48 protein-coding genes (1 of these 48 cut by a window edge) are annotated in these 57,671 nt (G+C 72.0%); 15 read left to right on the forward strand and 33 right to left on the reverse strand.

Translation table 11 applies throughout. From position 1 onward, the window contains the following. Positions 1-305 precede the first annotated feature (305 nt). Complete coding sequence (locus ACFY8O_RS00840; protein ID WP_387897539.1) at positions 306-2,054, forward strand: amidohydrolase; 1,749 nt, start codon at positions 306-308, stop codon at positions 2,052-2,054. A 748-nt stretch (positions 2,055-2,802) separates the two neighbouring features. On the opposite strand, the gene ACFY8O_RS00845 is transcribed toward ACFY8O_RS00840, so the two are convergent. After that, positions 2,803-3,327, reverse strand: coding sequence for a hypothetical protein (locus ACFY8O_RS00845; RefSeq protein WP_145802829.1), 525 nt, complete (start codon positions 3,325-3,327; stop codon positions 2,803-2,805). 240 nt (positions 3,328-3,567) lie between these two features. On the opposite strand from ACFY8O_RS00845, the gene ACFY8O_RS00850 reads away from it, so the two are divergent. Beyond that, positions 3,568-4,182, forward strand: coding sequence for a YceI family protein (locus ACFY8O_RS00850; protein ID WP_387897542.1), 615 nt, complete (start codon positions 3,568-3,570; stop codon positions 4,180-4,182). Between the two features lie 324 nt (positions 4,183-4,506). On the opposite strand, the gene ACFY8O_RS00855 is transcribed toward ACFY8O_RS00850, so the two are convergent. The 3 genes from ACFY8O_RS00855 to ACFY8O_RS00865 are packed head-to-tail and all read right to left on the reverse strand — an operon-like array spanning position 4,507 to position 6,638. Next, a complete protein-coding gene (locus tag ACFY8O_RS00855; protein WP_387897544.1) occupies positions 4,507-5,142 on the reverse strand; it encodes an SAM-dependent methyltransferase in 636 nt (211 codons plus the stop codon). Next, a complete protein-coding gene (locus tag ACFY8O_RS00860; RefSeq protein ID WP_387897547.1) occupies positions 5,139-6,176 on the reverse strand; it encodes an NAD(P)/FAD-dependent oxidoreductase in 1,038 nt (345 codons plus the stop codon). The genes ACFY8O_RS00855 and ACFY8O_RS00860 overlap by 4 nt, the downstream gene beginning before the upstream one ends. 15 nt (positions 6,177-6,191) lie before the next feature. Continuing rightward, positions 6,192-6,638, reverse strand: coding sequence for an ATP-binding protein (locus ACFY8O_RS00865; protein WP_387897550.1), 447 nt, complete (start codon positions 6,636-6,638; stop codon positions 6,192-6,194). A 112-nt stretch (positions 6,639-6,750) separates the two neighbouring features. On the opposite strand from ACFY8O_RS00865, the gene ACFY8O_RS00870 reads away from it, so the two are divergent. The 7 genes from ACFY8O_RS00870 to ACFY8O_RS00900 all read left to right on the forward strand — a co-directional run bounded on the left by ACFY8O_RS00870 (position 6,751) and on the right by ACFY8O_RS00900 (position 13,198). After that, positions 6,751-7,572 carry a helix-turn-helix domain-containing protein gene (locus ACFY8O_RS00870; protein WP_387897552.1) on the forward strand — a complete coding sequence of 274 codons (822 nt, stop codon included), beginning with the start codon at positions 6,751-6,753 and terminating at the stop codon, positions 7,570-7,572. Beyond that, positions 7,569-7,826, forward strand: a complete 258-nt coding sequence (locus ACFY8O_RS00875) for a DUF397 domain-containing protein (RefSeq protein ID WP_387897555.1) — start codon at positions 7,569-7,571, stop codon at positions 7,824-7,826. Before ACFY8O_RS00870 ends, ACFY8O_RS00875 begins: the two co-directional genes overlap by 4 nt. Further along, positions 7,823-8,068, forward strand: a complete 246-nt coding sequence (locus ACFY8O_RS00880; protein WP_387897557.1) for a DUF397 domain-containing protein — start codon at positions 7,823-7,825, stop codon at positions 8,066-8,068. The genes ACFY8O_RS00875 and ACFY8O_RS00880 overlap by 4 nt, the downstream gene beginning before the upstream one ends. Positions 8,069-8,078: 10 nt before the next feature. Then, positions 8,079-8,921 carry an SMI1/KNR4 family protein gene (locus tag ACFY8O_RS00885; protein ID WP_387897560.1) on the forward strand — a complete coding sequence of 281 codons (843 nt, stop codon included), beginning with the start codon at positions 8,079-8,081 and terminating at the stop codon, positions 8,919-8,921. 188 nt (positions 8,922-9,109) lie between these two features. After that, on the forward strand, positions 9,110-10,489 hold the full coding sequence (locus ACFY8O_RS00890) for a cellulase family glycosylhydrolase (RefSeq protein WP_387897563.1): 1,380 nt from the start codon (positions 9,110-9,112) through the stop codon (positions 10,487-10,489). Between the two features lie 188 nt (positions 10,490-10,677). Then, entirely contained in the window at positions 10,678-11,781 is a 1,104-nt protein-coding gene (locus tag ACFY8O_RS00895) for a cellulose binding domain-containing protein (protein ID WP_387899499.1), read from the forward strand. A gap of 214 nt (positions 11,782-11,995) precedes the next feature. Then, entirely contained in the window at positions 11,996-13,198 is a 1,203-nt protein-coding gene (locus ACFY8O_RS00900; RefSeq protein ID WP_449341820.1) for a M23 family metallopeptidase, read from the forward strand. A 121-nt stretch (positions 13,199-13,319) separates the two neighbouring features. Here ACFY8O_RS00900 and ACFY8O_RS00905 read toward each other — a convergent pair whose 3' ends face one another. The 8 genes from ACFY8O_RS00905 to ACFY8O_RS00940 all read right to left on the reverse strand — a co-directional run bounded on the left by ACFY8O_RS00905 (position 13,320) and on the right by ACFY8O_RS00940 (position 21,190). Further along, positions 13,320-14,645: an NADase-type glycan-binding domain-containing protein gene (locus ACFY8O_RS00905; RefSeq protein ID WP_387897568.1), complete on the reverse strand. Its 1,326-nt coding sequence runs from the start codon at positions 14,643-14,645 to the stop codon at positions 13,320-13,322. Next, on the reverse strand, positions 14,642-15,229 hold the full coding sequence (locus ACFY8O_RS00910) for a phage tail protein (RefSeq protein ID WP_387899502.1): 588 nt from the start codon (positions 15,227-15,229) through the stop codon (positions 14,642-14,644). Before ACFY8O_RS00910 ends, ACFY8O_RS00905 begins: the two co-directional genes overlap by 4 nt. Positions 15,230-15,291: 62 nt before the next feature. Then, positions 15,292-17,250, reverse strand: a complete 1,959-nt coding sequence (locus tag ACFY8O_RS00915) for a putative baseplate assembly protein (protein ID WP_387897571.1) — start codon at positions 17,248-17,250, stop codon at positions 15,292-15,294. Further along, positions 17,250-17,693, reverse strand: a complete 444-nt coding sequence (locus ACFY8O_RS00920; RefSeq protein ID WP_361574078.1) for a GPW/gp25 family protein — start codon at positions 17,691-17,693, stop codon at positions 17,250-17,252. The genes ACFY8O_RS00915 and ACFY8O_RS00920 overlap by 1 nt, the downstream gene beginning before the upstream one ends. Next, positions 17,693-19,564, reverse strand: coding sequence for a VgrG-related protein (locus ACFY8O_RS00925; RefSeq protein WP_387897573.1), 1,872 nt, complete (start codon positions 19,562-19,564; stop codon positions 17,693-17,695). The genes ACFY8O_RS00920 and ACFY8O_RS00925 overlap by 1 nt, the downstream gene beginning before the upstream one ends. After that, positions 19,564-20,286, reverse strand: a complete 723-nt coding sequence (locus tag ACFY8O_RS00930; RefSeq protein WP_387897574.1) for a CIS tube protein — start codon at positions 20,284-20,286, stop codon at positions 19,564-19,566. Before ACFY8O_RS00930 ends, ACFY8O_RS00925 begins: the two co-directional genes overlap by 1 nt. Before the next feature lie 3 nt (positions 20,287-20,289). Then, positions 20,290-20,727 (reverse strand): phage tail protein, encoded by a 438-nt coding sequence (locus ACFY8O_RS00935; protein WP_361574072.1) that lies wholly within the window; start codon positions 20,725-20,727, stop codon positions 20,290-20,292. Positions 20,728-20,821: 94 nt separating this feature from the next. Next, positions 20,822-21,190 (reverse strand): hypothetical protein, encoded by a 369-nt coding sequence (locus ACFY8O_RS00940; RefSeq protein ID WP_387897576.1) that lies wholly within the window; start codon positions 21,188-21,190, stop codon positions 20,822-20,824. A gap of 1,372 nt (positions 21,191-22,562) precedes the next feature. Between ACFY8O_RS00940 and ACFY8O_RS00945 the strand changes: the two genes are divergently transcribed. Beyond that, positions 22,563-23,114, forward strand: a complete 552-nt coding sequence (locus ACFY8O_RS00945) for a hypothetical protein (protein WP_387897578.1) — start codon at positions 22,563-22,565, stop codon at positions 23,112-23,114. Between the two features lie 1,480 nt (positions 23,115-24,594). Here the strand turns inward: ACFY8O_RS00945 and ACFY8O_RS00950 are convergent. The 4 genes from ACFY8O_RS00950 to ACFY8O_RS00965 form a co-directional block, all read right to left on the reverse strand. Continuing rightward, positions 24,595-24,753 carry a DUF6760 family protein gene (locus tag ACFY8O_RS00950; protein ID WP_014153881.1) on the reverse strand — a complete coding sequence of 53 codons (159 nt, stop codon included), beginning with the start codon at positions 24,751-24,753 and terminating at the stop codon, positions 24,595-24,597. Beyond that, on the reverse strand, positions 24,750-25,232 hold the full coding sequence (locus tag ACFY8O_RS00955; RefSeq protein WP_361574066.1) for a hypothetical protein: 483 nt from the start codon (positions 25,230-25,232) through the stop codon (positions 24,750-24,752). Before ACFY8O_RS00955 ends, ACFY8O_RS00950 begins: the two co-directional genes overlap by 4 nt. Continuing rightward, positions 25,232-25,675: a phage tail protein gene (locus ACFY8O_RS00960; protein WP_033298593.1), complete on the reverse strand. Its 444-nt coding sequence runs from the start codon at positions 25,673-25,675 to the stop codon at positions 25,232-25,234. Before ACFY8O_RS00960 ends, ACFY8O_RS00955 begins: the two co-directional genes overlap by 1 nt. Before the next feature lie 140 nt (positions 25,676-25,815). Next, positions 25,816-27,441 (reverse strand): phage tail sheath family protein, encoded by a 1,626-nt coding sequence (locus tag ACFY8O_RS00965; protein ID WP_387897580.1) that lies wholly within the window; start codon positions 27,439-27,441, stop codon positions 25,816-25,818. 345 nt (positions 27,442-27,786) lie between these two features. Here ACFY8O_RS00965 and ACFY8O_RS00970 point away from each other — a divergent pair, with 345 nt between their 5' ends. Further along, positions 27,787-29,316 (forward strand): COG1470 family protein, encoded by a 1,530-nt coding sequence (locus ACFY8O_RS00970; protein ID WP_387897583.1) that lies wholly within the window; start codon positions 27,787-27,789, stop codon positions 29,314-29,316. Between the two features lie 75 nt (positions 29,317-29,391). Here the strand turns inward: ACFY8O_RS00970 and ACFY8O_RS00975 are convergent, their stop codons facing one another. The 3 genes from ACFY8O_RS00975 to ACFY8O_RS00985 form a co-directional block, all read right to left on the reverse strand. Then, complete coding sequence (locus ACFY8O_RS00975; protein WP_387897585.1) at positions 29,392-31,560, reverse strand: ATP-binding protein; 2,169 nt, start codon at positions 31,558-31,560, stop codon at positions 29,392-29,394. Beyond that, positions 31,557-32,246 (reverse strand): DUF4255 domain-containing protein, encoded by a 690-nt coding sequence (locus tag ACFY8O_RS00980; protein ID WP_387897587.1) that lies wholly within the window; start codon positions 32,244-32,246, stop codon positions 31,557-31,559. Before ACFY8O_RS00980 ends, ACFY8O_RS00975 begins: the two co-directional genes overlap by 4 nt. 263 nt (positions 32,247-32,509) lie before the next feature. Continuing rightward, positions 32,510-33,148, reverse strand: a complete 639-nt coding sequence (locus ACFY8O_RS00985) for a helix-turn-helix transcriptional regulator (RefSeq protein WP_387897588.1) — start codon at positions 33,146-33,148, stop codon at positions 32,510-32,512. Positions 33,149-33,277: 129 nt separating this feature from the next. Between ACFY8O_RS00985 and ACFY8O_RS00990 the strand changes: the two genes are divergently transcribed. Beyond that, a complete protein-coding gene (locus ACFY8O_RS00990) occupies positions 33,278-36,217 on the forward strand; it encodes a LuxR C-terminal-related transcriptional regulator (protein WP_387897590.1) in 2,940 nt (979 codons plus the stop codon). 182 nt (positions 36,218-36,399) lie between these two features. Continuing rightward, positions 36,400-38,526 carry an eCIS core domain-containing protein gene (locus ACFY8O_RS00995; protein WP_387897592.1) on the forward strand — a complete coding sequence of 709 codons (2,127 nt, stop codon included), beginning with the start codon at positions 36,400-36,402 and terminating at the stop codon, positions 38,524-38,526. Positions 38,527-38,891: 365 nt separating this feature from the next. On the opposite strand, the gene ACFY8O_RS01000 is transcribed toward ACFY8O_RS00995, so the two are convergent. Beyond that, positions 38,892-39,281, reverse strand: a complete 390-nt coding sequence (locus ACFY8O_RS01000) for a GntR family transcriptional regulator (protein WP_387897594.1) — start codon at positions 39,279-39,281, stop codon at positions 38,892-38,894. A gap of 131 nt (positions 39,282-39,412) precedes the next feature. On the opposite strand from ACFY8O_RS01000, the gene ACFY8O_RS01005 reads away from it, so the two are divergent. After that, positions 39,413-40,171: a DUF4097 family beta strand repeat-containing protein gene (locus ACFY8O_RS01005; RefSeq protein ID WP_387897596.1), complete on the forward strand. Its 759-nt coding sequence runs from the start codon at positions 39,413-39,415 to the stop codon at positions 40,169-40,171. Between the two features lie 6 nt (positions 40,172-40,177). On the opposite strand, the gene ppk2 is transcribed toward ACFY8O_RS01005, so the two are convergent. The 5 genes from ppk2 to ACFY8O_RS01030 form a co-directional block, all read right to left on the reverse strand. Next, positions 40,178-41,128, reverse strand: coding sequence for a polyphosphate kinase 2 (gene ppk2 / locus ACFY8O_RS01010; protein ID WP_387897597.1), 951 nt, complete (start codon positions 41,126-41,128; stop codon positions 40,178-40,180). Positions 41,129-41,198: 70 nt separating this feature from the next. Continuing rightward, complete coding sequence (locus ACFY8O_RS01015; protein ID WP_387897600.1) at positions 41,199-42,218, reverse strand: iron-siderophore ABC transporter substrate-binding protein; 1,020 nt, start codon at positions 42,216-42,218, stop codon at positions 41,199-41,201. 25 nt (positions 42,219-42,243) lie between these two features. Beyond that, a complete protein-coding gene (locus ACFY8O_RS01020) occupies positions 42,244-43,071 on the reverse strand; it encodes an ABC transporter ATP-binding protein (RefSeq protein WP_387897601.1) in 828 nt (275 codons plus the stop codon). 58 nt (positions 43,072-43,129) lie between these two features. Then, entirely contained in the window at positions 43,130-44,206 is a 1,077-nt protein-coding gene (locus ACFY8O_RS01025; RefSeq protein WP_387897604.1) for a FecCD family ABC transporter permease, read from the reverse strand. Continuing rightward, complete coding sequence (locus ACFY8O_RS01030) at positions 44,203-45,270, reverse strand: FecCD family ABC transporter permease (RefSeq protein WP_387897607.1); 1,068 nt, start codon at positions 45,268-45,270, stop codon at positions 44,203-44,205. Before ACFY8O_RS01030 ends, ACFY8O_RS01025 begins: the two co-directional genes overlap by 4 nt. A gap of 157 nt (positions 45,271-45,427) precedes the next feature. Here ACFY8O_RS01030 and ACFY8O_RS01035 point away from each other — a divergent pair, with 157 nt between their 5' ends. Then, positions 45,428-46,033 carry an MSMEG_1061 family FMN-dependent PPOX-type flavoprotein gene (locus ACFY8O_RS01035; protein WP_387897610.1) on the forward strand — a complete coding sequence of 202 codons (606 nt, stop codon included), beginning with the start codon at positions 45,428-45,430 and terminating at the stop codon, positions 46,031-46,033. Here the strand turns inward: ACFY8O_RS01035 and ACFY8O_RS01040 are convergent. The 8 genes from ACFY8O_RS01040 to ACFY8O_RS01075 form a co-directional block, all read right to left on the reverse strand. Beyond that, positions 46,030-47,424: a hypothetical protein gene (locus tag ACFY8O_RS01040; protein ID WP_387897612.1), complete on the reverse strand. Its 1,395-nt coding sequence runs from the start codon at positions 47,422-47,424 to the stop codon at positions 46,030-46,032. The genes ACFY8O_RS01035 and ACFY8O_RS01040 overlap by 4 nt on opposite strands. A gap of 61 nt (positions 47,425-47,485) precedes the next feature. Then, on the reverse strand, positions 47,486-50,572 hold the full coding sequence (locus ACFY8O_RS01045; protein WP_387897614.1) for a glycoside hydrolase family 3 N-terminal domain-containing protein: 3,087 nt from the start codon (positions 50,570-50,572) through the stop codon (positions 47,486-47,488). A 45-nt stretch (positions 50,573-50,617) separates the two neighbouring features. After that, entirely contained in the window at positions 50,618-52,030 is a 1,413-nt protein-coding gene (locus ACFY8O_RS01050) for a GH1 family beta-glucosidase (RefSeq protein WP_145802852.1), read from the reverse strand. Positions 52,031-52,079: 49 nt separating this feature from the next. Then, the gene (locus ACFY8O_RS01055) at positions 52,080-53,075 is read right to left on the reverse strand and encodes an ABC transporter ATP-binding protein (RefSeq protein ID WP_145802854.1); all 996 of its coding nucleotides are present in this window, start codon (positions 53,073-53,075) and stop codon (positions 52,080-52,082) included. Continuing rightward, entirely contained in the window at positions 53,072-54,169 is a 1,098-nt protein-coding gene (locus ACFY8O_RS01060; RefSeq protein WP_387897618.1) for an ABC transporter permease, read from the reverse strand. The genes ACFY8O_RS01055 and ACFY8O_RS01060 overlap by 4 nt, the downstream gene beginning before the upstream one ends. 5 nt (positions 54,170-54,174) lie before the next feature. After that, positions 54,175-55,155 carry an ABC transporter permease gene (locus ACFY8O_RS01065; protein ID WP_145802856.1) on the reverse strand — a complete coding sequence of 327 codons (981 nt, stop codon included), beginning with the start codon at positions 55,153-55,155 and terminating at the stop codon, positions 54,175-54,177. After that, positions 55,152-56,207, reverse strand: coding sequence for an ABC transporter ATP-binding protein (locus ACFY8O_RS01070; protein WP_387897621.1), 1,056 nt, complete (start codon positions 56,205-56,207; stop codon positions 55,152-55,154). Before ACFY8O_RS01070 ends, ACFY8O_RS01065 begins: the two co-directional genes overlap by 4 nt. 19 nt (positions 56,208-56,226) lie before the next feature. Beyond that, on the reverse strand, positions 56,227-57,671 hold the 3' portion of the coding sequence (locus tag ACFY8O_RS01075) for an ABC transporter substrate-binding protein (RefSeq protein ID WP_145802860.1). 235 nt of this gene lie beyond the right edge of the window; only the last 1,445 of its 1,680 coding nucleotides appear in the window; the start codon falls outside the window, past its right edge — the gene reads right to left on this strand; the stop codon is at positions 56,227-56,229.

Here is a 57,671-nt window from a genome sequence, read left to right on the forward strand (position 1 = left end):
CCCGCCGGCCGGGGCCGCGGCAGGGGGGGGGGGCCGCCCCCGCGGCAACCCCCCCCGGCTCCCGGGGGGGGGGGGCCGCCCCCCCCCCCCCGGCCCCCCCCCCGGGGGGGGGGGGCGCGGGGGGGCGGGGCCGCCCGCCGCCGGTCCGCGGCGGGCGGCCCCGCCTTTTCCGCTCCCGCCACCTCAGCCGGTGACGGGAGCGGAATGCGTAACTCCGACGACACGCATCCCTCTTGACTTCGCAACAACCGGAATGAAGAGTGCCGGGCACTGTACTTGTACATGCCATCGGACCGGAGGCGCCCGTGTGCGACCTGCACGACCCCAGCGACCACGACCACGCGGTACGGACGGGTGACGGCCTCAGCCGCCGCCGGATCATGCAGATGCTCGGGGCAGCCGGAATAGCCACGACCGCCATGGCGGCGACGGCGGATCCGGCCATGGCAGCGGCCTCCGACGAGGCGGCCGGCCTCGCCGCGGCCGACGCCGCCGCCTACACCGCGCCGGGAGGGCTCGCCCAGGACTCGGACGCCAAGCGCACCGCGCTCGGCTGGCTCGACCGGAACGCCTCCCGGATCACCGGGCTGAACGACGAGATCTGGGAGCACGCGGAACTGAGCCTGCGGGAGTGGAACTCCTCCCTGGCCGAGGCCGAGTTCCTGCGCAAGGCCGGTTTCGACGTCCGCTTCGGGACGGCCGGTTTCCCGACGGCCTTCACCGCCACATACACCCGCGGCAAGGGCGGCCCGGTCATCGGTTTCAGCGGTGAGTACGACGCCCTGCCCGGACTGTCCCAGAACAAGGGCGCCGGTGAGCACGACCCGAAGGAGTACGTCCACGACCCGTTCGCCCCGGGTTACGGCCCCGGCCACGGCTGCGGGCACTGCGCGCTGGGGGCGGCGGCGGCAGCGGCAGCCGCGGCGGTCGCGGAGGCGTCCCGGCGCCACAAGCTCGACGTGACGGTGAAGTTCTTCGGCTCGACCGCCGAGGAACAGCTGATCGGCAAGACGTACGCCGTGAGCCAGGGCGTCTACGACGGGCTCGACGCCTTCCTCGACTGGCACCCCTCCACCGGCAACGCCACCGGCTGGGGCACGTCCAACGCGATGACGGCCGTCACCTTCACCTTCCTCGGTGTCGCGGGCCACGGCGGGACCCCGCTCGGCAACAAGAGCGCGCTGGACGCCGCCGTGATGATGGCGACCATGTCGGAGTTCCTCCGCGAGGAGAGCATGGCCCCGTCGGCCCGGCTGCACTGGGTGATCAACAACGGCGGCGACATCCCCAACGTCACGCCGGAGATCGCGGAGATCTCCTACTACGTGCGCGAGGGGAGCGTCGCCCGCGTCACCTCGCTCCTGGACAAGGTCATCGCCGTCTCGGAGGCGGCGGCGACCGCGAGCCGCACCTCGGTACGGCACCGGATCACCTCGGCGTGCTGGAACCAGCTCCCCTCGAAGGCGTTCGCCGAGCTGATGTACGACAACATGCGGCAGATCGGCCCGCCTGCGCACTCGGCGGACGCGCAGCGCCTCGCCAGGGAGCTCCAGAGTTCGCTGGGCCTGCCGGAGAGCGGCCTGCACGACAAGGTCAGCCCCCTGACGCCGCCCAACCCGGTCTTCCTCGGCGGCGGTTCCACCGACGTGGCCGACATCAGCTGGCAGGTGCCGACCGTCTCCATGGGCGCCGCGCTCGCCCCCGTCGGGTCCAAGATGCACACCTGGTCGACCGCCTCGTGCGCGGGCTCGGCGCCGGGCCATGCGGCGATCAGGGCCGCGGCCTCCTACCTGGCCGCCACCGCGGTGGACCTGCTGGTGAAGCCGGAGCTGCTGGCCGGCATCAAGGAGGAGTTCCGCAAGCGGACCGAGGGCCTGACCTGGAAGACCGCGCTGCCGGAGGGGTACGAGCCCCCGATGTACGAGCCGCCCGCGTGGTTCCTCAAGAAGACGGGCCAGAGCTGGCCGCCGGAGAACATCACCTGGCCGCCCCGCCGGATCATCAGCAAGGAGAAGTTCTCCTCCCTCGGCCCGGCGCTGGAGCCGCAGGTCTGAGCGCGGCCCCGGAACCTCCCCCGGCGCGCGCCGCGCGTCGGCGGGAGGCGCCGGACAACCCGCTCGCGGTCCGCCCGGCGGCCATCGCATCATCTCAGCCATGGGTACGGACATCCACGGGTTCATCGAGTGCCGCCACGGGTACTCCGCCGACGGCGGCTCCACGCCCTTCTGGCAGCCCGCGATCGAGCTGGACCAGCTCTACGGCCACCGCGACTACGACGCGTTCGGCAGCCTGTTCGGCGTCCGGGGCCGCCAGGCGGGGCTTGAGCCCCTGGCCCCGGGCGGGGGCTGCCCGAGGACGTCTCGGAGACGGTCGCCCGTGCGCACCTCGGCCACGGCACGACCTGGATCAGCTGGGCGGAACTGGCGGCTGCCGACCGGGACGGGGCGGCGCCCGGGCCGGACGCGTACCTCCATCGCTACCGACGGCGCTCCCCCGGCGACGCGTGGGTCTTCGAGGAGCGGGCCTTCCCCGTGGACCGTCTCGCGGAGCTCTCCGGGCTGACACCGCCCAGGGACGGGTGGCCGGCGGGGACGGAGTGGCGGGACGGCGACGTCCTGCTGAGGGTCGAGCCCCTGACCCGGCGCCAGACCGTGCACGCCGGCACCTGGGCGCCCGTCCTGAGCGCCATGCGGGTGCTGGCCGAGCGTCACGGCGGAACCGGTGTGCGCCTGGTCGTCCGGTTCGACCGAAACGGCCCTCGCCCCGTGGGAACGGGACGAGGGCTTTCGTGCGTGCGGGGGGTCAGCAGCCGCCGCAGTTGTAGTACGTGACGTCCCAGTGGTTGCCCTCGTCGGCGTAGACGTTGCCCGAGCCCGACTTGTACTGCGGGGCGCCGTCGCCGCGCAGGCCGATGTAACTGAACACGCCCTTCACGTAGTTGGTCAGGCAGGTGGTCTTGCTGAAGTCCAGCTTGTAGCCGTTCCAGTGCGAGTACGTGCCGCCGGCGTGGCCGGTCTCCGTGCCCCCGGTGATGTTGAGCGCGCAGCCCGTGGCGCTCTTCAGCGTCTGGGCGCCCTGCGCGCTGGTCAGGTTGAGCTGTTCGAACGAGGTGCAGGTGGAGACGTACCGGTCGGAGCAGCCGCCCGAGGACGACCAGGTGATCCCGGACGAGGTGAAGCGGGAGGTCGCCTGGGAGTGGGTCAGCTTGGTCACGGCGTGCGCCTCGGTGGCGCCGCCGCCGAGCACGCCGACGCCGGGCGCGAAGAGGGCGCCGAGCACGAGAGCGAGGGCGGTGACGGCCGAGCGGAGTCTGGGACGGGTCAGCATGGGGGGAATCCTCCTGCTCATGACAATTGGGGGCAGGGAGATAGTGCCGTAGCTCTACGCGCGTCCGCCAGAGGGTCGCGCGAGACGGATGGGTGTCCGCCGCGACTTCCGGACCGGCCTGGACCCTTGATGTTGAACTTTGAACAAAAGAGATCTACAGTGAATCTCGTTGAAGGTTAAACCAAACGTTCGGCGGTCTGATCCACAGAGCGCGCCGGAACACGTCCCCGAGGAGGAGCCATGGCTCTGTTCAACCGCAAGAACACCGCCCCGTCCACCACCGCGACCCTCGCTGTGGACCCGGCGCTGGCGGCCCTGACCGGCACCTACACGATCGACCCCGCCCACAGCAGCATCGGTTTCACCGTGCGCCACGCCATGGTCACCAACGTGCGCGGCTCCTTCGGTGAGCACGAGGGCACCCTCGTGCTGGACGGCGCGAACCCCGGCGCCTCCACCGCCTCAATCGACGTCAAGATCGCCAGCGTCGACACCGGCATCGCCGACCGCGACGGCCACCTGGTCAGCGGCGACTTCTTCGACGCCGAGAAGTTCCCCACCATGACGTTCCGCTCCACGCAGGCCGAACAGCTCGGCGGTGACGCGTACCGCGTCACCGGTGACCTCACGATCAAGGACGTCACCCGCACGCTCTCCATCGACCTGGAGTTCAACGGCTCCGCCACCGACGTCTACGGCAACGAGCGCGTGGGCTTCGAGGGCAGCGCCGACATCCTGCGCTCCGACTGGGGCCTGACCTGGAACGCCGCCCTGGAGACCGGCGGTGTGATGGTCAGCGACAAGGTCAAGCTGAACTTCGACATCTCCGCGATCAAGGCCGCCCCCCAGGCCTGACCTCCACGGACCGAGCGCGCCCGCCGGCTCTCCCCTCCCGGGGTGGGCGGCGGGCGCTCGCCATTTCCCAGGAGGGCGGCCGGGCGCTCAGCGGCTACCTGCCCGGGGGCGCGGAGTGAGGAGGGCGGAACGGATGCCCATGCCGTCCGGGGACGGGCCGGACGGGTGTCGGTGGTGCCGTCCGAAGGGGGCGTGTCGGTGGTGCCGTCCGAAGGGGGCATGTCGGTGGTGCCGTCCGAAGAGGGCCTCACCCCCACGCCGGTGCGCGGTCCGAAGGCGGGCCGCACCTCATACCGGTGCGGTCCGCCGCCGGAACCGGCCGGATCAGCCCTTGCGGCGGATCTTGAGCGCGTTGTCGATGCGGGTCGTGGGACGGCCCTCGGGGTCGTTCTGGACCCGCTCGTGCTCGCCGCTGAGCAGCACCTCCCACTCCCCCTCCGGGAGTTCGAGGGACGCCAGCACCTCGTCCGGGGTCGGGAACACCATCTCGGGGTGGGGGTTCTCCTCCCAGGCCGGGAAGCCCGCGTGCCCGACGATCAGAAGCACGCCGCCGGGGGCGACGGCCCGGGCGGCCCTCCGCAGGATCTCCTCGCGGGGCAGGTCGCCCATCGAGTGCAGGAACTGGGCGGAGACCAGGTCGTACTCCCCCTCGGGGAACTCCGCCCCGAGATCGATCCGCAGCCAGTCGATCCGGTCCGCCACCCCGGCCTCGGCCGCGTGTCCGGCCGCCCGGTCGAGGGCGACCCGTGAGATGTCGGTGGCCGTGACCTTCCAGCCCCAGCGGGCGAGCCACACGGCGTCGGCGCCCTCGCCGCACCCGAGGTCGAGCGCCCGCCCGGGCTTCAGCCCTTCCACTTCACGGACCAGGACCACGTTGGGGTTCCCGCTCCAGATGCGGTCGCTCTCTCGGTAGCGCTCGTCCCACATCTCGGCGTCGGTCCGGTTGCTGTCGGTGGTCATCGTGCCTCCTGAAGTCCATGACGGCGGTCCCCGAGCACCCGCTCGGTCACCTGGCGCTCGGCCTCGGCCGAGAAGGGCGCGCGGCGGCCCTCGACCGCGCGGCGGGTGTCCTCGTCGACGAGGTCCATGTTGATCATCGAGGCCGACTTCAGCCCTGCGGCGGCTGCTCCGACGACCTGCTCCATGAGGTTGGCGACGTTACCGGCCACCCACACGCCGGGCACGTCGGTCGCCCCGGCGGGGTCGGCCGCGATGTACGTACCGACCACGTGGCCGCCCACCTCCAGCTCGGTGGGCCGCAGACCGAGGCCCTCCAGCACGGCGGAGCGGGCCGTGAAGCGCGGCTGGACGACGAGCGCCTCGCGCGGGATCACCCTGCCTCCGGCCAGCCGCACCCCGGTGAACCGGTCATCGGCCACCTCCAGTCCGGCCACCTCTCCGTCCACCACGCCGATACCCCGGGCGGCGAGCCGCTCGTAGTCCTCGTCCCCGAAGTCCGCCTGCCCGTGCCGGAACAGCACCACGTCGTCCGTCCACTGCCGCCAGAGCAGAGCCTGGTGCACGGCCATGGGGCTGACGGCCAGGATGCCCACCGCCTGGTCCCGCACCTCCCAGCCGTGGCAGTACGGGCAGTGCAGCACCTCACGGCCCCAGCGCTCGGCCAGGCCCTCCACCGCCGGCAGCTCGTCGACGAGTCCGGTGGTCACGAGGAGCCGGCGCGCCTCGACGACGCTCCCGTCCTCCCGCACGACCCGGAAGCCGTCGGACAGCTTCTCCGCCTCGACGACCTCGCCCTGGACGATCTCGGCGCCGTACGCCTCGGCCTCGGCGCGGCCGACGGACAGCAGTTCCGAGGGCGGGGTGCCCTCGCGGCCCAGGTAGTTGTGCACGTGGGACGCGGGCGCGTTGCGCGGTCTGCCTCCGTCGATCACGAGCACGGAACGCCGGGCACGGGACAGGGCCAGAGCCCCGCTCAGCCCGGCGGCCCCGCCGCCGATCACCACGACGTCGTAACGCTGATTGATCTCGCTCATCCGGAACACCTCCATTTACGGGAGATGGTGCGCCCGCGAGCCCGAACCGACAAACTTGCTTGCCGAAGCGGCAAACTCGCACCACACGGTCTTCCCCGGCTGCCGCTCCCCCACCCCCCACGCGTCGGCGAGCGCCCCGACGAGCACGAGCCCCCGCCCCCACTCGGCCTCGGGCGCGGGCCCCCCGACCTCCCGGACCTCCCCGGAGCCGCTGTCGTGCACCTCGATCCGAAGGACGGGCCCCCAGGTGACGTGGACGCGAAATCCCCTGCCAGGCGGTACGCCGTGGATCAGCGCGTTGGTGGCGAGCTCGCTCACGCAGAGCAGCACGTCGTCGACGTCGACCTCGCACGCCCAGTCGAGCAGCGCCTGTCGTACGAACTTCCGCGCGAGGGGGACGGACCTGCGCTCACGGCGGTAGAACGCCTCACGGAAGGAGGTGAGTTGTGTTGTCTCGTTCACGGGACGACTGTCACAGACCGTGACTACTGTGGGGCACCGCGTCAGGTCGTACACCGCGTTTGTACGAGCGCTGACGGGTCGGGCGGGGCTCGGGTACGGGGAAAGGCACGTCATGCACTCGGTGAAGAGGAACAAGCGGGTCACGTCCTGGCATGTCATCGGCGCGCAGCTCGCCGCGTTCCGGCGCGCGGCCGGACTGACGCAGACGTCCCTGGCCGACCGGTTCTGCGTGGGCGAGGACACGATCGCCTCGATCGAGCAGGGCCGCAGGCCGCTCCAGGCGGACTTCGCGACGCAGCTGGACGAACTGCTGGACACGAAGGGGGTGCTGGGGGTCGCGGTGGCGAAGGTGCCGCAGAAGGAGCGGTTCCCGGCGTTCGTGCAGGACTTCGTGGAGTACGAGCAGGAGGCGGTGACGCTGCTGTCGTATCAGAATCAGGTGGTGCCGGGGCAGCTTCAGACGGAGGCGTACGCCAGAGCGGTGTTCGCGAGCCTCTACCCGCCCCTGGAGGACGGCGAACTGGAGGAGCGCGTCGCGGCCCGGCTCGACCGGCAGCGGGTCTTCGAGCGCAAGCCCCGGCTGATGGCCAACTTCCTGATCGAGGAGAGCATCCTGACGCGGCCCCTCGGGGGCAGGACGGTGTTGCGCGAGCAGATCCTTCATCTGCGGCGCTGCGCCGAACTACCTTTCCTGGGACTCCAGATCATGCCGACGAACCGCAAGACGCACGCCGCGCTCGACGGGCCGATGGTGCTGCTGGAGACCCCCGACCACGATCAGCTGGCCTACATCGAGGGGCAGCGCGTCAGCGTCCTGATCGACGACCTCGACGAGGTCAGTGTGCTGCACCAGAAATATGGGATGCTGCGTTCGCAGGCGATTTCCCCCGAGGAAAGCATGCGCCTACTGGACGACCTGCTTGGAGAGTCATGACGCCCTCAGCACACGACACAGGCCGCACCTGGTTCAAGTCGAGCTACAGCGGCAGTGAAGGCGGCGACTGTCTCGAAATCGCTTACGACTGGCACAAGTCCAGCTACAGCGGCAGTGAGGGCGGCAACTGCGTCGAGGTCGCCTCCCACCCCGCCGCCGTACACATCCGCGACTCCAAGGTCACCGACGGCCCCGTCCTCACCGTGCCCCCGGCCGCCTGGGCCGCGTTCGTCGCCGGAACCAGTCAGCGATGAACCCACACAGCCCGCCCCTCGTCTGGTTCAAGTCGAGCTACAGCGGCAGTGAAGGCGGCGCCTGTCTCGAAATCGCCTACGACTGGCACAAGTCCAGCTACAGCAGCGACCAGGGCGGCAACTGCGTCGAGGTCGCCTCCCACCCCGCCGCCGTGCACATCCGCGACTCCAAGGTCACCGACGGCCCCGTCCTCACCGTGCCCCCGGCCGCCTGGGCCGCGTTCGTCGCCTCCGCTGCCTGAAGGTGCGCCCGTGACCGACGCCCTCGCCCGGATCGCCGAACGGGTCCGCCCGCCCGCCGTGGTGGTCGACGGCCACGGTGACTGGGCAGAGGCCGAGAGGGTGCTGGGCATCCGGCTACCGGATGACTACAAGCGGCTGGTCACGACCTACGGGCGCGGCGACTTCTGGGGCGCACTGTGCCTCTGCACACCTTTCGGTGAGGCCAATCCCGTCCCGCTCACGGCGGATCTGCTCGACGACTACGGCCCCCTGCGCGAGGACGCACCCGAGAATTACCCCTATCCCCTCTTCCCCGAGCCCGGCGGGCTGCTCGCCTGGGCGGTGACCGAGAGCGCGGCGCACGTCTGCTGGCTGACCGAAGGGCCTCCCGAGTCCTGGCCCGTGGTGATCTGGTCGCGGGACGACGACTACGAGCGGTTCGACTGCGGGGCGGGCGCGTTCCTCGATGGCCTGACGAGCCGCCGCATCACCTCCCACCTCCTGCACCACGCACCGGAGCTCATCCCCTGGTTCGACCCCGCTGTCGAGAGGGACCACGTGTACGTGAAGCTGGGAGACGGGGCGCACCCGTACTCCGAGCGGCTGGGAATCCTGCGCGAGGCGCTCGGCCCCACGTCGGACCGTGGCGGATACGAGCACCTCGGGCTGCGGCAGGACCACTTCGCCGTGGACGGCGCAGGCTGGCTCCTGACGTACGAGTCCGCCTACGGCCACCAGCTCCGGATCGCCTTCCCGCCCGCCGACAGCGAGGCGGCCCGGCGGGCCGTGCTGGCGGCGGTGGAGCTCATCGGGTGCCCCGTGCTGTCGGCCGACACCGTGCACGGCACGTCTTCATGGGCATCAGCCACTTGACCAGGCCATGACTGATGCGGCCCTCCGCCGGCCGCCCATTTCCCGGTACCGGCCTTCCCGTTCCGCTTTTCGCCGAAGCCCGTCAGATGTCTGTACGCACATCGGCGTACCGGTGTACGGTCTCGGCCGGATGGGCGTTGGGAGCGCTCCCATCATGTTGTTTCCACCCCACACGAGGAGGAATCACCTTGAAACGCCTATTCGCCTTACTCGCCGCCCTCGCGACCGTCCTGGGTCTCACGGCCGCCTTCAGTTCCCCGGCGGTTGCCGCCACCGGCTGCAAGGTCGACTACACGGTCACCAGTCAGTGGACGGGCGGCTTCCAGGCCGGTGTGAAGATCACCAATCTGGGTGCCCCCGTCAACGGATGGACGCTCGCCTTCACCATGCCGGAGTCCGGGCAGAAGGTCACCCAGGGCTGGAACGCCACCTGGTCGCAGTCGGGTTCGGCGGTCACCGTCGTCGGTGTCGACTGGAACCGCTCGCTGGCCACCGGCGGCTCGGCGGACGTCGGGTTCACGGGCACGTTCACCGGCGCCAACCCGAAGCCCACGGCGTTCACGCTGAACGGCGTCGCCTGTACGGGATCGACCGGGGAGGAGCCCCCTCCCGGCCCCGACCCCGTCGACGGCACTCCCGTGGAGGTCAATGGCCAGCTCCACGTCTGCGGCGTGAACCTGTGCAACCAGTACAACCGCCCCGTCCAGCTGCGTGGCATGAGCACGCACGGCATCCAGTGGTTCGACGCCTGCTACAACACCGCCTCCCTGGACGCGCTGGCGAACGACTGGAAGTCGGATCTGCTGCGCATCTCCATGTACGTGCAGGAGGACGGCTACGAGACCGATCCGGCGGGCTTCACCAACCGCGTGAACAGGCTCGTCGACATGGCCGAGGCACGCGGCATGTACGCGCTCATCGACTTCCACACCCTGACGCCCGGCGACCCGAACTACAACCTGGAGCGATCCAAGACCTTCTTCGCCTCCGTCGCCGCGCGTAACGCGGGCAAGAAGAACGTGATCTACGAGATCACCAACGAGCCCAACGGCGTGAGCTGGTCCGGCATCAAGAACTACGCCGAACAGGTCATCCCGGTGGTCCGGGCCGCCGACCCGGACGCCGTCGTCATCGTCGGCACCCGTGGCTGGTCCTCGCTGGGGGTCTCGGACGGCTCCAACGAGAGCGAGGTCGTCAACAACCCGGTGAACGCGTCCAACATCATGTACGCGTTCCACTTCTACGCCGCGAGCCACAAGGACACCTACCGCGCCACTCTGAGCCGGGCGGCTTCCCGGCTGCCGCTGTTCGTGACGGAGTTCGGCACGGTGAGCGCCACCGGCGGCGGGGCGCTGGACCGGTCGAGCACCACGGCCTGGCTGGACCTGCTCGACCAGCTGAAGATCAGCTACGCGAACTGGACCTATTCCGACGCCGACGAGAGCAGCGCGGCGTTCCGGCCGGGTACCTGCGCGGGCAGCGACTACAGCAGCAGTGGTGTGCTGACCGAGTCCGGTGCACTGCTCAAGAGCCGGATCAGCACCGCTGACAGCTTCCCCACGAGCTGACGTGAGGCGGGGCTCCGGCCTGTCCGGGGCCCCGCCTTCCACGACGGGACCGCTCCCGTCCCCCTTCCGCGCTCCCTCACTCCCCCACCTCGGAGGCACACGTGCGCGTCCCTCTCCCCCGATCACCGCGCCGGCCGTGGACGGCGGTCCTCACCGCCCTCGTGCTGCTGGCGTCCGGCTTCACCGCGATGACCGGCCTCACGGCGACGTCCGCCGCCGGCGCGGCGGCGGGCTGCCGGGTCGACCACACGGTGAACAAGTGGAGCGGCGGCTATGTCGCCCAGTTCAAGGTCACCAATCTCGGCCCGGCGATCGACGGCTGGCGCCTGACCTGGACGTACACCGGGGACCAGCAGGTGACCTCGGCATGGAACGCGACCGTCACGCAGACCGGCGGCGCCGTGGTCGCCGAGCACACGAGCGCGAACCGCGCCCTCGCCACCGGCGGCACCGTCGACTTCGGGTTGCAGGGGACCTGGCGGTCGGCCGACCCCGCTCCGGTCGACTTCGCCCTGAACGGCGTCTCCTGCGGCGGTGACGGCACCACGCCGCCGACCACACCGCCTCCGACCACACCACCCCCCACGACACCGCCGTCCGGCGCGGACTGCGGCGACGCGGTGATCTGCTCGGACTTCGAGGACCAGGCAGGCCCCGCCCCTTCGGGCGCCTGGAAATTCACCGTGCCCGACTGCCAGGGAACCGGTACGGCCGCCGTGGACACCGCGGTCGCGCACAGCGGCAGCAGATCGCTGCGGATCGACGGCGGGGCCGGTTACTGCAACCACGCATTCGTCGCCTCCACGGCCGACCTGTCCTCGGTCGGCCCGGTGATGCACGTACGCATGTGGGTGCGGCACACCACCGCGCTCCCCTCGGCCCACGTCACCTTCGTCTCTCTGCCCGACACCTCACAGAGCGGCCGGAGCCTGCGCGTCGGGGGCCAGAACGGCGCCCTGCAGTGGAACCGGGAGATCGACGACGCCACCCTGCCGGCCCAGAGCCCGGCCGGAGTGGCGCTGAGCAGGCCGCTGCCGACGGACACCTGGCAGTGCCTGCGGTTCGCGATCGACACGACGGCCCCCGGCCTCGACACCTGGCTCGACGGTGAGCAGATTCCCGGCCTGCACGCCGACGGCGTTCCCACGCAGGACATCGACCAGCAGTGGCTGGCCCGGACCACCCCGCCCCGGCCCACCGCGCTGCGACTGGGCTGGGAGAGCTACGGAACGGGCGACGACACCCTGTGGTTCGACGACGTGACCGTCGGCTCGACGCCCGCCGGCTGCTGAACGGCCCGCCGACACCATCGGGCGCCCGTCGGCCGCGCTCCGCGGTGTCGTCGGGGCGCGGAGGCGGACGAAGCCGGCCGGCCCGGCTTCGTCCGCCTCCCGCACGTCCCGGGGTGCACGGGGTTCGTCCGGGTCCGTCCGTCACGAATGGCATAGTGATCCCCAAAGCGGCGCTCAATCGGGGGAGTTCGGGCTTGTGAGGATCGCTCGCTGGATGGTGCCGGTCATCGCCGTGGCCGTGGTCACGCCGGTATCGCTGGGAATCGGGACCGCCCTGCTCGGGACCTTCGACGACAGCGAGGCGGCCGGCACGGACGTCCCCGCACCGATGAGCACCGAGTTGAAGGCGGGCGACGTGGGTGTCCCCGTCGTGTACGCGAAGCTCTTACGTGACGCAGCGGCCGACTGTGACGAGAAACCGCTCACCGCGCCCGTGCTGGCGGCGCAGTTGAAGCGGGAGAGCAACTTCAACCCGAGGGCCAGGTCGGTCACGGCCGACGGGCCGGCCGGCGACGAGGGCTCGCTGACGGACCCGCGGAGCGCGGAACAACGGGCGCAGGACGGGAAGCCGGCCGGAGAGGACCTCTCCGACGGCGCACAGGCCACCGCGCCCGGTTCCGGTGGGGCCTCTGGGGGCGAGGGCCCGCCCGACGTCGCGCAGGCCGAACGCCCCGTCACCAGGGGCATCGCGCAGTTCTCCGACGCCGACTGGGCCGCCGAGGGGATCGACGGCAACAACGACGGCGTCAAGGACATCCTGGACCCGGCGGACGCCATACCGGCGCAGGGCAAGAAGATGTGCGGGCTCCTGCGGACCGCGAAGGAGCACCCCGGCTACCGGGGCACTCCCCTGGAACTGGCCCTGGCCGGCTACCGCGTCGGCTGGAAGAAGGTCGAGGAGTACGGCGGCGTGCCGCGGGCGAGCGGAGCGGACGGGGAGACGTACGAGTACGTCAGGGCCGTCATGGCAGCCTCCCCGAAGATGGTCGTCCCCGTCGGGGGTGCGATGTCCGGCGGCTGGACCCTGCCCGTCGAGGGTCCGGCCGGTACCCCGTACCACCAGCGGGGCTCCGCCTGGTCCACCGGTCTGCACACCGGCGTCGACTTCGTGGTCCCCACCGGGACGCAGGTCAAGGCCATCGGCCCCGGCGAGGTCGTCACGGCCGGACCCGGCGGGGACTACGGCGATCAGGTCGTCATCCGGCACGAGGACGGTACGTACAGCCAGTACGCCCACCTGGCCGAGGTGAAGGCGGTCGTGGGCCAGAGCGTCCAGGGCGGCACGCTCATCGGCTGGTCCGGCGAGACCGGGAACGCCACCGGGCCGCATCTGCACTTCGAGGTCCGCACGGGGGCCGCCTTCGGCTCCGACGTCTCCCCCGTCCCCTACCTGCGGGCGAAGGGCCTGGTCCTCTGAGGGTGTGCCGCTTCGCGGGGCTGTCCTGAGGGCGCGTACCGCTTCGCGCGGCACGCACGGACGCCCCCTCGACGTCGCGCTCCGGGGAGCCGGTCGAGGGGCGCGAGTGTGCGGACGCGCTCTAGGTGCCGCTGGTCGTGGCGCGGGTGAAGAACTCGATCTCGGCGATCGAGACCTGCTTGTCGGGGCCCACGTTGAACGCCGAGCGGATGATGAACCGTACGTTGACGACGTTCTGCGCCCGGAACTTCCGCTGCTGGGGGCCGCTCACCTGGTCGAGTTTGATGTGGCGGGTGGTCTTCCTGCCGTCGGCCGTGGTGACGACCGCGTCCACGCGGTGCGGGAGCGCGGCCTCGGAGAGGTCGGCGGGCTTGGTGGAGATGCCGGACGTGATGAGGACGTCCAGCAGCCGCGTGGGCTCCAGGAAGCTCGCCTCCACCCATTCGCCCTCGGCGGACTGAGAGACGCCGGGGCCCCACCAACTGTTGTTGACCTTGTCGAAGAGCGCCTTCGGCGGGTGGCCCTTGAAGGAGCGGGACGCCTCGGCGGCGTCGGGGCTGATCTGGGCCCGCTTGGCGAAGTGGTCACGTGCCGCGTTCCATGCGTTGCCCACGTTGAAGGCCGCGTAGATCACCAGCCCGAGCGCGAGGCCGTAGGCGACCCAGGTGAAGATGCGGCCGATGCCCCGGCGCAGCCTCGGGCGTTCGCCGGCCCACGGGGTCGGGCGGTCGCCGGCGTTCAGCATCCGGCGCCACCAGGGGCGCCGGGCCTCAGGGGCACCGGGGCGCTCCGCGAGGGACATGCCGCAGCGGCGGCAGAAGTGCCGGTCGGGACGGTTGCCGACCGCGCACCAGGGGCACGGCGGGCCGGCCTCGTCGGCCGGTTCACCGCCGGGGGCCTGGACGTGGGGGCGGGCGGCGGCAGGCACGCCGGGCAGGACGGGGGCGACCTCCGGTACCGGTGCCGGGGCACTCCGGTCGGCGACCGGCACGAGCAGCGCCCTGGCCCGCGCGCTCGCGTCCGGGGCCGGGGTCGCGGCCGCAGGAGCGGCCTGTGGGGAGGGCTGCGTGGCGGAGACCGCCGGGATCGAGGTGAGGGTGTCGTCCTCCTCGTCCTCCTCGGGCGTCACGGGCGGCGCGTCGGCGCGTACGGGTTCGCGCACCGGGTCCGTGTTCCCGGCGCCGGGCTCCGCGTCGGCCGACGTGTCCGGCCCGGGGCGGGAGCCCGCGGCGCCCGGTGTGTCCGCGCCGGGCTGCCGGCCCGCCGCGCCGGACTCTCTTTCCCTGCTGCTCGGCGTCCAGCTCAGCACCGCGCCGCAGCCGTCGCAGAAGGACTGTCCCGGAGTACTCGGCGTGCCGCACTCGGCACAGTGACGTGGCTGGTCCCCCGTGTCTCCGGTGGCCGCGGAGGAAGGCGGCGTGGAGGGGGAGGCCTGGTGACTGGTCACCTGTCGGAAGTCCTTTCGGCGGCGGTCACACGGACCGTGTAAGGCATATGGGCGGGGCGGGCTGCCGCGACGAGGCGCTCCAGCCGGTGTTCGGCGGCGGGGCCGGGCTCGGGCAGCCGTACGGTGACGTGCAGGTGCGGGCGGGTGTCACCGGGGACCGGGCCCAGGGGCCTGGCGTCCCAGGCGGCGGCGCCGCTCTCGGTGATCTCCGGCTCCACGCCGAAGGCCAGCCGTACCGCTTCGGACAGTCCGCGCCGGGTGCCGCGGATGCGGTGGAGCCGTACGGCGGCGGTGACGGCGGCGCGCAGTGCGGCCGTCGCCTCCATGTCCTCGGGGTTCGCGGTGGGCGAAGCGGTGGGCGGGGCGTTCGTGGCGGGGGCGTCGGCGCGACCGGCCGTGTCCGGTGCTTCGGTCTCCGCGCCGACCCAACTTCCCAGCCAGCGGGTGAAGTCGGCGGGCGCGAGCGACGGGGTGAAGTAGGCGTCCAGGCAGTCGAGCACGTTGTGGAGCGGCGCGAGGACCTCGTCGATCCCCGCGACGAAACGCTGGGCGAGGTCGTCGTCGGCAAACACCGCCGGCAGCATCACACCCAGCGGCGCCGAGGAGCCGAGTCCGTCCACGGAGCCGCGCGTGCTCCCGCTCGTGGTCACGAGGCGCCCCCGATCACCCGGACGCGGTGGTCGAACGAGAAGACGAGCGCGGGGGCTTCGAGATCGATCCGTTCCGTGGGGTCGCCGCGCTTGCCGCTGAGCGGGTCGGCCGGGTGCAGCAGCACCTCGTCCACCAGCTCGACGCCGGGCACCCGTTGCAGCACCGCGAACACCTCTCCCGCCTGCACCGGCCGTCCGAAGGGCCAGCCGGTGCCGTGGGCGCCCCCGGTCAGCGGGTCGAGATGGCGGTACAGGGCGTCGTGCGCCTGCCGCCTGACCCGGTCGGTGTCGGTGCCGCGGAAGGCGTGCACCGTCGCGACAACCGTCACCCCCTGGTAGAACGGGGGCCCGACCGCCAGCCGGGTGCCGATCAGGCGCCGCTCGTCCAGGTAGCGGGTGATGCGCCCCAGCAGGGCGTCCCCGGGGACGAGTTGCTCGAAGCGCAGCCGTCCGCCCGGGTCCGACACGGCCTGGGGGACGACCAGCACCCGCACGGCGTGCGCGCCGTGCTCGTCCGGCTCGGCGGCGAGGCAGGTGATGCGCGCGGTCTCGGGCGCCGCGCGGCGCGCGAGCTCCTCGTAGTCCCGCAAGGTCACGGCGCGGTCCTGCGCGCTCAGCGCGATGGGCGCCCTGCGCTTGGCCTCCTCGACCGTCTCACCGTCGACCCCGCCGCGCGCGGCCTCCCGGTTGACGACGTCGGAGACGTACGGGACGGAGTCCCGCAGGACCTGGATGGCGCCCCTGGCGACGTTGCCGGCCTTTCCGCCGCCCGTACGGTAGCGGCGGGCCCGGATCGGCGCGCCCTTGGGCGGTACCGCCCCGTACTGGCGCAGGGTGCCGTCCTGTTCGCGGACGGACGGGCCGAAGGCGATCTCGCCGGTGGTCGCGTCCAGGGTGATGTGCCGGTCGGTGGGGCCCGAGGCGGCGAAGTGGCCGACCGTCTCCCAGTCGACCCAGCCGTCGCGCTCGGCGACCTGGAGGAGCAGCGGCTGGGCGTCGCCGACGACGGGGCTGTTGGCCAGCTTCAGCCGGTGTCCCGGCAGTCCTGTGGACTCCCCCAGCGCCTCGTCCCGCACGGTCTCGGCGTGCACGACGCCGGTGGTGCCGCCGATGCTGAACGCCTCGGCGGAGCGGATGGTGGGCGAGGTGGTGTAGAAGGGCTGGCCCTCTTCCGGCTCGGTGACCCGGCAGCGCAGCCAGCCCGCCTCACGCCGCCCGGTACGCGACAGCGCGTGGCCGCCGGGGACGTGCAGCACGACCTCGCCCGGGCGGTTGAGCCCGCCGGTGGTGTCCCGGTCGACGTCGCAGGCGGCCCAGCCGTCGGCCGTCCACGCCTCCCAGGCGAGCGGGGGCTGCCGGGGGTCGACGCCGACACCGTCCACCTGGCTGTCGAGCTCCAGGACGACCACGCACTCCGGTACGGCCGCGCTGAGCCCGAACAGCATGCGGTCACCGGGGCGCGGTGCCTCGGTGAAGCAGTGCACGTCCTTGGACTCGGCGAGGTCCGAGGTGCGGTCCACCGCCTCCTGATCGGTCGGCTGGACCACGAGGTAGGACAACTCGCACGGGATGACGGTGAGTTCGCGCTCGGTGGCGAAGACCACCGCGTCCTCGGTCTGGGTGCGGACCGTGGCGACCTCGGTGCCCGTCGCGAGCACGACGGGCTGCTGCTGCGGCGCCGACAGCCAGAACGTGACGTCGGCGCGCGCCGCGGAGGGAGGGAAGAGCGTGATCCCGATGAGGTCCAGGAAGGCGAGGTGGTTCTTCTCGGGGACCCGGTTGAGCCGGTACACGATCTGGTCGGCCATGTGGGCGACCGTCTCGACGAGGGTCACGCCCGGGTCGGAGACGTTGTGGTCGGTCCACTCGGGGGCGCGCTGCTGGATGTAGCGCTTGGCGTCGTCGACGAACTGCTGGAAGCGCCGGTCGTCGAGGTTCGGGGAGGGCAGGGCCATCAGCGGTCGCTTCCAAAGTGCTCGTCGGGGGTGCCGGACCCCTCGGGCCCGTCGTGGGAGGGGATCACGTAGAACGGGAAGACAAGGCTGCGCGGGTTGTTCGTGCCCGTGATCGAGTAGCGGACGTCGATGAAGAGGACGCCCTCCTCGGCGCCGGCCGTCACCGCGACGTCGTCCACCTCGATGCGCGGTTCCCAGCGGTCGAGGCAGCTGTGCACCTCGTGCTGGATCCGGCCGGCGGTGGCCTCGTTGACGGGCGCGAAGACCATGTCGTGGATGGCGCAGCCGAATTCGGGGCGCATCGGCCGTTCACCGGGCGCCGTGGAGAGGACGAGCCGGATAGCCTCCTCGACCTCGCGTTCGCCGCTGACCAGGGCGATGCCGCCGGTGGGGCTGATACGCAGCGGGAAGGCCCATCCGGAGCCGACGAACTGTTCCGCCATCAGATGCCTCCCACCGTGAGCACCGGCTTCATCTTGGACAGGACCAGGGGAGCGTTCAGGCCGACCTCCACGCCCGAGTTGATCTTCAGGGCGAGTCCTGCGGTCAGCGACATGGCGGCACCGGCCGACACGCTCAGCGCGCTCGCGTTCACGGACGTGACACCTGCCTGCACCGACAGGGCACTGGCGTTGATGTTCATGGGTCCGCCGCTGCGGATCGTCATGGAACCCACGGCGTTGAGCGAGAGGTTGCCGCCCGCGTTGACGGCCACGGCGCCGGTCCCCCGGATGGAGACCTTGCCCTTGCTGTCCACGACGATCTCGGTCTTCGTCCGGTCCAGGTTGATGGTGAGCCGGTTGTCGCCGGTGGAGAGCCGCACCCCGCGTTTGAGGCCGACGCTCTGGTCGAGCAGGTCGAGGCGGTTGTTGCTGCGGTCGGAGAGGGTGCGCCGGGTGACCTTGCCACGCGTCGGGTCGTAGACCGGCACGTCGACGGGGTCCGGCTTGTCGACGCCGTTGTAGAGGCCGCCTATGACGAAGGGGTGGTCCAGGGCGCCGCGGTCGAACGCCACCAGCACCTCGTCGTCGACGTCCGGGGAGATCATGCTGCCGCCCTTGGCCCCGCCGAGCTGGACGGTCCGGGTCCAGTCGCTGACGTACATGTCGTCCAGCCACGGGAACCTCAGCTTGACCCTGCCCTGCTTCAACGGGTCCTTGATGTCGGTGACCAGGGCGTTGGCGACGCTCGGCAGTCCGGACGGGCCTGCCCCACCGCCTCCGGAGGTGAGCCCGAACAGCGAGCGCCACTGCCGCCCGCTGACGTTCAGGAACGTCTCGTAGTGCTCCTGGTCGCCGAAGGTGTGGCGGGCAGCCGTGACCGTGTACTTGCCCTGGAACGGCTTGCCGACGTCCTTCAGGGTGACGGCGACACCCGGACGCAGTTCGGTGTTGCCCCGCGTCGTGATCTCCACCTCGGCGAAGGAGGACGTCACGTCGTCCGCCACGGCGTCGGCGGCGTGCTTGACCTCGTCCAGCTTGTCGTAGGGCGTGTCGGTGACGACGAGTTCGGCCTTGCCGAACGTCCGGGACACCTCGGACGGCGTCGTGCCGATGGCGAAGCCCGTGTTGGCGAGAGCGGGCGCCTTGGAGACCAGGGGCTGCTTGGTGGTGACGTTCCAGCCGCGGGCCTCGACCGCGGTCACCTGGTCGGCCGAGGTGACCGCCGCGCGGCAGCGCAGGATCTCCTCGCCGCCCTTCAGGACGAACGGGCTCTTGGCGTTCGGCATGCTCTCCGAGGGAGCCGTCGCCGCCTGCTGTCGCTTGACGAACTGGAACCGGCCCTTCGAGTTGATGGACATCACCATCTCGTTCTCGTCCGCGAGCCGCTGGACGAAGTCCCAGTCGGTGACGTTGGCCTGGCTGATGAACTCGTACTGCCCCTTGGTCCGTTGGGTCTTCCCCAGGGGTATGCCGCTCTTGCGTGCCAGCTCCACGGCGATCTCGGTCGCGGTCTTGTTCCTGTACGCCGCGACCCTGCGCTGCCGGAGCATGCGGTGGCCCTTGTCGTAGCCCCGGATGACGGTGAACGTCCCGGTGCGGTCGTAGTCGGTCTCCAGCGCCGTGACCTCTCCGGTGATCAAGGGCGCGCCCTTGCCGTCGGACAGGGGCGCGATGACCACGGGCGCACCGATCTCGACGTTCAGCTTGGCGAGGACGTCCTTCTTGTCGTCGCGGAAGGTGAGGTGGAACGCTCCGGGCACTCCCGCGCCGAAGTCCACCCGTCCCGCGACCAGTTTCGTGTTCTCCGGGGACTTGAGCTTCGTGCCGGCGATCTGCACCGTGAGGATGTTGGAGAAGCCGATGTCGGGCATCAGGCACCGACCTCTTCGGCGGCGGGGAGCATCAGTTCACTGCCGGGGGTCAGCAGCTTCGGGTCGTCGATGTCGTTGGCCTCGGCGATCGTGCGCCACACCGTGGCGTCGCCGTACTCACGCCATGCCAGGAGCGGGAGCGAGTCGCCTGCCACGACCCTGTGCACCCGGCGGGTGGTGAGCGCGCCGGAGGTGGGGTTCTGACCGGGCGTGCTGCCGGGGATCTCGTGCAGGTTCACCTGGCAGACGGCCCTGATGGGCATGCCGTTGGTGTTGAAGAGGGTGTACTGGGCCTCGACCGAACTGACGTAGGCGTTGAACCGGGCGGTGGAGAAAGCACCCCACTCGAACACCACCCACGGAGTGGACGGCTGGTTCGCCGCGATACTGGCGGTGGTCGTCTCGCAGCAGGAGAAGAGGGCTTCGACCTTCTTGCGCACATCGTTGCTGTCCGGGTCGTCGGAGCGGTCGAGGAAGATCTCCACCGTCATCTCCCGGGGCTCGGGCCCCATGAACTCGGGCACCGCGCCGTCCCGCACCGCCGCGGTGGGCGTGGTCTTCCACTGGGCCCTGCGGGTCAGCGACAGCTGCGACGGGTTGAAGTCGAAGGTGAACGTCTTCATGAGCGCACCGGGCTTGGTGCTGCTGCCGATCGGCGGCTGATGGATGGCCAGCGTCGCCCGCACGAGGCTGTCGCCGACACCGAAGCTGGAGAGATTCATGAGTTACGCAGCCCCCGCGTCCGTGAAACCGTGGTGGGCGATCTCCAGGACCTCGGTGGCCACCGCGGGGCTCGCCGGGTCGAAGGAAGGACCGCGCCAGCTCACGGGGAGTACGTCGATCAGCCCCCACTGGGCGACCATCGAGCCGTCCGCGCGCAGTGCCGCGATCTGCCCGGTGGGCCGGGTCACGCCCGTGGTGACGGAGGAGATCCACTCCGCCACCTTCGCGGTCTCCTCGGTGAGGGGCCGGGTCAGCGTGATGTTGGAGAAGGTGACACGGGAGGGGAGCTGCCAGACGAACCCGTTGTTGCCGCCCTCCTGCCGCTGCTCGATCTCGACCTGGGTGGAGAGCCCTTCACAGCCGTTGAAGGTGCCCAGGCTCTCACCGTCGATGGTGAGGTGGAAGAAGATGGTGGAGCCTGCGTCGAGTTCCTGGGGCATCGGGTGGGCCTTCCTGCGGTTCCACATGCGGTCGGGGCCGGGTGCCCGGTGGGGGGCCGGCGGGTGGGGCGTACGGGCGTTCTTGCGGCGCCGGTCAGTGGCGTGGGTCGCGCAGCTTGCCGATCCGCTCACGGTCGAGCCGCAGTTCGGTGCGCAGCAGCCGGGTCATCGGCCCGATCAGCCGGTGGACCAGCTCAGCCACCTGGTCCTCCTTGAGCTCACGTGGTGCGAACCGGCTCGTGACCGAGGGCGCGGGCCGGTCCTGGGCGCTCGCCCCTCCGCTGCTCCGCTGCACGGCGACGGACGTGGAGCGGGTCGGCGCGGCCGCACGCGCGGGCGCCGGCGCCCGGACGGGGGCCGGGGGTGCGACCGGGGGCGGGGAGGGCCGCGAGGCCGGGGCGTCGGGGGCCCGCTGCACGGGCAGCGCGGTCGCCGGAGCGGGCCGGGCGGGCGCCAGGGACACGACGGGGCTCCGGACGGGCCGGGCCACGGAGGCGGCGGCCGGCACGCCCGGGGTTCCGGTCGGGTGGGCGCCGCCGGAGTCCCCGGGGGCATCCGCCGACTGCGTGCGGGCGACGCCTGGGGGGACGGGCGGCCCCGACGCGGGAAAGGCCCTGCCCCGAGGCGCCGACGGGGGCACGCCCGGGACGCGAGGCGCGGGCACGGAACGCTGGACGACCGGGGCACGAGGCGCCGGCGCGGGCAGGGACACGGAGCGCTGCACGAGGGGGACGGCCGCGGCGGCACCGTGGGAGCGGTGCCCTTCGCGGCCCGGCCGTGCGGGAGCGGAAGCCGGGGTGGGGGCGACGGAGGGAGGGGCGGGGGCGGCCGGCCGGGCCGGCGGACGGACGGCGGCGGGCGGCGAGGACGGCACCGCGGAACGCTGTACCGCAGGCCGACGCGTGCCGGCCGCGCCGGTGTTCACGCCACTGGCCGCGGGCCCGGTCCGCACGCGGTGCAGGCGTACGGCCGCCGGGGCGCTCCGCACCGGCGGCGCGGGGGCCGGTGCGGGCGAGGACCGTGGCACGGCACTGCGGACGCCCGGGAGCGCGGAGGCGGCCCCTGGCGCGGCGGGCCGCCGGCCGGCGGCACCCGTCCCGGTGCCGGAGGCGCCGTCGGCTCGCCGCCCGGGGGCCGTCGGAGAGCCGCCCGCCGCCCGGACGGGTGCCGCGGGCTCCGGCCCCGCCGGGGACGGTGCGAACCCTGCGGCCGTGACCGGTGCCGAGGAACCCACCAGCGGGGCTACGGGCAGGGACCGCGCGGGCGGAGACGGGTCGGCCGCTGTCAGGGGTGCGGCAGTCCCGAGGGACACGGCTGGCGCTCGAACGACGGTCGGCGGGACAGCTGCCGGGGTGACGGGGGCACGGGACGCCGGAGCGGGGGTTCGCGGTTGCGGCTGGGACCGGTGGGGCAGCTGGGACTGTGATTGCGGCCGGGGTCGGGGCTGGAGCGACCGCTGCACAGGGAGCGCGCCACCCTGTCGGCCGGAGCCGGCTGCCCCGGCCGCCGAGGACCGGACCGGCCCTCGCTCCACGGAACCGGGGCCGGAGCCGACGCCGCGACCGGCGCCCTGTACGGGAACCGACCGTGTGCCGCTCACCGGCGGGACCGCCGGAGCCGCATGCGGCTGCCGTACCGGCACGCCTGGCAGTGCGGCCCGCTGCACGGTCGGCGCAGCGGCCGGGCTAACGGCTCCCGAGCCGCCCGGCAGCCGAGCGGGCGCGGCAGGCACAGGCGCACCGGCGACACCCGCCGGGCCGGAAGCCGCCGGGCCGGAACGGCGGACGGAACCCGGGGACGTGGGCGCCGATGGGGCGTCGGCACGGGAACGGGACGTGGGTGCGGGGCCGGCCGAGGGTGCGCCGAGCCTGCGCACCGGCGGTCGGGCCGCCGGCCCTCCCCCACCGGCCGGGCCGCTCGGCGTCGGCACAGCGCTGTCGGCCGCCCCCGGAGCGGCGAGCTTCGGCACCGGAGCGGGCCCGCGGGTGCCCGCAGGGGCCGCACCACCTGCGGTCTCGGACGCGCGCGCCGGGACGACGAGTCGCCCGGCGGCGGAGCCTGGCCCGGAAAAGCCGAAGGCGCCGGAGGAGCTCGACGAGCCGGATGAGCCGGAGGAGCTCGACGAGTCGGTGGACGGGGAGAACCGGGACGATCCGAGCCCGCTCGCCGAGCCGGTCCCGGTACCGGTGCTCGTGGGCTGCCGCCCGCCCGCAGACGCACCCGGCGACACGCCCTCGGTGGCGGCGCGCAGCTGTACGGGCGGCACCGGTGCGGGGACGGGTCCGGCGACCGCCGCGGAACGCTGGATGCGGGGTGCGCGGTCGGGAGCCGGGGCGCTCGTCCGCGGGCGCACCGCCGGGGGGACGGCCCGCGGATCGCCGGCCTGACCGCCGACGGGCCCGCTCGACGGAGCGCCCAGCCCCGGCCGGACGGCCGGAGGCGGGGTCGGACCGGACACTGCCGGACGGGAGACGACCGGACCGGGCACGACCGGACCGGGCACTGCAGGACGGAGTGCGGGCGCACCCGTCCCCTGGGGACCGGATCCGGACGCACTCGCCCTCGGTGTGCCGCTCGGGCGTGCGTCAGGCGTCTGCCCGCTCGGCAGCGTCCTCCGCGCGGGCTGCGTACCGCTGTTCCCGCCACCACCGGACGCCGTCGCACGCCCCGACGCCGGTCCGCCCCCGGAGAGGCCCGGGGGCTGAACTGCGGGCGATCCGGGTCCTTGCGGGGACGGTCGCACGACGGGACCGGTGGCGCCCCGGTCCCGCTGCTCCGGTGAGATCCGCGATGCCTGTGGCGACGGTGAAACGACCGGTCCTGACACCGGAGGTCCGAGCGGCGAGCGGCGCGGAGGCACGCTGCCGGCCGGTCCCGTCGTCCGGACAGGAGCGTCCGTGCGGCGTCGTTGTACGGGGAGTGAGGATGTGCGCGCGGGAGGGGTCCTGACCGGCGGAGGCGCCGCGGGCGCCCCTGCGGGACCCGGTCGCCGGGGTGGCGAGGGCTCGGTCCGTGCGGAGCCACCGCGAGTGCCGTCCTGCTCTCCCTCCGAGCGCTGAACGCGAACAGCGACGTCCGGAGCAGGAGCGGGAGCCGCAGAGGAACGCGGGGGTGTGGAGGGGGGAGTTCGGGGAGCGGGAGCCGCGGAAGAGGGGGCGGAGGGCTCGGGCGAAGGCGCAGGCACCCGCGAGGGCGCAGGCGCAGCCGCCCGGCCCGACGCCGCCCTGCTCGGCGCCGCCGCGGGAAGCACCCTCGGCGCCGCCGCGGGCAGCACTCTGCGCTGCCCCGTGCTCGGGGCGGAAGCCCGTGTCAGGGTCGAGGGCGCCGGTCCCCGCCGCGGCTGTACGGGAGCGACCCGCGGCCCCTGGGCGCGCTGGACCGAGGGCCCCTGCCACTGGTCCCGGCGCCCCTGGCCGCCGCTCTCGCCGTCGCCGCCACCGTCACCGGCACCCGCATCGGCGACGGCGACCGGCAGGGAGAGGCCGGTGTCGCCGTGGGTGGCCTGACCCGACCCGAGGGCGAACGACCGGGTGTTCTTGATGAGCCCGGTCGGAGCGTCGTCCAGGACGGCGTGCGAGAGCGTCCCGGAGAAGGAGGGGTTCTGCCAGGCGGTCAGCGAACCGCCGAACTCCGCCGATGCGACCGTCTGCCTCGCCGGTGCCATCGTCGCGAGCCGGATCGGCGGCAGACCGGCCCAGTCACGCCCCCGGCCGGGAAGCCCGGCAGCCGTGCCGGCTCCGTCGCCGGTGGACGGCACGGAAACGGGGCCCGGAACCGTACCGTCCCCGTCGGCGCTCCGCTCCCGGCCCCGGCGGTCGCCTTGACCACCGTCCCGGCCCCGGCCCCTGAGCCGGTCCCATATGCCCATCACCGCTCCGTAGCAGCACGCGTCACCAACGTGGCGATCTGTTCGGCGTATCGCCGCCGCTCACGGTGTTCCAGGTCCAGAATGTCGTCGAGGTTCCAGTGGAAGTGGTAGGCGATGTACGCGATCTCCTCATGGATCCGGTCGGTCGCGTACGTCACGATTCCCCCAGGCGGCTCCCGCCGAGCTCGACCTCGAACGGCTGCTCGCAGTGCGGGCAGGACACGCCGGCCCTGGTGTGGCCCTCGGCGTTGACCTGACGGTAGAAGTCCTGGAGGAAGGCGAGGTCGGAGGCGAACATGTTCTCGACCACGCCGTCGTGCATGTGCGCCACGGTGCCCAGCTGGGTGATGACCCGGCCGAGCAGGACCACCGAGAGATACGCCGGGTTCTCCTGCACCCGCATGTCCCGCAGCGGGATCAGCTCGTCCCGGGCGGTGGCCAGTCGCATGACCCCCTCGCGGTGCACGGTGCCCATGTCGTCCACGTACCCGCGCGGCAGCTCGAACGCGAACTCGGTCTGCAACTGCCGCCGGACGGGCTGTGCTTCCGCCGGAGCGACGGCCGGGGCCGCCACGTCCGCGGGAGCGGAGGTGGCGGCTACGGCGTCGGTGGCGGGCCTGGCAGGTCCGCGGCGCATTACTCGGTGACCAGCTCTTCGTAGACGATCGTGACGGTCTCGGTCATGACGGAGGCCTCGCCGGCGGTGGCCGCCGCGCCCATCACCTTGGTGCACCAGGCGTTGCGCAGGTGCTGACGCCGGACCGGGTTGTACTGGTAGTCCATGTAGATGATGCTCGCGTTCTTGCGGGCCGAGCCCATGTCGCCGCGCAGCGAGGCGTTGATCCACTCGGTGAAGGCGGTGGACTGCTCCATGCCGCGCGTGACGGTGGTCTCGCCGGCCTTCTTCACGCCGGGCATCTTCTTGGTGATCGGCTGGCCGTTCGCCGAGACCTGCTGGTACTCGATGACGTCCTGCTCCATTCCCACCTCGCCCACGGCGTGGAGGTACTCGACCATGACACCGTCGATCTGGAGGCCGAAGTTGTGGGTGGTGAGGGCGTCACCCTGGGAGAGACTCATGAAAAGCCGTTCCTTCTACTGAGGCTGGGACCTGAGGCCGGAACCTGAGGCCGGGACCTGTCGCTGGGACCTGGGGTGGGGTCTGAGGCTGGGGCCTCAGGCCGTACGCGAAGTCCGGCGGGGGCCGGAGGCTGCGCCGTCTACTCCTCCAACTCGCCGCTGCCGCCGGAGAACTGGGCCAGCCGGAAGATCACGAACTCGGCGGGCTTGACCGGCGACACACCGATCTGGCAGATGACGCGTCCCAGGTCCACCGACTCCGGCGGGTTGGTCTCGGCATCGCACTTCACGTAGTAGGCGTCCTCCGGCGTGGCGCCGAACAGTGCGCCGCTGCGCCACTCCGTGACCAGGAACGCGGAGATGTTCCGCCTGATCCGGGCCCACAGCGCCTGGTCGTTGGGCTCGAAGACCACCCACTGCGTGCCGTTGAGGATCGACTCCTCCAGGTAGTTGAAGTACCTGCGGACGTTGAGGTAGCGCCAGGCCGGGTCGGAGGAGAGGGTGCGCGCGCCCCAGACGCGGATGCCGCGGCCGGGGAAGGTGCGTATGCAGTTGATGCCGATCGGGTTGAGCAGGTCCTGCTCACCCCGGGTGATCTGCATCTCCAGGTCGACGGCGCCGCGTACGACCTCGTTGGCGGGAGCCTTGTGCACCCCGCGCTCGGAGTCGTTGCGGGCCCAGATGCCGGCGACGTGGCCGCTCGGCGGGATCAGCCGGGTCTGGCCGCCGGCCGGGTCGAAGACCTTGATCCAGGGGTAGTAGAGCGCGGCGTACTTGGAGTCGTAGTTGGACGTCTCCTGACGCCACACCCGGATCTGCCGGGCGTTGAGGCCGGGCGGCGGGTCGATGATCGCCAGCCGGTCACCCATCAGCTCGCAGTGGGCGATCAGACCGAGCTGCACGGCCTTCACGGCCTCCAGGTCGATCGCGCCGCGCTGGTAGGCGGCCATCAGGTCGGGGACGGCGACCATCGAGATCTCGTCCACCGCTTCGAGACCGCCGAAGCCCGTACGGTCCGAGGAGTCGCCCAGGTACTCGGCGATGCCGACGGACTCACCCTCGGAGGCGTCGGGGACGGCGGGGGCCTGCGCGGCGGCCACGGGCACGTCGAGCGCGACCGTCTGGTTGTCGGGGCGGGCCAGCTGCGAGGCCGCGGCCCCCTCCTGCACGGAGATCAGCTTGGAGCGTTCCTTGACCTGCGTCACCACGTAGTTGCGGGCGCTCTTCTTCGCCGAGACGTCGAACGTCTCCACGGCCTTCGCGCCGTCCTTGACGACCAGCCGGAAACGCTCGGCGGGGCCTTCGCCCTCCGCGTCCGTGACCTCGACGCTGAGCGTGCCGCTCTCGCCAGGTGCGACGGCCGACACCTTGAACGTGCCCAGGGCCGCGGGCTCCCCGGCCGTCAGCTCGGCGGGCGCCGCCGCGCCGCCGACTGCCGTCCGGCCGTGCTGTCCGCCTGCCGCGCCGGCGCCTTCGCCCGGTGCGCCCGCCACTCCGCCGGGCGCCCCGCCCACCCGGACCACGTAGGCCGCGGATCCGCCGTTGTTGAAGAACCCGTACACCGAGTGCGCCAGGAAGTAGCCGTCGGTGAACTCGCCGAACGAGGCGACGTACTGGGTCCAGTTGGTGACCAGCGTCGGCTCGTTCAGCGGCCCCTCGGGCGCCAGCCCGACGAACGCGGCCACCGAGGTGCCGACACCCTCGATCGGACGAGAGCCGCTCGCCACCTCTTCCACGTACACGCCTGGCGACAGGTATGACGGCATGCTCTGCTCTCCTCGGGGTACCGATACAAGACCGGATCCACCTTCGTCGCCCGGGCGCACGCGGGTAAACGTCCTCCGGTGCCTTGTCGAGGGCACGGACCATGCCCCCAGGGGCAACACGGCGCAGGCCCCGGAGGTCCTCCGGCGCAACCGGGGGGCCTGGCGGGCGACGGCGCCGCGGCGCCGGGCCCTGCCTCCCGGGGTACGGCCACGGGGGCGGTCCCGCACCCCCCGGCCCGGGGCGCGCGCGGAGGGATGCGAGGGCAGCGGGCGTTACCTTTCGGGCAGCGGCACTACCCCGTAGCTTCTGACGTCGCCCCGCCCACGCGCAGTAGCGTCCGTCGGGTGACCACCTGGACATCTCTGGAGCCCGCCTCGACCACGGTCGACCCGGGCAGCAGCACCACCGTGCGTCTGCGTCTGCGCAACACCGGCGACGTCGTCGACGAGTACCGCTTCGAGCCGGTCGGCGACGTCGCACCGTACGTCTCGGTGGAACCGCCCTCCCTCAGGCTCTTTCCAGGTACCACCGGAATCGTGGAGCTGACCTTCGCACCGCCCCGGACCCCGGACGCGACCGCGGGCCCGCATCCGTACGGTGTGCGCATCCTGCCCACCGAGCACCCCGAGACGACCACGGTCGCCGAGGGCAACGTCACCTTCACCACGTTCATGGAGGTGCGGGCCGAGCTGGTCCCGCAGACCGTCAAGGGACGCTTCAGGGGCCGGCCCAGACTGGCGGTCGACAACCTCGGCAACACCGTGCTCACGGCGTCGATCGGCGGCGGTGACAAGGCGAGCGACGACCTGTCGTACGAGATCGTCCCCGCCAACGTCCAGATCCAGCCGGGCCGCGCCGCCTTCGTCGACGCGACGCTCAAGCCCCGGCAGATCACCTGGGCGGGGCAGAAGCAGGAACGGCCCTACGAACTGTCGGTGCGTCGCTCGGGGTTCGAGCCCCTGGCGGTGAACGGGACGTACGTCCAGCGCAGCCTGCTGCCGCTCTGGATGATGACCACGCTGAGTCTGCTGCTGGCTCTCACCATCACCGGCCTCGTGCTCTGGTTCACCTACAAGGCACCCGTACGCACCCTCGCGCAGCCGAGGATCGAGCAGGCGGGGGCCACCGCACTGCCGGAGGAGCCCCCGGAGCAGCCGACGCAGAAGCCGACGCAGGACCCCACGCCCTCCGAGAAGGCGGAGGCGTCGGGCGGCGGCGGGGAGGAGAAGCCCGAGGAGGAGGAGGAGAAGGTCGAGCGCGGCCCGCTGCCGATCACCTCGGAGGACAAGCCGAACCTCTTCGTGCAGTTCGCACAGGTACGGCTGGTCGTGGGGGCCGGTGGCTGCAAGCTGACCGCGGCGCACACCGTGGGCAAGCTCGACGCGGCGACCCAGAAGGCGCTGAAGTGCTTCCAGGAGTCCAACCACACGGCGTACGGCGACTTCAGCCAACTGGTGAAGGCCGACGGGGCCGGGAACCTGGGCCGCGCCACGATGACAGCGCTCCTGGCATCGCACTTCGTCGACGCGAAGACGGTGCCGCTGAACGCGGACGAGGCGAGCCCTGAGGTGCCCTGGGTGCGCAACATGCTGCTCTGGGGCACCCAGGCCGAGATCGACGACGGCGACCTCGCCATCACGATCGCGTGCACACGGGCCAACATCGACTACCTGAGCAAGCAGGTCCAGCGCAAAGAGAAGCCGTCCCCCGGCCTCTTCAACCGGATCAAGGAGTACCAGGGCCTGTTCGGTGCGGAGCAGACCGGCGTCATGGACGAGTTGACGCTCAACAAGACGAAGGTGGGCTGGATCAACGGGCAGGACGCGGCGGGCACGGTGGTGGCCAAGGACTGGCTCCCCGCGCCGATGGAGTAGCCGGTCCCGGACGTCGCCCGCCGCGGGCCCGTGGTCTGCCGTCCTGGCAGGCCGCGGGCCCGCGGCGTGACCGGCCTACCAGGACGCGTCGTCCAGGACCAGCCGGCCCGCCTTGCGGTACTCGCGCCGGGCGCCCGCCAGCAGGTCCTCCGTCGACACGCCGTCGCCGCGGCCCGCCGCCGCGTACGCGGCCGTGACGACCGCGCTGCGGATCGAGCCGCCCGCCAGCTCGAAGTCCGCCGCGCAGGACGCCGGATCGATGCCGTCGGCACACGGGACGTGGGCGAGGCTGTGCCGCCACAGCGCCAGGCGCTGTTCCTCGTCGGGAAAGGGGAAGTCGACCACCAGGTCCAGCCGGCGCGTGAAGGCGTCGTCGATGTTCGAGCGCAGGTTGGTGGTCAGCAGGGCGATACCGTCGAAGGACTCCAGCCGCTGGAGGAGGTAGGCGCTCTCCATGTTCGCGTGCCGGTCGTTGGAGCTGCTGACCTCGGAGCGCTTGCCGAAGACCGCGTCCGCCTCGTCGAAGAGGAGCACCGCGTCCGTGCGGTCGGCCTCGGTGAAGATCCGCTCCAGGTTCTTCTCCGTCTCACCGACGTACTTGTCCACGACGGACGGGAGCTGCACGACGTAGAGGTCGAGGCCGATTTCGCCCGCCACCACCTCGGCGGAGAGCGTCTTCCCGGTACCGGAGTCACCCGCGAACAGCCCGACCACGCCCCGTCCGCGCCCGCCGCCCGCGCTCAGCCGCCAGTCGCCGAGCACCCGGTCGCGGTGCTGGGCGCGCAGGACCAGTTCCCGCAGCTGCGCCAGCGGCCCCTCGGGCAGGACGAGGTCGTCCCAGCCGACGTCGGGCCGGATGCGGCGGGCGTGGCGCTCCAGGCCCGAGGCGGACTGCTGCCGGGCCGCGCGACGCAGGTGCGAGGCGGACAGCTCCGTACCGTGGAACGCGGCGAGGTCCAGCGCCGCACGCGCCGCGCGGTCGATCCCGCCGGGCCCCAGCCGGTAGGCGGCGACGACCGGCGCCAGGTCGAACCCCGGCTCCTGCGGGCCGAGCGCGGTCCGCCAGGCGTCGAGGTCACCGGCGCGCCGGCGGGGCGCGTCCAGCACGACCGGGTCGCGTCCGCCCTCGCACCACTGCGGGTCGTACGGGCGCGGGTCCGCGAACACGACCGGGACGTCGCGCACCGCGAGGGCCCGGATCAGCTCGTCGGGCTTCTCCGGCAGCGAGGTCACCACGACGGCGCGGCCCGTCAGCCGCGCCTCGCGGAGCAGTTCCCGGTACGGGAGGAGCTCCCCCGGCGTACGTTCCGCCGGTGCGTGCTCCTGCGGGCGGTGCGGGTCCCCCGAGCCCTTCCCCGCGACGAGATGCAGGGCGGGGAGACCTGCCGCCTCCAGCGCGGCGGCGGCGCAGGCGAGGCCGTCGCCTTCACGGTGCTCGCGCAGGTAGACCGTCAGCGGGCGCGCCGAGAGCTGCTCGGCCAGCCTCCGTATCATCGGGTCGCCGCCCTGGACCGCGCCGCCGTCCGCCTCCTCCGCGTGCGCTCCGGCTTCCGGGGGCAGGTACGGGAGGGGACGAACGGTCCCGTCCAGCGCCGGGTCCGGGGTGTCGTCGCCCAGCAAATGGGCCACGACCCGGTCGGGTACGCGCAGGGAGCGGCTGAGGAAGGGCCGTTCCGGTTCGTCGACCTCGATCAGGCCGCGTGCGCGCAGACGCGCGGCCGGATGGAAGCGGGCCCGTCCCGCGGCGGAGTGCGTGGGCACTCCGCACAGGTCGAGCGCGAGCGCGACGGTCGCCCGGCGACGCGTGACGTCGTCGTTGAGGTAGGCGTACAGCGACTCGAACGTGCGGTCCAGGTCCGGGGCCAGCGCGATCAGCAGGATCTCGGATTCCAGCGGACTGAGACGCAGCCAGTGGGCGAGCCAGTGGAGGCGGTCCTCGTCGGAGGGCTCGGGCTCCTCGTCCGGGTCCTCCGCCGTCGGGGGCTCGGCCGTGCCGCCCCTCTCCTCCGCCGTCGGGGGCTCAGCCGTGCCGCCCCTCTCCTCCGGCACGCCCTGGTCGGCGGGATGCGCCGCGTCTTCCGTGCTCACGGCGAGCAGGTGACGTACCGCGTCGTCCGTCAGGTACATCCCGCGCATCGGATCGGTGGCGGTCGGATCGGTGGCGCTCCGGTGCTCGACGAGGAACGCCACCCGCTCGCGCAGTTCCGCGAGGCGTTCGAGCAGCGGGGTGGAGGAGTCGCTCACTTCCGCTGCTCCTGGAGCGTGCCCGCCGTGCCGTGCCGCTTCGTGAAGTCCGCCTTGGCCGCGTCGACGCTCTGTTCGCTGTGGTAGCGCACGGGAGCGTCGCCGGGCGGCTCCTGCGACCCGCGCACCTCGACGCCGAGCCCTTCGGTGACGGGCGGGCCGACCGCGTACTCGGGGTACGCGAGGAAGGGGGCGGTGATCACCACGTCGAGCGAGGGCTTGAGTTCGCCGCCGAGGGCGGACCAGATGTCCGCGAGCGAGCGGGCTTCGTTGTGCAGCCCCGCGACGGTCAGCGGGACGGAGAGACCGAGTCCGGCGAGTGTGCCGGTCAGGTCCTCGGGCGGGAGTATCTCCTTGGGCAGGAGCGTGTGCAGTACGGCGGAGAGCATGCGGTGTTCGTCCTGCGGGCGCTTGGTCCAGGCCGTGACGAGATACGCGAGCCGGAACCAGCGGGGCGGCTGGTGCTGTTTGAGGACGATCCCCTGCTCGTCGCGGAGCGACATCTTGCCGCGCTGGCGACGCTTGGTGTCCTCGCGGATGTCGTAGAGATAGGCGTCGATGGTCGGGCCGTTGCGCCGGGCCGCCCACTCGCGCGTCGGGGCGTCGAAGGTGACCTCGACATCGGATCCGGCGAAGGCGCCGCGGACGAGCAGCCCTCTCAGGATGTCATCCACCTCGTGGATCACTGTCGGCCTGCCCTTTCCACGTCCCCGCCCGCGCGGACCGGCTCGTCGCCGGACGAACCGTCACGGTACGGCCTGTCATGTGCCTGTGCGCCGGGTACCGGCCTGTCGTGGGCCGGTCCGTCACTGCACGGAGCGGCCCATTCCATCGTCGCCGCAGGCATGCCCGCCCCGCGAGGCACCCGGGGGACGACCCCAGGGCAACACCCCTGCCCCCGCACCGCCGTTCTCGTGTCCCCGGGGCCCTTGATCCGGCGGACGGACCGTCAGATGTAGCCTTCCCGCAAGGCATAGGCCACGGCATGGGCACGGTTGCGGAGCTGCAGCCGAGTCGTCAGACCGTGCATCACGTTCTTGACCGTGCGTTCGGAGTACGACAGTTTGCTGGCAATCTCCCCGGTATCCATTCCCTCGGCCACCAGCCTGAGCACGTCCACCTCGCGTGGTGCCAGGCCGGACGCCGTGGCACCCGTCACGTTCGTCGTGCCGCGCTGCAACGTGCCGACCTGGGCTATGAGCCGCCCCAGGAGGTCCGACGGCAGATCCCCGTCGCCCCGGGACGCGGCGAGGACCGCTCGCAGGAGACGGTGTCCGGTGGCCTCGCGCCGCCAGACGATCGCGCCGACTCCGTACTCGATCACCTGGAGCAGCTCCGCCTCCCGGATCAGGCTCGTGACGAGAACCGCCTTCGTGCCGTCCGCGCGGGTCAGCCGCCTCAGCCGTGACAGCGTGGGCTCGTCCAGCCCCTCGGCGAGCAGGACCGCGACCGTGCCCGGCCGGCCCGTGCCCTCCTCGATCAGTTCCACCTCGGAGTGCCGGCGAAGCTGGCTGACCGCGCCGTCCATGGACAGCGGATCCGACGCGTGCACCTCCACGGGGATCCTGACCGGGGCTCGAACAACCATGCCTGTGCGTCCTCGCGACGTGCCTCGACGGAGTGAACCATTCGTGCTCCCACCATCCTTTCTCCGCCGGCAGGACGACGACAACGTGGCCCACCACGAGAACGACCACGAGATCGGCGGACTGTCCCGATGACCGCTTTATCGGGTCAGCCTCTCCCTTGCCCTTCCGCCCCGGCCACGGGGGCGGGCCCCGCCTCCGCCGGGCTGCTCGAACGCGGCCCCGCCCTGGACCTGCTGGCGGTGGAGGCGGGCCGGGCCGTCGCCGGATCGGGACGGCTGGTCCTGTTCCGCGCCCCCACCGGTACGGGCCGCAGCACCCTGCTGGAGGCCGCCGCCGAGCTGGGCGCGGGGCTCGGCATGCGCGTTCTGCGGGCCTACGCCTCCGCCGAGAACACCGGCGTCCCGCTCGCCCTCGTACGGCAGCTCCTCGAACCGGCACGCGCTCGTGCCGGACTCCACGACGGCGTCCCGGAGACTCCGCATCCCCTCGGCCGGGGGGCCCGCCTGTGGCAACTGCTGTGCGAGCAGGCTGCCGAGGCCCCGCTGCTGGTCGCCGTCGACGACGCCCATCTCGCCGACCATGCCTCCCGCCGCTGGCTGACCGAGGGAGCCCGGCAGCTGACCGGGATGCCGGTCCTGATGGTGGTGACCGAACGTGGGCAGTACGACGTCGCGCCGCCGGCGCCGGGGCTCGCCCACTCCCTGCCGCCCGGCGTGGTCCGGATGCACGCGGTGCCGCCGTTGAGCCGCCCCGCGGCCGAGGAAATGGTGCGCGGCGTGCTCGGCGCGGATACCGGTGACGCCTGGGTGGACGGCTGCGTACGGGCGGGCGGCGGCAATCCCCTGCTGCTGCGCACGCTGCTGGAGGATCTGCGGGCGGTCTTCCCGCACGGCGGCCGGGCCGGCGCCTCGGGCAGTGGCGGTCCCGAGCCCGTACTCCCGGAGAACATAGCCGAGTTGTACCCCGGGGCATTCGTGGCGGCGGTCTCGTGGTGGCTGAGGAGCGCGGGCGCGGGAAGCACCTCGGTGGCCCGCGCGCTCGCCGAACTGGAGGACTCGGCACGGTACGGCGAGCAGGAGGACGGGGTCCCCGGTGGCGAGGCGGGAGCCGTTCCGCACGAGGGCCACGAAGCCGGCGACGACTTCGGCGGCTTCCTCGCCGAGCTCACCCGGGCCGATCCGGACCGTGTCGACGGCTGGGTCACCGCGATGATCCGACTCGGGCTGCTGCGCCGTACCCCCGGGACCGGCGTCCCGCGCTTCGCGCACCCGCTGCTGCGCGGAGCGGTCCTCGAAGGCTGGCCCCGTTCGGACCGGCAGGCCCTGCACCTGCGCGCCGCGGAGCTCCGGCAGCGCCGCGGCCACGGCGTCGAAGCGGTGGCCGGGCATCTGCTGCGTACCACCCCGGGCGGTACCGAGCGCGTGGCGAAGGCACTCCTGGACGCGGCGGCCGACGCGTCTAGGGCCGGCAGGACGGGCGCCGCCGCGCACTACCTGCGCCGCGCGCTGGACGAGCCGCTGCCCCGCGAACGCCGGGCCGCCGTCCTCACCGAGCTGGGAGAACTGGAGTTCGCCACCTTACGGTCCGGCGGGATACCCCGCCTGGCCGAGGCCCTGCTCCTCCAGGAGAAGCCCCGGGACCGGGTGATGGCGGCGGTCCACCTGGGCAACGCACTGGCCAACCGCGGCAACCCGCACGCCGCACTCGACGTGATGCGCGAACTGGGCGCGCTGGAGGGGGAACCCGTCCTCGCCCGTACGATCCAGACGGCGTCGGCGTTCTTCTCGGACCACGACCGGGAGATCCGGCGGGAGGTCTACACCCGGCTGCGCGAGCGTGCCGCGCGCTCCCCGGAGTGGCTCAGCCCGGCACTCCACGCCCTGCTCGTCCGGTACGAGTCGACGGCCGGGCTGCTGTCCGCCGAGTCGGCGATGCGGCAGATCAGGCGGCTGCTGACGGCCCCGGAGGACCCACTGCTCGTGCCGTACCTGCTGAGCACAGCCGCCGCCGTGGCGCAGTGGGCCGACGCGCCGGACGAGGCCGAACGCCTCATCAGGACCGGGCTCGACGAGCACTGGCTCTCGCCGCTGCACCCCGTCCACCGCTCGCTGCTCAACACACGACTGGACACCGCCGCGGCGCGCGGTCGGCACCGCTGGGTGCTGGAGGAGACCGCGCGCAGGCTACGGGGCCCGGGCGACGCCCCCCGCACCGGGGCGAGCAACTTCCTGGCCCACCGGGTCATCGCGCTCGTCGAGTGCGGCCGCCCGTCCGACGCCGAGCGGCTCGTCGACGGGGTCGACGTCGGCACGGCGCAGGACGGCTGGGAGCACAATCGGTTCCTCTACGCACGCGGTGTGCTGCGTGCTTCCGTCGGCGACCCGGCCGGCGCCCTGGCCGACTTCCGGGAGTGCGGCACACGCCAGCTCGGCCGCGACGTGGTGAGCCCCGTCGTCACTCCATGGCGCTCGGCCGCCGCCGAATGCCTGCTCCGGCTGGGGGACACGTCCCAGGCCCTCGCGCTCGCCGAGGAGGAGTTCCGGCTCGCCGCCGTGTGGGACACACCCCGGGTACGGGGCCGCGCCCTGCGCGTCCTCGGCGCGGCCACCGGCGGCCGGCGCGGTCTCGAACTCACCGCCGAGGCCGTCGCCGTCCTGCGCGGCACACCGCTCGACGTCGAGCTGATCCCCGCACTCATCGGTCATGGGCGCCGGCTCACGGAAGCCGGACAGTCCCGCAGCGCCCGGCCGCTGCTCAGGGAAGCCGCGACCGCAGCCGAACGGCTGGGCGCCGTAAGGCTGTCGGGTCAGGCGGAGTGGGCCCTGCGCGCCAGCGGCGCCCGTCGCGGGAACGCCTCCCTCACGGGCCGGGGTTCGCTGACGGCCGGTGAGCACCGGATCGCCGCGCTGGCTGCCGAGGGAAGGACCAACGCGGAGATCTCGGAACAACTGCATCTGGCACGGCGGACCGTGGAGACCCATCTGACCAGCACCTACCGCAAGCTCGGCATACGGCGCAGGGCGGACCTGCCGGCCGCGCTGAACGGCCGCGAGGAGGGGCCGGCCTGACCCTGGCCGCGCACAGGAGGCGTGGGACCGGCACCGGCTCGGGGAGGGGGCCCGGGCGCGGCGTTGCCCCTGTGGCCCTCCCGCCGACCCGCTCACACCCGGGACACTGCCCTCGCGGACCTCCCGCCCGCACGCGTCGCGGGTGACGCTGTCTGATCAGGCATTGAGTGGCGAGGAGTACCGTGCGCGCATACAGGACCCAGGCCGAGACGACCGGTGGCCGGGAGAGCGGCCCTCGCGCGGAGGTGCCGGTCACGTTCACGCAGCGCGTCCGGGCTCTGCAGCGCACGGCGGGAAACGCGGCGGTGGCCCGCGCCGTCGAGGAGGAACGGCACGAGCACGGCGCCGGGTGCGGCCACGAGAGCGCCGATCAGCCGGCCGTCGCGGCGGCGTCCGCCCAGCCGTCCTCCGTGATCGACGCAGTCCGCTCGCCGGGCCGTCCGCTGGACTCGCGCATCCTGGCGAAGGCGGAGCAGGGCTACGGCATGTCCTTCCGCCATGTGCGCGTGCACAGCGACCCGGTCGCGCAGCGCTCGGCGACGGCGTTCGGCGCCCGCGCCTACACCACGGGCCATGACATCGTCCTCGGCCCCCAGGGCGCGGACGACGAGACGATGTTCCACGAACTCGACCACGTACGCCAGCAGTCCATGGGCCCCGTCGCGGGTACGGACAACGGGTCGGGTGTGGCGGTCTCGAGCCAGGACGATCCCTTCGAGCTCAGCGCCTCGGCCAACGGCCGGAGGATGGCCCAGGGAGGTATGCCCGACCTGTCCGGCCCCGGCGCGGCGCGGACCGCCGGACCCGCCGGGAGCGGCGAGGGCATCACGGTGGCCCGCATGGTGTCCGGTCGCGGCCGGAAGATGCACAGGAAGGACCGTGGGCAGCTGTTCGAGATCAGCGGCGCGCGTGGACCGGTCGTCGGCCGGTACGTCGGGTCCCAGCCCGACGGCACCGAGATCTTCGACACCACACGGGAAGGGCGCATCGCCGTCCACCCCACCGCCATCATGGGCCCCCGGGCCGTGGTGGGCGGTCTCCACCCGCGGGGCCAGACACGCCCGCCCGAGGAGAACCTGCACGACCGGGACCAGATCCTGCTGTCCGAGGCGGACCTCTCCGGGGCGCGGGCGCGGGTGCGGCGGGACCCCGGCCAGGCGAGCAGGATGGCCGCCACCACCTTCGAGGAGCAGCCCGACTACGAGGGGTACGAGGACAACCGCGAGGATCTGCGGCGCCTGGGTGTCCCCGTCCTCAACAACGTCGACCTGAGCCGTCCCGAGGCCGCCGACCGCTTCCGTGACGTCGGCCCGAACGCCAACATGCACTTCCAGATGCCGCGCGTGCCACGGGGAACTCGCGGCTACTCCACCCAGGAGCTGATCCGGGACACCGGCCGGATTCCGGGGCGCACCGGCCGCGACGACGTGACGGTGAGCGTCACCACGCCCCATCCGTCCAGGTATGCGAAGCCCGGAACGCACAACGCCTTCTACGGCCTGGAGAACCGGAAGGCCGTGCCGGAGGGCATGAGGCTCGCCGGTGAGTACTCCGACGACGACGCGGACCTCGAGGAGTTCGGCTACGGGCACCGGCAGTCCACCAAGGACGTGGGGGCCGCTGTGGCCGATCGCCGGAAGACCTACCGGATGGAGCCGGACCGGCGCAGCAACAGTCCCGACGAGGACGCCGAGCCTCAGTACCGCAGCCGCAGCATGAGCCGCAGCCAGAGCGTGAGCCGCTCCGGCCCGGCTCAGCCCCCTGCCCGCCGGCGCAGGTCGAGGCCGCCGCTGGCCACGACGGGCCGCCGTCACATCGCGGCCCCCGTCAACTACGCCGCGGTCGAGGACGAGGACGAGATCTTCGGCAGTCAGCAGCCCGAGAGCAGCAGTCGCCGGCACCGCCGGAGCAGCCGCCCTCCCAGCTACCTCGCGGAGTCCGCGGACGAGGGCGCGTCCCGGCGCAGGAGCCGGAGTCGTCGCCCCGTGGACGTGGAAGCGTTCGAGCCCCAACCCGAGCGGGAGCGCAGCCGCAGCCGCCACCGCAGGTCGAGCCGGCCCCCCGCCGGCACGTCCAGCAGCCGGCCCGTCGACCTCGGCGACGACTTCTCCTACGGAGCCGGACCCATCGAGGCCGAGCCGCGGCGTGAGCGCGGGCGCAGCCGGCGGCCCTCGTCCTCCAGGGTTTTCGTCACGGACAGCGGGCGCAGCACCCGGGCCCCCGTCAGTTACGCCGAGCCGGAGTTCGAGGACGACTTCGACGGCGACGCCAACCCGTTCCTGCCCAGGGATCGTGGCCGTCGCCGGTGACGTGACGGCGTCGCCCGGATCCCGCGTCGACGGCCGAAACCGGTTGCGTCGGCTTCGGCCGCCTCTCGCGTACGACGGGCGCCTTGCGTAATCACGTCAGTTCAGGCGACGGCGCAGCCACCAGGTGCAGAAGCCGGTGAGCAGCCCGGCCAGGGCCAGGAAGACGCCCCTCTCGATCCACTGGAACGACGGTGCCCGAGGTGGGGGTGATCAGGCCGCAGGCCAGCTGTAACAGGGTGGACTTCCCGGCCCGTTGGGCCCGACCAGACCCACGACGCGGCCGGCCGGCACGCTGATGGTGCAGTCCGAGAGGGCCTGGCGGCGGCCGTACCGCTTGCTCAGGCCTTTCGCTTCCAGAATGGCTGTCATCGCTCCTCTTCGGTGGGTGTGCGGAAGGTGCTCACGAACAGGGCCTCGATGCTCTCCTCGTCCAGTCCCGCGGCCCGCGCCCGCTCCAGCCATCCCTGCAACTCGCGCCGCAGCGGCTCGTGTTCGGGCAGCGAGGGGTCGCTGAGGGTGCTGGACACGAAGGTGCCGACGCCGGGCTTCTTGGTGACCAGCCCCTCGTACTCCAGCTCCCGGTAGGCCTTGAGCACGGTGTTGGGATTGATCGCGACCTTGGCGGCGACGTCCTTGACCGTGGGCAGGCGGTCCCCCTCGAAGAGCAGCCCCAGGCGCATGGCCTGACGCACTTGGTGGACCAGTTGCAGGTACGGCGCGACACCGGACCGGGCATCGAGGTGAAACTCGATCACCGTCTCCTCTATTCATCTAGGTTCCTAGCACTATAGGACTCTAGCGACCCCTGACTGTCAACATCCGCCGGCGGAAGGGCAGTTCACGGCCACCTGCCATGCCGCGGGCCGCGCAGGGCAGGCGAGCAGACATGAACATCACGCTTTTCACGCGCGGACGGCGATGGGCCGCACTGCTGGCGGCCGGGCCCCTCGTCGCGGCGTGCGGTGGGCACGCGGATCCGGGCGTACCCGCGGACGGGGCCCCGCCGGTGCTGCGTCCGGGTGCGCACCTGGTGATCACGACCGGCGACGGCGTGCGTCTGCGGCCGGCCGAGGGCGACCGGGCGGTCACGGAGGCCCGGATCGGCAGTGGCTGGTCGCACCGCGCCGGTCTGTGGGTCCTCGACCTGTCCTGCCCGCGCCACGAGGGTCACGAGGACGGCCGGTGCCCCCGCATGCCCGCGGTGGGCGTTCCGGCCGGAGTCTCCGTCACGGTCACCGCCCGGAACGCGGGCATCGACGCGACGGGCATCGTCGCGGGGCTGGACCTGACCACCGTTAACGGGGACGTGAGGGTCACCCGGTCCGGCGAGGAGGACGCCACCGTCCGCCTGGTGACCCGCAACGGCTCGGTGCGCACCGCCACTCTGCGTGCGGCCGACGTGCACGCCGAGACCGAGAACGGGGACGTGACGCTCGGCAGCGCCACCTCACCGGCCCGCGTCACCGCGGCGACGACGAACGGCTCGGTGCGGGTGTCGCTGCCTCACGGCGCGCCCGCCTACGACGTCGCCGCCACCACACGGAACGGCCGGGCCTCCGTCGCCGTCCCCACCGCCACCCGGGAGAACGGCCACGAGATGCGTCTGGCCACCGTCAACGGCGACGTCACCGCCGTGCGTGACTGAGACCGCTCAGGGGTGCTCCCCCGGCCCCTCGGTGTACGGGGCGAGGCGGGTGGGCGAGAGGGCGGTGTCCTCCTCGCCCGGCTCCAGCAGGGTGGCGGCGGCGCCCACGATGAGCGGGTCCGGCTTGCCGACCGCCTCGGCGCTCTTGGCCGTGTAGTCGACCCGGGCGAGCAGACTGCGCATGGCCTCCAGGCGGGCCCGGCGCTTGTCGTTGCTCTTCACGACCGTCCACGGGGCGTGCTCGGTGTCGGTCGCGCGGAACATGTCGATCTTCGCCGTCGTGTAGGCGTCCCAGCGGTCGAGGGAGTCGATGTCGGTGGGCGAGAGCTTCCACTGACGTACGGGGTCGACCTGGCGGATGGCGAAGCGCGTGCGCTGCTCGGCGCGGGAGACGGAGAACCAGAACTTGACGACGATGATGCCGTCGTCGACGAGCATCTGCTCGAAGGCCGGGCACTGCTGGAGGAAGAGTTCGTACTCGGGCTGGGTGCAGAAGCCCATGACGCGTTCGACGCCGGCCCGGTTGTACCAGGAGCGGTCGAAGAAGACGAGCTCGCCCGGCGCGGGGAGGTGCGCCACGTAACGCTGGAAGTACCACTGGCCCCGCTCGCGGTCCGTGGGCTTGTCGAGGGCGACGATCCGCGCGCCACGGGGGTTGAGCCGCTCGGTGAAGCGCTGGATGGTGCCGCCCTTGCCCGCGGCGTCACGCCCCTCGCACACCACGACGACCCGCGCTCCGGTGTCCTTGGTCCAACGCTGCAGTTTGAGCATCTCGATCTGCAGGATGCGCTTGATCCGCTCGTACTCCTTGCGGCGGATCTTGCGGTCGTACGGGTAGTTCTCCCGCCAGGTCTTGATCGGCCTGCCCGCCTCGTCGAGCAGGATCGGCTGCTCCGGCCTGCTGGTGTCGACGGTCAGGCCGTCCAGCAGCTGCTTCTCCACCTCGTCGCGCTCCATCAGGCCTAGCCTGGCACCCGTTCGGGTTCCGCGCCACCAGGTGGGGCGGGGCCGGCGGTGAACGCGCGTCCTACTTCATCTTCTCCGCGAAGAGCGGGACGACCTTCTCCAGCGCGTAGGAGGTCGACAGGATCGAGTCGGTGGCGAACGCCGTGCTGATGCCCTTGTCGTCGAAGACGAGGGAGTGGCCGGCCTTCACCGACGGCACCGCCTTGAAAAGCGGGTCGCCGCTGATGTCGCTCGCCGGGATGCCGATGGGCGCCATGACGGTCAGGTCGGCGTCGAGGAGGTCGAGGTTCTCCTTGGAGACGGAGATCGAGAAGCCCTCGCCGGCCTCGGCCTCGACGGCCGGGTTGTTCTCGAAGCCCAGGCGCTCGACGAAGTCGACGCGGCCGGTGCCGGAGACATAGGCGCCGTAACCCTCGGAGGTGCGGGAGCCGAGCGTGATCGTGCTGCCCTCGAACTCGGGGTGCGCCTTCACGGCCTGCGCGAACTTCGCCTCGGTGTCGGCGATCAGCTTCTCGCCCTTCTCCGGGACACCCATGGCGGCGGCGACCATCTCGGTCTGCTTCTCCCAGGAGAGCTTGTACTGGTCGCCGCCCTCCGGCACACCGACGGTCGGGGCGATCTTGCTGAGGGTGTCGTAACGCGTCTGGTCGCCGCTGGACTTGGTGTCCAGGATGAGGTCGGGCTGGAGGGCCGCTATCTTCTCGAACTCGGGCTCCAGCGTGCCGATCATCTGCGGGCTCTTGTCGTACCTGCCCTTGGCCCACGGCCCGACGCCCTCGCCGCCGAAGGCCAGCCAGTCGCTCGCGCCGACGGGCTGACCGCCGAGCGCGAGAACCGTCTCCGCGTCGCCCCAGCCGAGCGCGACGATGCGCTTCGGCGCCTTGTCGACGGTGATCTCGCCGAACTTCGTCGCGACCTTCGCGGGAAAGGCACCCGTGGCCGCCCCGTCGGAGGAGGAGGAGCTGGAAGCGTCGTCGGATGAGCCGCATGCGGCCAGGCCGACGAGGAGGGCCGCGACGGCGCCGGCCATCAGGACCGGGGTGCGACGCACACGGCGGACGCGGGGAGCGGAATCGTTCATGCCGTTTAGGTTAGCCTAACCTCAGTCAGCGCCGAGACGCGGGTAGGTCCGCCCCGCCCCCCACATGGTGGCGGCCCAGCGGCACCACCATCGGCGTGGCCGACGCGGGGTCGTCCATCACCGAGCAGCGCATCCCGAACACCTCGCCGACCAGCTCCTCCGTCACGATGTCGGCCGGCCTCCCCTCCGCGACGATCCGGCCGTCCTTCATGGCGATCATGTGGTGCGCGTACCGGCAGGCGAGATTCAGATCGTGCAGCACGGCGACCATGGTGACCCCGTGCTGGTGGTTCAGATCGGTGAGCAGGTCCAGGACGTCCAGCTGGTGGCTGGCGTCCAGGAACGTCGTGGGCTCGTCCAGGAGCAGGATGTCCGTGCGCTGCGCGAGCGCCATCGCGATCCACACGCGCTGGCGCTGTCCGCCGGACAGCTCGTCCACCGGGCGCTCGGCGAGTTCCAGGGTGCCGGTCGAGAGCAGCGCCTGGGCGACCGCCTCGTCGTCCTCGGGTCCCCAGCGGCGGAACCAGCCCTGGTGCGGGTAACGGCCACGCCCCACGAGGTCGGAGACGGTGATCCCCTCCGGCGCGGATGGGCTCTGGGGAAGGATGCCGAGTACGGCGGCGACCTCCTTCGTCGGCATCTCCTGGACGCTGCGCCCGTCCAGGAGCACCGCGCCCCGCGAGGGTGCCAGCAGCCGCGCCATCGCCCTCAGCAGGGTGGACTTGCCACAGGCGTTCGGGCCGACGATGACGGTGATCCGCCCCGGAGGGACGTCCACGCTCAGCCCGGAGACGATCTCCCGGTCGCCGTAGCCGAGACGGACGTCCTGGGCTCGAAGGGTGTGCTGGGCCACGACGTGGTCACGCCTTTCCTCGTTGTCCGTGTCGGATGAACGCGTGTCCGTCCCTGTCTCAGCCACCGCTGCCCCCGCGGTTGGCGCGGGCCAGGAGCAGCAGCAGGTAGGGGGCGCCGATGATGCTGGTCACCACACCCACCGGCAGCTGCACCGACGGCAGCAGGTGCTGGGCACCGAAGTCGGCGACCAGGACGATCAGGGCCCCGGTCAGCGCGGCGTGCGGCAGCGCGGCGCCCTGACCCGGTACCAGCCGGCGGGCGATCGGCCCGGCCACGAAGGCCACGAAGTTGACAGGCCCCGCCGCTGCGGTCGCGACGCCCGCGAGGGCGGTCGCACAGCCCAGCAGCGCCAGCCGGCCGGGCTCGACGCGGGCCCCGAGCCCGGCCGCCGCGTCGTCCCCCAGCTGGAGCGGGGCGAGGGCGCGGGCGGCGAGGACGGTCAGCGGCACGATGACGGCAAGGGCGGTCAGCAGCGGCCACACCTGCCCCCAGGAGCGGCCGTTGAGGGTGCCGGTCAACCAGAGGAACGCCTCCTGCGCGTCGGCGGTGTCGGAGCGGGCCATGACGTACCAGACCACGCTGCTCAGGCCGGTGCCGAAGCCCACGCCGATCAGGACGAGGCGCTGGCCCACGACGCCCTGGCGCCAGGCGAGCAGGTAGATGGCCGCACCGGCGGCCACCGAGCCGATCAGGGCGCTCCCGGACAGTGCGAGTCCGCTGACCTGGAAGAGCAGCGAGGCGGTGACGGCGACCGCGCTCGCCCCTGCGCTGATGCCGATGACGTCCGGGCTGGCCAGCGGGTTGCGCAGCACGGACTGGAAGACGGCTCCGGAGAGCCCGAATCCGATGCCGACGAGGACCGCGAGCAGGGCCCGGGGCAGGCGCAGCTCCAGGACCACGAACCGGGAGCCGCCGTCGCCGCCCCCGAACAGGGTCTCGACGACCTTGCCGAGCGGCATGACCATGTCGCCGTAGCTGAGCGAGACTGCGAACATCGCACAGACGCACACCAGCAGGGCGAGCGCAACCAGCACGGAGCGCCGTCGTCCCCGGTTCCGCACCCGGGCGACGGTGCGTACGGCGTCCGTCAGTCGCGCGCCGGATGTCTCCTCCAGGAGGCGGGTCCCGGTCACAGCTCGACCTGCTTCCTGCGGCGTACGAGCCAGATGAAGGGGACGCAGCCGATCGCGGCGGTGACCACGCCCACCTGGACCTCGCCCGGTGGGGCGACGACCCGGCCCACGATGTCGGCGACGAGCAGCATGACCGGGGCGAGCACCATGCTGTACGGGAGCACCCAGCGGTAGTCGGGGCCGGTGATGAGCCGGGCGGCGTGCGGCACCGCGAGACCGACGAAGCCGATCGGGCCGGCGACCACCGTCGCCGCGCCGCACAGCAGCACCACGGCGAGTGCCGAGACCAGCCGGGCGACGCCCACCCGCTGGCCGAGGCCTCGGGCGAGGTCGTCGCCGAGCGAGAGGGCGTTGAGCTGCGGGCCGAGCAGCAGCGCGAGCAGGGCTCCGGCCGCGACGAACGGGGAGACCTGCCACAGCACGTCCGCGTCCCGGGCGGTGAGCGCGCCGAGCTGCCAGAAGCGGAAGCGGTCGTAGCTGTCGCGGTCCTGGAGCAGGACCGCACTGGTCACGGATGTGAGTACGGCGCTCGTCGCCGCGCCGGCCAGCGCGAGCTTCACCGGGGTCGCGCCCTCCCGGCCGAGCGAGCCGACGCCGTACACGAGAAGGGCGGCGAGCAGGGCGCCGAGGAAGCCGAACCAGATGTACTGCGTGGCGAGGGTGAATCCGAAGAAGCTGATCGAGCACACCACGGCCACGGACGCTCCCGCGTTGACGCCGAGCAGCTGCGGATCGGCGAGTGGATTGCGGGCGACGCCCTGCATCACCGTGCCCGCGAGGCCCAGCGCCGCGCCTGCCAGCAGTCCGGCCACGGTACGGGGGATCCGGACTTCCTGGACGATCAGCTGGCCCTTGACGTCGAGGTTCGGGTCGAACACCCCGTCCAGTACGTCGCGGAGGGAGACGTCCCCCGATCCGACGGCGAGACTCGCCAGCACACTCAGCAGCAAGAGGGCCACGGCGCCGAGCAGCCCGACGGCGAGCACGGGCCGGCTGCGCGCGCGGCGCCGCTCGGTGCTGCCGGCCTTCCGTTCCTGAACGCCCTGGAGGACCGAGCCGCTCACAGCCGGTACACCCGGGGCTGCGGCATGCGGTTGCGCACTGTTCCTCACCCTCGCTCCGCCCCCGGGACGGGGAGCGCCCGCGAGCTTAAGTAAGGTGAGCCTAACAGTGCCAGGTCAGCGATCCGCTGGTGTGCCCCTCTGAGGTCCGGAGAACCCCTTGTCGAATGCCGCGCCCATGGCCCTGGGCACCCTCCCCTCCCCTGTCGGCGACCCTCTGGCCGGAGCGGTGCCCCTGGAGTCGGCCGAGCAACTGCGCGAGATCCTGGGCGAACCGTGGCCGATCGTCATCGACAAGGTGCACGACGAACTCACCGACGCGGACCTGGACCTGCTGGCCAGGGCGCCCTTCTGCGCCGTCTCGACCTCCGACGCCGACGGCAACTGCGACACCTCCCCGCGCGGGGGCGAACCGGGCTTCACCCGGGTCCTGGACACGCGCACCCTCGTGCTGCCGGATCTGCCCGGCAACCGGCGCGGCGACAGCTTCCACAACATCCTGTCCAACCCGCACGTGGGCCTGCTCTACCTGATACCCGGCGCCATGACGGTCCTGCGGATCAACGGGCGGGCGCGCATCCTCACCGACGCCCCCGTGTTCGACGAGATGACGGTCAAGGGCCGGCGCCCCGACCTCGCGCTGGTCGTGGACATCGACGAGATATACCTGCACTGCCCGGCCTCGCTGAAGCGCTCCGGCGTCTGGGCCCCGGAGACGTGGGAGGAGCAGCCGGCGAAGGCGCCGGGTGCGCGGACGGCGGGCTAGAACCCACCGCCGTCGAACCCTCCGCCGCCTCCGAAGCCGCCTCCGTCCCCGAAGCCGCCTCCGTCGCCGAAGCCACCGAAACCGGAGGAGTCGAAGTCGGAGCCCGAGACGTCACCCCCGCTCCAGTCACCGCCGCCGCCGCCGAAGTCACCGCCGCCGTAATCCGCCGCGTACGCCGGGGTGGAGAGCATCGAGCCGAGCATGGTGCCGACCAGCAGGCCGGGCAGCAGGCCGCCCCCGAAGTAGCCGCCGGCCCAGGGGCCGTAGGCCGGGCCCGCCTCCCAGTAGGGGCGCCGCCGGCCGTCGCCCACGTCGACCGTACGGCTCATGGGGTCCTCGCCGTCGCGCAGCCGGACCTCGTCGGCGCCGCAGACCGGGACCTCGCGGGCGGCTCCGCCCGAGGGGGTCCACAGGACGTCGGCGACCGAGGGGCCGTGGCGCGGGTCGAAGAAGCAGGGCGGCCGGCGGGAGGGCAGCGGCCGGCCCGTGCGCCGGGCCTCCAGGACGGCGAGGGAGAAGCGGCCGTCCTCCAGGGCCTGGGTGACCCCTCGCACGTCGGAGGGGTGCTGGGCGCCGCCCATGCGGGACTTGGCGTCCTCGTAGGAGTCGAGCGCGCGCTCGTACTCGATGCGCATCGCGTCGTCGGCGCCCTTCTCGCCGGGATGGAAGTCCAGCCGGTCCAGGGTCTCGCCGTACGCGGTGATGTCCTCGTCCACGACGACCCGGAGCTTCTCCAGAGCCACCCGTTCCTCTTCCTCCTTGCGCCTCCTGTTGCGGCGGGCGACCGCGAACGCGGTACCTCCGCCCACCAGGACCACGCCGCCGAGGACGACCAGGCCGGCCACCGGGGCGCCGTTCCCGGCCCCGTCGTCCGCGCTGCCACCGCCGGACCAGGAGGCCGGGGCGCTGCCCTTGGCCTGGTCGAGAGCTCGGTCGACGAAGGCGTTGAGCTGGGTCGCGGCGTCGGTGTCCGTGCCGGGCGCCTTCACGGCGCTGGTGAGGTTGTCGACGGCCCGGGTCGGCATCACCTGCGGGTCGGCGCCCGCGTCGAAGCCGTCGCCGAGGCGGACCGCGTAGACACCGGTGACTCCGGTGTCGGTGCGCAGGTTCTGCAGGAGGTTCTGGGGCGGGTACTCGGACGTCGCGGGCAGGACGGCCACGAAGACGGGCTTGTCAGCGTTCTTGATCTTCTTCTCCAGGGCGGTCTCCTGGGCCGCCGAGAGCTGACCGGACGCCGCCGGGTCGACGTACACGGGGCCCTGGCGCAGGGCGCTCGCCGCGTCGTCGATCGTGGAGGGGGCGGCCTGGACAGCGGGGGTCATCGCCAGCACAGCCGCCGTGAGTATCAGCAGCAGGCAGGCCCACAGGGGAGCGAACAGCCTCTTCCGCATACTCCGAAAGTAACCCGGACGGGCGACAAACGCGTCGCCCGCCCGGGTTTCTTTTCCGCAGTTACGCGGCGCGGTACGCCGTGCGCAGCTTCGCCACCGCTCCGGTCAGGTCACCGGTGAGCAGCAGGTGGTCGGCCTCGGCGAACGGCTTCGACACCGACGCTGTCAGCTTCCCGCCGGCCTTCTGCTGGACCAGGAGCCGCGCCCGGTCCACGATCTCCTTGCCCGCGGTGGTCTTCCCGAGCCCGGCCCGCTCGGCGAGCGAGGCGGCGACGGCGAGGCCGGTGAGGGTGGCTTCGCCGCCCGTGGGGACCTTCTTCAGGGTGGTGAGACCCCAGCCGTAGGGGAACTGCGGGTCGTAGGCCGTGTCGCCGACGTTGATCGGCAGCTGCGACTCGGACTTCGGCCAGGTGACCGGGAGCTGTCCGGTGAAGGCCCGCTTGCCGTAGAGGACGTCGGCGACGCCGTCGCCCTCGGTGCCCGGCAGCCAGGAGGCGACCAGCGCGTCGATGGCGCCGAGCCGGTCCCCGATGAGCTGGGGGCGGCCGGAGACGATCAGGACCGCGCACTTCATGGCGGCGCAGACCGTGTCGATCGCCTTCTTGTCGGCGTCGCTGATCTCCAGGTCGTGGCCGTTGCCGACGTCCCCGATGCCCTCGGCGTACGGCTTCTCGCCGACGACCACGACTCCGGCGTCGTATCCCTCGGTCGGGGCGGAGGCGTCCTTGGAGAAGGTGGCCGACGAGGTGTTCTTCTCGATGCCCTTCAGGATCGTCGTGCCCGTGGTGGTGGCACCGGAGGCGCCCTGCCAGCTGATGGTCCAGCCGCCGGCCTGGTTGCCGAGGTCGTCGGCGTTGGAGCCGGCGACGTAGACCTTCTGCGAGGCCTTGAGCGGGAGGACGGCGCCGTCGTTCTTCAGCAGGACCTGGGACTTCGCGGCTGCCTCGCGGGCGACCGCGCGGTGCCCGGCCGAACCGACCTCGTCCAGGTTCGTCGTGTCCGCGTACGGCTTCTCGAAGAGGCCGAGGCGGAACTTCTGGGTGAGGATGCGGGACACCGCGTCGTCGATCCGCGCCTCGCTGATCCGGCCGGCGGTGACCTCGGCCTGGAGCGTCTTCGTGAAGTCCTGGTAGGCCGTCGGGACCATGATCATGTCGAGGCCCGCGTTGACCGAGGTGCGGACGTCGCTTGCGTAGTCGCCGGGGATCTGGTCGATGGCCTGCCAGTCGCTGATGACGAAGCCGTCGAAGCCCATCCGGTCCTTGAGCACACCGTTGATCATCTCGGCGTTGGCGTGCATCTTCACCGGGCCCGCGTCGTCACCGATGACGTCCAGCGAGGAGTACGAGGGCATGACCGTGCCGACGCCGCGCTTCACGGACTCGGTGAACGGCGCGAGGTGCACCGCTTCGAGCTCCTCACGCGTGACCTTGGTGACGCCCTGGTCGATGGTGTACGCGCCGGTGGTGGAGGAGCCGAACTCCGTGCCGCCGTCGCCGACGAAGTGCTTGGCGCTGGCCAGCACCTTGTCGTTGCGGTCGAGGTCCGTGCCGGACGGGCTGCCCTGCATGCCGGTGATGACCGTCTCCATGGCCTCGACCAGGGCGGGGTCCTCGCCGTACGCCTCGTAGGACCGGCCCCAGCGCTCGTCACGGGTGACACAGACGCAGGGGGCGAAGTCCCACGGGATGCCGGTGGCGCGGACCTCGTTCGCGGTGACCGCGCCCGTCTTCCCGGCGAGCTTCGGGTCACGGCCCGCGCCGATGCCGATGTTGTGCGGCATGATCGTCGAGCCGATCACGTTGTTGTGGCCGTGCACCGCGTCCACGCCGTAGATCAGCGGGATCTGGAAGCGGGTCGCCTGCGCGCGCAGCTGGTAGGCGTCGACCATCTTCGCCCAGGCCTCGGGCGTGTTCGGGGTGGGCACGGAGCCGCCGCCGGAGAGCAGCGAGCCGAGGTCGTACGTGGCGATGTCACCCTGGGACCTGAGCGCGTTGCGCTCGGCCTGGGTCATCTGGCCGGCCTTCTCGGCCGGGGACATCCGTGCCAGCAGGTCGGCGACGCGCTTCTTCACCGGGAGCTTCGCGTTCTGGTACGGCAGCCCGTGGGCGTCGATGACGACCTGCGGGTTCTCCTTCGGCGCCTTGGCCCCCGTGACGGTGAGCTCCAGCGGGATCGTCTCCGCCGACTCGGCCCCCTTGTCCTTGACCGTGGCCACGGAGACGGTGTGCGTGGTGCCGGATGCGGTGCCCGCAGGGAAGGTGTGCGTGCCGGTGACCGCGGTGTAGTCCTTGCCGGCCTCGGCGCTGCCGCCCTTGGTCGTGTACGCGACGGTGACGGGCTCCTCGATGGGCGCGGAACCCGTGGTGGCGACGGAGATCTCGATGGCCGCCGTGCCGCCCTCCTCGACCGTGTGCACGGCGGAGTCGACGACGACGCTCGACTTCAGGGCCGGGTCGGCCTTGCCGTACAGCTCGACGGCGTCCATGGCGAACGAGCCGGGGGCGCCGGTCGGCAGGGTGACGGCGTAGCCCCACATCTCGTTCAGGCCGAGGACCTGGTCGATGCCGCCGACGGGCTGGTAGTCGGCGCGGTAGACGAAGTCCGCGAAGGGGATCTCGACCTGGTGCCAGCCCTCCCAGTCGTCGGTGAAGGAGGTGGTCCACAGCTCGGAGGCGCCGCCGTTCGCACCGCCGTCCTTGATCTCGAAGTTGATCCGCTTGCCCGAACCGGGCGGCAGGGGCGCGGTGTTCTGGCCGTACCACCAGAAGCGGATGCCCTTGTGGGCGGTCCAGTCCTTCGGGGGCTGGCCGACGGCGAACTCGTGGCTGAGTCCGCCCCAGGCGCTGATGTCGTAGGTGCCCTGGAGGACCTTGGAGCCCTCGGGTGCGTCGGCGCGCTCCGCGAACGTGAGGGCGGGGTGGTCGTCCGCGTCGCCACCCCAGGTGAACAGCGAGTCGGCGGGCGGGTTGCCGAGGGGGACCTCGCCCTCGAAGCGGTCGACGAGGACGGGCGCCGGCTCCCCGTCGTCGGCCGCCGCGCTGGGGACGGCCCCGGCGAGCAGCGAGGCGAGGACGGTGGCTGCGGCGAGCGCGGCGGTCGCCGGTCTCGCCCCGTGGCGTGCGCGGACCTGTGGCGTACGGGGCATGTGCGGCTCTTCTCTACTCCGGTGACGTTCGGGCACGGGGGAAGATCAGTCGGTACGGGCGTTCCGCGTGAGGCGGATCGTGTCGCGGTACCACTTGGCGCTGTCCTTGAGCGTCCGCACCTGGGTGTCGTAGTCGACGCGGACGATGCCGAACCGCTTGTCGTAGCCGTAGGCCCACTCGAAGTTGTCCATCAGCGACCAGGCGAAGTAGCCCCGGACGTCGGCGCCCTGACGGCGGGCCTCGGACACGGCGTCGATGTGGTCGGCGAGGTAGGCGGTGCGGTCGGTGTCGGGCACGGAACCGTCGGCGGCGACGGTGTCGTCGAAGGCGGCGCCGTTCTCGGTGATCACGGTCGGCAGCGCGTAGTCGTTCTGGAGGCGCAGCAGCAGATCGGTGAGCTCGGTCGGGGTGATCTCCCAGTCCATGGCGGTACGGGGCAGGTCGCGCTCCACGCCGCGGACGACGGGGAGGCCGTCGCTGTCGGTCGTCGACCCGTCCTCGGTGACTCCGGAGAAGAGTGCGCCCCGGTAGAAGTTGACCCCCAGGACGTCGAGCGGGGTGGAGATGGCGTCCAGGTCGCCGTCCCGCACCGGGAGTTCGATCCCCTGCGCGGCGAGGTCCTCGACGACGTCCTGCGGGTAACGGCCGTGCACGATCGGGTCGAGGTAGAGGCGGGTGCCCATGCCGTCGGCGCGGCGGCAGGCCTCCCGGTCGGCCTCGCTGCCGGTCTCCGGGGTGGCGGTGCCGAGGTTGAGGGTGATGCCGAGTTCCAGCGGGCCGCTGCCGGCGGCCTCGCGCATCTGCCGGGCGGCGAGCCCGTGACCGAGCAGCAGGTGGTGGACGGCGCTCATGGCGTCCCCCATGTCGGTGCGGCCGGGGGCGTGGGCCCCGTAGGCGTAGCCGAGCATCGCCGAGCACCAGGGCTCGTTCAGAGTGGTCCAGTGCTCGACGCGGTCGCCGAGCGCCTCGTGAGCGAGCATCGCGTACTCGGCGAACCGGAGGGCGGTGTCGCGGGCCGGCCAGCCGCCCGCGTCCTCCAGCTCCTGCGGCAGGTCCCAGTGGTAGAGGGTGATCCAGGGGGTGATGCCCTTCCCCTGGAGCTCGTCGACCAGCCGCTTGTAGAAGTCGAGGCCCTTGGCGTTGGCGGGGCCCCGGCCGCCCGGCTGGATGCGCGGCCAGGCGAGGGAGAAGCGGTAGGTGTCGACACCGAGGCCGGCGATCAGCTCCACGTCCTCGGGCATCCGGTGGTAGTGGTCGCAGGCCACGTCGCCGTGCTCCGCGTTGTGCACGGCGCCGGGGACGCGGCAGAAGGTGTCCCAGATGGACGGGGTGCGGCCGTCCTCCGACGCCGCGCCCTCGATCTGGTACGAGGAGGTGGCCACGCCCCAGCGGAAGTCGGCAGGGAGTCCCTGGACGGCGGCGGGCTGCAGGCTGCTGCGGGGCGTGACGAGATTCATGGTTCTCCGTAACTCCGTGTGCGGGTGGGGTTTTCTTCGGCCGGCCGGGTCAGGCCGGCCGGGTGTGCAGCCAGCAGGCGACCTCGCGGCCCTGGCCGCCCTCCGGGGCGGTGAGCACCGGGACCCGGTCGTCGCACGGGTCGAAGGCCTTGCCGCAGCGGGGGTGGAAGGCACATCCGGCGGGCATCGCGGCCAGGTGCGGGGGCGATCCAGGGATGCCGGTGAGCTCGCGGCGGGGACCGTGCAGCGCGGGGAAGGAGTGCAGCAGGCCTTCGCTGTACGGGTGGCGCGGGTCGCGGTAGATCTCCGAGGCGCCCGCCTGCTCCACGATCCGCCCGCCGTACATGATCGCGATGCGGTCGGAGAACTCGATCAGCAGCGAGATGTCGTGGGTGATGAAGACGACGGAGAAGGAGAGGCGCTCCCGCAGCTCGACCAGCTTGCGCAGGATCTGCCGCTGCATCACCACGTCGAGTGCGGTGGTGGGCTCGTCCATGATGACGATCTCGGGTTCCAGGGCCAGCGCCATCGCGATCATCACGCGCTGGCGCATGCCGCCCGAGAGCTGGTGCGGGTAGGCGGCGAGCCGGTCGGTGGAGATGCCGACGAGGGTCAGCAGCTCCTCGGCCCGCGCGGTCCGCTCGGCGGCGCGCATACCGGGGCGGTGGGCGGTGAGTACGTCGGTGAGCTGGCTGTGGACCGTGTGCACCGGGTTGAGCGAGTTCATCGCCCCCTGGAACACGATGGACAGCTCCTGCCAGCGGAAGGCGCGCAGCTCGTCGGGGCTCAGGGCGAGGATGTCGACGGTCCCTCCGCCCGGCCGGTGGTAGTGGACGTCACCTCCGGTGATCACCCCGGGCGGGGAGAGCAGCCGGGTGACGGCGTACGCCAGCGTGGACTTGCCGGAGCCCGACTCGCCCGCGAGGCCGAGGACTTCGCCGCGGTGCAGGGTGAGGTCGATGTCCCGCAGCGCGCGGACGCCGCTCGCGCCGGTGCCGTAGTCGACGTTCAGGCCGCTGATGGTGAGGATCGGCTCGGCGGTCATGCGCGCTGCTCCTTGCTGGACGTGCCGGCTGACTCGGGGGTGCCGGACTCCGTGGCCGCGGGGGTGCGGGCCTCCGCGGTACCGGGCTCCGCGGGTGCGCCTGTGCGGGCCACCGGGGTGAAGGCGGGGGCGGCGGGTCCGTCCTGGGGGGCGGTGCGGGCGACGGGTGTGAAGCCGACGCGCATCCGTACCTTCCGGGAGGCGCCCGTCGCGGTGCGCAGGCGCGGGTTGACGAACTCGTCGATGCCGAAGTTGATGAGGGAGAGGGCCGTGCCCAGCAGGGCGATGCAGAGCCCGGCGGGGACGAACCACCACCAGGCGCCCTGGGCGAGGGCCTGGTTGGACTGGGCCCAGAAGAGCACGGTCCCCCAGTTCCAGTGGGAGATGTCGGCGACGCCGATGAAGGCGAGGGTGATCTCCGAGAGGACGGCGAAGATGACGGTGCCGACGAAGCCGGACGCGATGACGGCGGTGAGGTTCGGCATCACCTCGAACAGGATGATCCGCCAGGTCGACTCGCCGGTGGCACGCGCCGCTTCCACGTAGTCGCGCCGCCTGAGCGACAGGGTCTGGGCGCGCAGGACGCGCGCCCCCCAGGCCCAGGAGGTCAGGGCGATGACGGCCGCGATCAGCAGGTCCCCGGTGTCCTCGACGAAGCTCGCGATGATGATGATCAGCGGCAGCCCGGGGATGACGAGGAAGATGTTGGAGAGCATCGAGAGGATCTCGTCGGCGGCTCCGCCGAGGAACCCCGCGCTGACCCCGATGAGCACGGACAGCGCGGTCGCCAGGATGCCGGCGAGGAACCCGACGAGCAGCACGCCGCGGGTGCCGACCAGGATCTGCGAGAGGACGTCCTGCCCCGTCTGCGTCGTGCCGAACCAGTGCGCGGAGGAGGGCGGTTGCAGCAGCTGGTCGCTCATCGCGTCCGGGTCGTACGGGGCGAGCCAGGGGCCCGCCACGGCCAGGACCACGAAGAAGGCGAGGATCAGCAGCCCCGTGCGGGTCTTGCCTCCGCGCAGGAAGCGGAACCTGGCCCGGGACGCGGCGGGCGCGGCGTCGGTGACGACGACGTCGGTGGTGGTGACGGCCATGGTCGTCACGCCTCCTTACGGGTGCGCGGGTCGAGGAGGGCGTAGGCCATGTCGGCCAGCAGGTTCGCGGCGAGCACGGAGAGCGTGATGATCAGGAAGACGCCCTGCATCAGGGGGTAGTCCTTGGCTCCGACGGCCTGGAAGAGCTGGTAGCCGATGCCCGGGTAGGAGAAGACCATCTCGACCAGCAGGGTGCCGCCGACGATGAAGCCGAGCGAGAGGGCGAAGCCCGAGATGTTGGGCAGGACGGCGTTGCGGGCGGCGTAGGAGAACATCACGCGCCGCTCGGAGAGCCCCTTGGCCTGCGCCACCATGACGTAGTCCTCGGAGGAGACGGTCACCATCATGTTGCGCATGCCGAGGATCCAGCCGGCGATGGCGCTCAGCACGATCGTCACTCCGGGGAGCACCCCGTGGTACAGCGCGCTGGAGACGAACGGCCAGTCGAAGGCCGGGACCAGGGAGTTGTCGTAACCTCCGGCGGCGGGGAAGATCTGCCACTTCACCGCGAACAGCGCGATGGCGATGAGGCCGAGCCAGAAGTACGGGATCGCCGAGATGAAGGTGGTCACGGGCAGCAGCCCGTCCAGCCAGGAGCCGCGCCGCCACCCGCTGTAGACACCGATGCCGGTGCCGAGCAGGAAGCTGATCAGGGTGGTGATGCCGACCAGCGCGAGCGTCCAGGGCAGCGACTGGGAGATCACCTCGCCCACCGGGGTCGGGAAGAAGGTGAAGGACAGGCCCAGGTCGCCGTCGAGCAGGTGGGACCAGTAGTCGGTGTACTGCGCCCAGACCGACTTGTTCTCGTCGAGCCCGAACAGGGCCTTCAGGGAGGCGATCGCGGAGGTGTCGAGCTGCCCCTGGTAGCGGCTCATCAGCGCCTCGACGGGGTCACCCGGCATCAGGCGCGGGATCAGGAAGTTGATGGTGATGGCGGCCCACGCCGTGACGGCGTAGAAGGCGATCCGCTGGAGGATGTACTTCACTTCGCTGCTCCCTCGGCGGTCGTGCCGTCGTACAGCCAGCAGGCGGCCCACTGACCGTCCGCGAGGTCGAAGCGCGGCGGCAGTTCGGTGCGGCAGCGCTCCATGGCCTTCGGGCACCGGGGGTGGAAGCGGCAGCCGTCCGGCGGGGCGATCAGCGAGGGCGGCTCGCCGCTCCCGGTCTCCTCCTGCGCCTCCTCGTCCGCCACCCGGTCGGGGTCGGGCGCGGAGGCGATCAGCAGCTGGGTGTACGGGTGGGCGGGGCGCTGGGTGACGGTCTCGCTGTCACCGCCCTCGACGATCCGGCCGGCGTACATCACGAGGGTCGTGTCCGCGAAGTAGCGCGCGGAGGCGATGTCGTGCGTGATGTAGAGGATGGCCAGGCGCAGCCGCTCCTTGAGGTCGCGCAGCAGGTTGAGGACGCCGAGCCGGATCGACACGTCCAGCATCGACACCGGCTCGTCGGCCAGCAGCACCTGGGGGTCGGCGCCGAGCGCGCGCGCGATCGCGACGCGCTGGCGCTGACCTCCCGACAGCTCGTGCGGGAATTTGTCCAGGTACTGATGAGGAGGAGTCAGCTGGACGCGTTCGAGCAGAGCGGCCAGGTTCTTCTCCAGGTCCGCCTCCCCGCTCCCCGCCCGGTCGTGGATCTTGAGGGACCGGGTGAGGTGGTAGCGCACGGTGTGCACCGGGTTGAGCGAGGCGAAGGGGTCCTGGAAGATCAGCTGGACCTGCTTGACGTACGTGCGGAAGGACCGGCCACGCCCGGCCTTCACCGCCGTGCCGCCCAGGCGTATCTCCCCCGCGCTGAGCGGGTACAGCTGGGCGAGCAGTCGTGCGACGGTGGACTTTCCGGAGCCGGACTCCCCCACCAGCGCCGTGACGGTGCCGCGCCGGAGCTCCAGCGAGACGTCGTCGACGGCGTGTACGGTGCGGCGTCTGCGGGCGACCAGGTCGCCGGCGGTGCGCCGTACGGGAAAGTGCTTGGTGACTCCGCGTGCTTCGAGCACCACGTCGTTCTCGGTGCGCACGTCTGCGGACTGTTCGGTGGTCATGGCCGGTTCTTCCCCGTACTTACTTGGCGGGCTTCAGGTTGAGCACGACTTCCAGCGCGTCCTGCTGGGTGTGCTGCGGTGCTGCGTACGGGTCCTTCTCGGTGGGCCAGCCCACCCAGTTCTTCGTGGAGTACTCGGCACCGATGGGGGCGGCGGCCGTCGGGATGACGGGGGCCTGCTCGACCATGATCTTCTGGAGGGCGTTCATGGCCTTGGTACGGGTGGCGTCGTCCGTGGCGTTGGCGTACTCCTTCAGCGCGGCGGTGGCCTCGGGGCTCTTGAAGCGGCCGAAGTTGCCCAGCTGGGAGCTCTTGCCGATCGGCTGGAAGATCGCGCCGTCCATGATGTTCTGGTACATGTCGTACGGCGTGGCGCCGCTGTTGGTCCAGTGCAGGGTGGCGTCGAAGTTGCCGGTGGCGACGTCGTTGCCCCAGGCCTCGGCGGTCTGCGTCTTGACCTTGGCCTCGATGCCGAGCTGCTTGATGTTGTCCTTGATGATGGACAGCCCGGTGATGTAGTCGTTCCAGCCGGCCGGGTCGGTGAAGGTCAGCTCCACCGGCTTGCCGCCCGGGTCCTTCAGGACGCCGCCGCTGAGCTTGAAGCCCGCCTCGTCGAGGACCTTCTTGGCGCCGGCGACATCGGGCTTCGTGGTGGCGTTCTTGTACTCCGGCGCGAGGAAGGGCTCGCCGGCGGGCAGCGGGATGCCGGTCGGGTTGCTGATCTCCGGGTAGAGCGTCGCCTGGGCCTGTACGTGGATCGCGTTGCGGTCGACGACCATGGCCATCGCCTTGCGCAGCGCCGGGTTGTCGAACGGCTTGCGGGCGGTGTTGAACCAGAGGCCGTGGATGCCGAGCCCCGAGGGGAACCAGAGCTTGTGGTTCTTCGGGTCCTTGGCGACGTACAGCTGCTTGTAGTTCGGCATGAAGACGAACGACCACTCCAGCTTGCCGTTCGCCAGGGCCGTGGTCGCGGCGCTGTTGTCGTTGTACGTGCTGTAGCGCAGCTCCTTGACCTTGGTCTCGCCCTTCCAGTAGGTGGGGGTGGCGGTCAGGGTGGTCGTCTGCGGGGTGAAGGTCTTCAGCTTGTACGGGCCGGAGCCGACCGGGGTGCGGTTGGGCCAGGTCTCGGGGTTCTCGACCTTCTCCCAGATGTGCTTGGGCACCACGTACGTGGAGATGATCTTGTTCTGGTTGACGTACTGGGAGTCCTTGAAGGTCAGGACGACCTTCTCCCCCTCCACGGTCACGCCGTCGTACGGGATGCCGTTGCCGTTGAGCGCCGGGTGCTTCTTCAGCAGTTCGAAGGTGAACGCGACGTCCGCGGCGGTCAGCGGCTTGCCGTCGGCCCACTTGGCCCGCTTGTCGAGGGTGAAGGTGAGCTTGGTGAAGTTCGACTCCCAGTCCCACGCGGTCGCGAGCCAGGGGTCCGCCTTGTCCGTGGGGCGGATCTGGTTGGTCATCGCCA

This window comes from Streptomyces argenteolus, from assembly GCF_042902585.1.
GTDB lineage: Bacteria > Actinomycetota > Actinomycetes > Streptomycetales > Streptomycetaceae > Streptomyces > Streptomyces argenteolus.

What these genes read in the sequence shown, in the direction of transcription:
- ACFY8O_RS00845 (WP_145802829.1), bottom strand. Translation starts at nt 3,327, where the DNA reads ATGCTGACCCGTCCCAGACTCCGCTCGGCCGTCACCGCCCTCGCTCTC.
- ACFY8O_RS00850 (WP_387897542.1), top strand. Translation starts at nt 3,568, where the DNA reads ATGGCTCTGTTCAACCGCAAGAACACCGCCCCGTCCACCACCGCGACC.
- ACFY8O_RS00855 (WP_387897544.1), bottom strand. Translation starts at nt 5,142, where the DNA reads ATGACCACCGACAGCAACCGGACCGACGCCGAGATGTGGGACGAGCGC.
- ACFY8O_RS00860 (WP_387897547.1), bottom strand. Translation starts at nt 6,176, where the DNA reads ATGAGCGAGATCAATCAGCGTTACGACGTCGTGGTGATCGGCGGCGGG.
- ACFY8O_RS00870 (WP_387897552.1), top strand. Translation starts at nt 6,751, where the DNA reads ATGCACTCGGTGAAGAGGAACAAGCGGGTCACGTCCTGGCATGTCATC.
- ACFY8O_RS00875 (WP_387897555.1), top strand. Translation starts at nt 7,569, where the DNA reads ATGACGCCCTCAGCACACGACACAGGCCGCACCTGGTTCAAGTCGAGC.
- ACFY8O_RS00880 (WP_387897557.1), top strand. Translation starts at nt 7,823, where the DNA reads ATGAACCCACACAGCCCGCCCCTCGTCTGGTTCAAGTCGAGCTACAGC.
- ACFY8O_RS00895 (WP_387899499.1), top strand. Translation starts at nt 10,678, where the DNA reads ATGACCGGCCTCACGGCGACGTCCGCCGCCGGCGCGGCGGCGGGCTGC.
- ACFY8O_RS00900 (WP_449341820.1), top strand. Translation starts at nt 11,996, where the DNA reads ATGGTGCCGGTCATCGCCGTGGCCGTGGTCACGCCGGTATCGCTGGGA.
- ACFY8O_RS00910 (WP_387899502.1), bottom strand. Translation starts at nt 15,229, where the DNA reads ATGCTGCCGGCGGTGTTTGCCGACGACGACCTCGCCCAGCGTTTCGTC.
- ACFY8O_RS00915 (WP_387897571.1), bottom strand. Translation starts at nt 17,250, where the DNA reads ATGGCCCTGCCCTCCCCGAACCTCGACGACCGGCGCTTCCAGCAGTTC.
- ACFY8O_RS00920 (WP_361574078.1), bottom strand. Translation starts at nt 17,693, where the DNA reads ATGGCGGAACAGTTCGTCGGCTCCGGATGGGCCTTCCCGCTGCGTATC.
- ACFY8O_RS00925 (WP_387897573.1), bottom strand. Translation starts at nt 19,564, where the DNA reads ATGCCCGACATCGGCTTCTCCAACATCCTCACGGTGCAGATCGCCGGC.
- ACFY8O_RS00930 (WP_387897574.1), bottom strand. Translation starts at nt 20,286, where the DNA reads ATGAATCTCTCCAGCTTCGGTGTCGGCGACAGCCTCGTGCGGGCGACG.
- ACFY8O_RS00935 (WP_361574072.1), bottom strand. Translation starts at nt 20,727, where the DNA reads ATGCCCCAGGAACTCGACGCAGGCTCCACCATCTTCTTCCACCTCACC.
- ACFY8O_RS00955 (WP_361574066.1), bottom strand. Translation starts at nt 25,232, where the DNA reads ATGCGCCGCGGACCTGCCAGGCCCGCCACCGACGCCGTAGCCGCCACC.
- ACFY8O_RS00960 (WP_033298593.1), bottom strand. Translation starts at nt 25,675, where the DNA reads ATGAGTCTCTCCCAGGGTGACGCCCTCACCACCCACAACTTCGGCCTC.
- ACFY8O_RS00965 (WP_387897580.1), bottom strand. Translation starts at nt 27,441, where the DNA reads ATGCCGTCATACCTGTCGCCAGGCGTGTACGTGGAAGAGGTGGCGAGC.
- ACFY8O_RS00985 (WP_387897588.1), bottom strand. Translation starts at nt 33,148, where the DNA reads ATGGTTGTTCGAGCCCCGGTCAGGATCCCCGTGGAGGTGCACGCGTCG.
- ACFY8O_RS00990 (WP_387897590.1), top strand. Translation starts at nt 33,278, where the DNA reads ATGACCGCTTTATCGGGTCAGCCTCTCCCTTGCCCTTCCGCCCCGGCC.
- ACFY8O_RS01005 (WP_387897596.1), top strand. Translation starts at nt 39,413, where the DNA reads ATGAACATCACGCTTTTCACGCGCGGACGGCGATGGGCCGCACTGCTG.
- ppk2 (WP_387897597.1), bottom strand. Translation starts at nt 41,128, where the DNA reads ATGGAGCGCGACGAGGTGGAGAAGCAGCTGCTGGACGGCCTGACCGTC.
- ACFY8O_RS01015 (WP_387897600.1), bottom strand. Translation starts at nt 42,218, where the DNA reads ATGAACGATTCCGCTCCCCGCGTCCGCCGTGTGCGTCGCACCCCGGTC.
- ACFY8O_RS01040 (WP_387897612.1), bottom strand. Translation starts at nt 47,424, where the DNA reads ATGCGGAAGAGGCTGTTCGCTCCCCTGTGGGCCTGCCTGCTGCTGATA.
- ACFY8O_RS01045 (WP_387897614.1), bottom strand. Translation starts at nt 50,572, where the DNA reads ATGCCCCGTACGCCACAGGTCCGCGCACGCCACGGGGCGAGACCGGCG.
- ACFY8O_RS01050 (WP_145802852.1), bottom strand. Translation starts at nt 52,030, where the DNA reads ATGAATCTCGTCACGCCCCGCAGCAGCCTGCAGCCCGCCGCCGTCCAG.
- ACFY8O_RS01055 (WP_145802854.1), bottom strand. Translation starts at nt 53,075, where the DNA reads ATGACCGCCGAGCCGATCCTCACCATCAGCGGCCTGAACGTCGACTAC.
- ACFY8O_RS01060 (WP_387897618.1), bottom strand. Translation starts at nt 54,169, where the DNA reads ATGGCCGTCACCACCACCGACGTCGTCGTCACCGACGCCGCGCCCGCC.
- ACFY8O_RS01070 (WP_387897621.1), bottom strand. Translation starts at nt 56,207, where the DNA reads ATGACCACCGAACAGTCCGCAGACGTGCGCACCGAGAACGACGTGGTG.